Source organism: Affinirhizobium straminoryzae (genome assembly GCF_007004135.1).
GTDB classification, from domain to species: Bacteria; Pseudomonadota; Alphaproteobacteria; order Rhizobiales; family Rhizobiaceae; genus Neorhizobium; species Neorhizobium straminoryzae.
Genome location: NZ_VJMG01000047.1, coordinates 54289 through 109802, shown reverse-complemented (window position 1 = coordinate 109802; position 55514 = coordinate 54289). Strand labels below are relative to the sequence as shown.

General features: G+C 63.4%; 55 protein-coding genes, 1 tRNA gene and 2 riboswitches (2 of these 58 only partly in view). Of the genes, 34 read left to right on the top strand and 22 right to left on the bottom strand.

Annotation, left to right across the window (positions count from 1 at the left end; all coding sequences use genetic code 11):
* From FNA46_RS16495 to FNA46_RS16470, 6 genes are all read left to right on the top strand, one after another.
* A protein-coding gene (locus FNA46_RS16495) for a helix-turn-helix transcriptional regulator (protein WP_143126297.1) crosses the window boundary here: on the top strand, positions 1–95 show its final stretch. 646 nt of this gene lie to the left of the window's left edge; the window shows 95 of its 741 coding nt (coding positions 647–741); its start codon lies beyond the left edge, outside the window; the stop codon is at positions 93–95.
* Between the two features lie 118 nt (positions 96–213).
* Positions 214–3672, top strand: coding sequence for a pyruvate carboxylase (pyc, locus tag FNA46_RS16490; RefSeq protein ID WP_143126296.1), 3459 nt, complete (start codon positions 214–216; stop codon positions 3670–3672).
* Positions 3673–3976: 304 nt separating this feature from the next.
* Entirely contained in the window at positions 3977–4747 is a 771-nt protein-coding gene (locus FNA46_RS16485) for a DeoR/GlpR family DNA-binding transcription regulator (RefSeq protein ID WP_143126295.1), read from the top strand.
* 35 nt (positions 4748–4782) lie between these two features.
* A complete protein-coding gene (locus FNA46_RS16480; RefSeq protein WP_143126294.1) occupies positions 4783–5979 on the top strand; it encodes an MFS transporter in 1197 nt (398 codons plus the stop codon).
* A 97-nt stretch (positions 5980–6076) separates the two neighbouring features.
* Positions 6077–7321, top strand: coding sequence for a flavodoxin-dependent (E)-4-hydroxy-3-methylbut-2-enyl-diphosphate synthase (gene ispG / locus FNA46_RS16475; RefSeq protein WP_143126293.1), 1245 nt, complete (start codon positions 6077–6079; stop codon positions 7319–7321).
* A 97-nt stretch (positions 7322–7418) separates the two neighbouring features.
* A complete protein-coding gene (locus FNA46_RS16470; RefSeq protein WP_143126292.1) occupies positions 7419–8087 on the top strand; it encodes a YiaD family glycine zipper/OmpA-like lipoprotein in 669 nt (222 codons plus the stop codon).
* Positions 8088–8145: 58 nt separating this feature from the next.
* On the opposite strand, the gene FNA46_RS16465 is transcribed toward FNA46_RS16470, so the two are convergent.
* Entirely contained in the window at positions 8146–8787 is a 642-nt protein-coding gene (locus FNA46_RS16465) for a LysE family translocator (RefSeq protein ID WP_143126291.1), read from the bottom strand.
* Between the two features lie 102 nt (positions 8788–8889).
* On the bottom strand, positions 8890–9807 hold the full coding sequence (locus FNA46_RS16460; RefSeq protein ID WP_425468769.1) for a polyprenyl synthetase family protein: 918 nt from the start codon (positions 9805–9807) through the stop codon (positions 8890–8892).
* Between the two features lie 138 nt (positions 9808–9945).
* Between FNA46_RS16460 and mtgA the strand changes: the two genes are divergently transcribed.
* The 3 genes from mtgA to rpmF all read left to right on the top strand — a co-directional run bounded on the left by mtgA (position 9946) and on the right by rpmF (position 11774).
* Complete coding sequence (mtgA, locus tag FNA46_RS16455) at positions 9946–10713, top strand: monofunctional biosynthetic peptidoglycan transglycosylase (protein WP_143126290.1); 768 nt, start codon at positions 9946–9948, stop codon at positions 10711–10713.
* A 77-nt stretch (positions 10714–10790) separates the two neighbouring features.
* Complete coding sequence (locus tag FNA46_RS16450; protein WP_143126289.1) at positions 10791–11438, top strand: glutathione S-transferase family protein; 648 nt, start codon at positions 10791–10793, stop codon at positions 11436–11438.
* 150 nt (positions 11439–11588) lie between these two features.
* Positions 11589–11774 (top strand): 50S ribosomal protein L32, encoded by a 186-nt coding sequence (gene rpmF / locus FNA46_RS16445; protein ID WP_092999643.1) that lies wholly within the window; start codon positions 11589–11591, stop codon positions 11772–11774.
* Between the two features lie 201 nt (positions 11775–11975).
* On the opposite strand, the gene phaR is transcribed toward rpmF, so the two are convergent.
* Positions 11976–12563 (bottom strand): polyhydroxyalkanoate synthesis repressor PhaR, encoded by a 588-nt coding sequence (gene phaR, locus FNA46_RS16440; RefSeq protein ID WP_143126288.1) that lies wholly within the window; start codon positions 12561–12563, stop codon positions 11976–11978.
* 238 nt (positions 12564–12801) lie between these two features.
* Here phaR and FNA46_RS16435 point away from each other — a divergent pair, with 238 nt between their 5' ends.
* Both FNA46_RS16435 and phbB read left to right on the top strand, forming a co-directional pair.
* Complete coding sequence (locus FNA46_RS16435; protein ID WP_143126287.1) at positions 12802–13983, top strand: acetyl-CoA C-acetyltransferase; 1182 nt, start codon at positions 12802–12804, stop codon at positions 13981–13983.
* A 166-nt stretch (positions 13984–14149) separates the two neighbouring features.
* Positions 14150–14875 carry a beta-ketoacyl-ACP reductase gene (phbB, locus tag FNA46_RS16430; protein WP_143126286.1) on the top strand — a complete coding sequence of 242 codons (726 nt, stop codon included), beginning with the start codon at positions 14150–14152 and terminating at the stop codon, positions 14873–14875.
* Between the two features lie 146 nt (positions 14876–15021).
* On the opposite strand, the gene FNA46_RS16425 is transcribed toward phbB, so the two are convergent.
* Both FNA46_RS16425 and FNA46_RS16420 read right to left on the bottom strand, forming a co-directional pair.
* Positions 15022–15276, bottom strand: coding sequence for a YMGG-like glycine zipper-containing protein (locus tag FNA46_RS16425; protein WP_143126285.1), 255 nt, complete (start codon positions 15274–15276; stop codon positions 15022–15024).
* Positions 15277–15315: 39 nt separating this feature from the next.
* A complete protein-coding gene (locus tag FNA46_RS16420; RefSeq protein WP_143126284.1) occupies positions 15316–15471 on the bottom strand; it encodes a DUF3309 family protein in 156 nt (51 codons plus the stop codon).
* Between the two features lie 567 nt (positions 15472–16038).
* On the opposite strand from FNA46_RS16420, the gene FNA46_RS16415 reads away from it, so the two are divergent.
* Positions 16039–19164 carry a helicase-related protein gene (locus FNA46_RS16415; protein ID WP_143126283.1) on the top strand — a complete coding sequence of 1042 codons (3126 nt, stop codon included), beginning with the start codon at positions 16039–16041 and terminating at the stop codon, positions 19162–19164.
* Positions 19165–19166: 2 nt separating this feature from the next.
* Positions 19167–19502 (top strand): RNA-binding S4 domain-containing protein, encoded by a 336-nt coding sequence (locus FNA46_RS16410; protein WP_143126282.1) that lies wholly within the window; start codon positions 19167–19169, stop codon positions 19500–19502.
* Positions 19503–19642: 140 nt separating this feature from the next.
* Here FNA46_RS16410 and FNA46_RS26105 read toward each other — a convergent pair whose 3' ends face one another.
* A complete protein-coding gene (locus tag FNA46_RS26105) occupies positions 19643–19780 on the bottom strand; it encodes a hypothetical protein (protein ID WP_185969883.1) in 138 nt (45 codons plus the stop codon).
* On the opposite strand from FNA46_RS26105, the gene fdxA reads away from it, so the two are divergent.
* The 3 genes from fdxA to FNA46_RS16395 all read left to right on the top strand — a co-directional run bounded on the left by fdxA (position 19779) and on the right by FNA46_RS16395 (position 22212).
* Positions 19779–20117 carry a ferredoxin FdxA gene (gene fdxA, locus FNA46_RS16405; RefSeq protein ID WP_143126281.1) on the top strand — a complete coding sequence of 113 codons (339 nt, stop codon included), beginning with the start codon at positions 19779–19781 and terminating at the stop codon, positions 20115–20117. The genes FNA46_RS26105 and fdxA overlap by 2 nt on opposite strands.
* 366 nt (positions 20118–20483) lie before the next feature.
* Positions 20484–21053 carry a CarD family transcriptional regulator gene (locus FNA46_RS16400; protein WP_143126280.1) on the top strand — a complete coding sequence of 190 codons (570 nt, stop codon included), beginning with the start codon at positions 20484–20486 and terminating at the stop codon, positions 21051–21053.
* 295 nt (positions 21054–21348) lie between these two features.
* Positions 21349–22212 carry an RNA polymerase factor sigma-32 gene (locus FNA46_RS16395; protein ID WP_143126279.1) on the top strand — a complete coding sequence of 288 codons (864 nt, stop codon included), beginning with the start codon at positions 21349–21351 and terminating at the stop codon, positions 22210–22212.
* Positions 22213–22221: 9 nt separating this feature from the next.
* On the opposite strand, the gene FNA46_RS16390 is transcribed toward FNA46_RS16395, so the two are convergent.
* The 8 genes from FNA46_RS16390 to FNA46_RS26100 all read right to left on the bottom strand — a co-directional run bounded on the left by FNA46_RS16390 (position 22222) and on the right by FNA46_RS26100 (position 30885).
* Positions 22222–23694: a M48 family metalloprotease gene (locus tag FNA46_RS16390; RefSeq protein WP_143126278.1), complete on the bottom strand. Its 1473-nt coding sequence runs from the start codon at positions 23692–23694 to the stop codon at positions 22222–22224.
* A 280-nt stretch (positions 23695–23974) separates the two neighbouring features.
* Positions 23975–24724, bottom strand: coding sequence for a thiamine ABC transporter ATP-binding protein (locus FNA46_RS16385; protein WP_143126277.1), 750 nt, complete (start codon positions 24722–24724; stop codon positions 23975–23977).
* Positions 24721–26331, bottom strand: coding sequence for a thiamine/thiamine pyrophosphate ABC transporter permease ThiP (locus FNA46_RS16380; protein WP_143126276.1), 1611 nt, complete (start codon positions 26329–26331; stop codon positions 24721–24723). Before FNA46_RS16380 ends, FNA46_RS16385 begins: the two co-directional genes overlap by 4 nt.
* Positions 26332–26338: 7 nt before the next feature.
* The gene (gene thiB, locus FNA46_RS16375) at positions 26339–27352 is read right to left on the bottom strand and encodes a thiamine ABC transporter substrate binding subunit (RefSeq protein ID WP_143126275.1); all 1014 of its coding nucleotides are present in this window, start codon (positions 27350–27352) and stop codon (positions 26339–26341) included.
* 39 nt (positions 27353–27391) lie between these two features.
* Positions 27392–27495: riboswitch (TPP riboswitch) on the bottom strand.
* A gap of 57 nt (positions 27496–27552) precedes the next feature.
* Entirely contained in the window at positions 27553–28005 is a 453-nt protein-coding gene (locus FNA46_RS16370) for a response regulator (protein ID WP_143126274.1), read from the bottom strand.
* Positions 28006–28149: 144 nt separating this feature from the next.
* Positions 28150–29976 (bottom strand): ABC-F family ATP-binding cassette domain-containing protein, encoded by a 1827-nt coding sequence (locus FNA46_RS16365; protein ID WP_143126273.1) that lies wholly within the window; start codon positions 29974–29976, stop codon positions 28150–28152.
* A 9-nt stretch (positions 29977–29985) separates the two neighbouring features.
* The gene (locus tag FNA46_RS16360; protein ID WP_143126272.1) at positions 29986–30639 is read right to left on the bottom strand and encodes a thiamine diphosphokinase; all 654 of its coding nucleotides are present in this window, start codon (positions 30637–30639) and stop codon (positions 29986–29988) included.
* Positions 30640–30747: 108 nt separating this feature from the next.
* On the bottom strand, positions 30748–30885 hold the full coding sequence (locus FNA46_RS26100; RefSeq protein ID WP_185969882.1) for a hypothetical protein: 138 nt from the start codon (positions 30883–30885) through the stop codon (positions 30748–30750).
* Between the two features lie 401 nt (positions 30886–31286).
* On the opposite strand from FNA46_RS26100, the gene FNA46_RS16355 reads away from it, so the two are divergent.
* From FNA46_RS16355 to FNA46_RS16330, 6 genes are all read left to right on the top strand, one after another.
* Complete coding sequence (locus FNA46_RS16355; RefSeq protein WP_143126271.1) at positions 31287–32126, top strand: AAA family ATPase; 840 nt, start codon at positions 31287–31289, stop codon at positions 32124–32126.
* A complete protein-coding gene (locus tag FNA46_RS16350) occupies positions 32126–32572 on the top strand; it encodes an NUDIX hydrolase (RefSeq protein ID WP_342782394.1) in 447 nt (148 codons plus the stop codon). Before FNA46_RS16355 ends, FNA46_RS16350 begins: the two co-directional genes overlap by 1 nt.
* A gap of 30 nt (positions 32573–32602) precedes the next feature.
* Positions 32603–32680: riboswitch (SAM riboswitch) on the top strand.
* A 64-nt stretch (positions 32681–32744) separates the two neighbouring features.
* Positions 32745–33665 carry a homoserine O-acetyltransferase MetA gene (gene metA / locus FNA46_RS16345; RefSeq protein ID WP_143126269.1) on the top strand — a complete coding sequence of 307 codons (921 nt, stop codon included), beginning with the start codon at positions 32745–32747 and terminating at the stop codon, positions 33663–33665.
* Between the two features lie 11 nt (positions 33666–33676).
* A complete protein-coding gene (locus tag FNA46_RS16340) occupies positions 33677–34858 on the top strand; it encodes a vWA domain-containing protein (protein WP_143126268.1) in 1182 nt (393 codons plus the stop codon).
* 77 nt (positions 34859–34935) lie between these two features.
* A complete protein-coding gene (locus FNA46_RS16335; protein ID WP_143126267.1) occupies positions 34936–35955 on the top strand; it encodes an aldose epimerase family protein in 1020 nt (339 codons plus the stop codon).
* Between the two features lie 140 nt (positions 35956–36095).
* Entirely contained in the window at positions 36096–37277 is a 1182-nt protein-coding gene (locus FNA46_RS16330) for an aminotransferase (protein WP_143126266.1), read from the top strand.
* On the opposite strand, the gene FNA46_RS16325 is transcribed toward FNA46_RS16330, so the two are convergent.
* From FNA46_RS16325 to FNA46_RS16300, 6 genes are all read right to left on the bottom strand, one after another.
* Complete coding sequence (locus FNA46_RS16325) at positions 37278–37943, bottom strand: exopolysaccharide biosynthesis protein (protein ID WP_210245892.1); 666 nt, start codon at positions 37941–37943, stop codon at positions 37278–37280. It lies immediately after the preceding gene.
* 93 nt (positions 37944–38036) lie between these two features.
* Entirely contained in the window at positions 38037–38684 is a 648-nt protein-coding gene (locus FNA46_RS16320) for a DUF2076 domain-containing protein (protein WP_143126265.1), read from the bottom strand.
* Positions 38685–38720: 36 nt separating this feature from the next.
* Positions 38721–39431, bottom strand: coding sequence for a Bax inhibitor-1/YccA family protein (locus FNA46_RS16315; RefSeq protein WP_143126264.1), 711 nt, complete (start codon positions 39429–39431; stop codon positions 38721–38723).
* A 19-nt stretch (positions 39432–39450) separates the two neighbouring features.
* Entirely contained in the window at positions 39451–40227 is a 777-nt protein-coding gene (locus FNA46_RS16310; protein ID WP_143126263.1) for an anti-sigma factor family protein, read from the bottom strand.
* Positions 40214–40765 (bottom strand): sigma-70 family RNA polymerase sigma factor, encoded by a 552-nt coding sequence (locus FNA46_RS16305; protein ID WP_143126262.1) that lies wholly within the window; start codon positions 40763–40765, stop codon positions 40214–40216. Before FNA46_RS16305 ends, FNA46_RS16310 begins: the two co-directional genes overlap by 14 nt.
* A 65-nt stretch (positions 40766–40830) precedes the next feature.
* Complete coding sequence (locus tag FNA46_RS16300; protein WP_143126261.1) at positions 40831–42021, bottom strand: citrate/2-methylcitrate synthase; 1191 nt, start codon at positions 42019–42021, stop codon at positions 40831–40833.
* Positions 42022–42113: 92 nt separating this feature from the next.
* Between FNA46_RS16300 and FNA46_RS16295 the strand changes: the two genes are divergently transcribed.
* Positions 42114–43226 carry a citrate synthase/methylcitrate synthase gene (locus tag FNA46_RS16295; protein WP_143126260.1) on the top strand — a complete coding sequence of 371 codons (1113 nt, stop codon included), beginning with the start codon at positions 42114–42116 and terminating at the stop codon, positions 43224–43226.
* 113 nt (positions 43227–43339) lie between these two features.
* Here FNA46_RS16295 and FNA46_RS16290 read toward each other — a convergent pair.
* Positions 43340–43414, bottom strand: a tRNA-Gly gene (locus tag FNA46_RS16290).
* A 344-nt stretch (positions 43415–43758) separates the two neighbouring features.
* On the opposite strand from FNA46_RS16290, the gene FNA46_RS16285 reads away from it, so the two are divergent.
* The 4 genes from FNA46_RS16285 to FNA46_RS16270 all read left to right on the top strand — a co-directional run bounded on the left by FNA46_RS16285 (position 43759) and on the right by FNA46_RS16270 (position 46310).
* Positions 43759–44292: a prolyl-tRNA synthetase associated domain-containing protein gene (locus FNA46_RS16285; RefSeq protein WP_143126259.1), complete on the top strand. Its 534-nt coding sequence runs from the start codon at positions 43759–43761 to the stop codon at positions 44290–44292.
* A 57-nt stretch (positions 44293–44349) separates the two neighbouring features.
* On the top strand, positions 44350–45339 hold the full coding sequence (gene trxA, locus FNA46_RS16280) for a thioredoxin (RefSeq protein WP_143126258.1): 990 nt from the start codon (positions 44350–44352) through the stop codon (positions 45337–45339).
* Between the two features lie 95 nt (positions 45340–45434).
* Positions 45435–46103, top strand: coding sequence for an LON peptidase substrate-binding domain-containing protein (locus FNA46_RS16275; protein WP_143126257.1), 669 nt, complete (start codon positions 45435–45437; stop codon positions 46101–46103).
* A gap of 18 nt (positions 46104–46121) precedes the next feature.
* Positions 46122–46310: a Trm112 family protein gene (locus FNA46_RS16270; protein ID WP_143126256.1), complete on the top strand. Its 189-nt coding sequence runs from the start codon at positions 46122–46124 to the stop codon at positions 46308–46310.
* Positions 46311–46360: 50 nt separating this feature from the next.
* Here the strand turns inward: FNA46_RS16270 and FNA46_RS16265 are convergent, their stop codons facing one another.
* Positions 46361–47575, bottom strand: a complete 1215-nt coding sequence (locus tag FNA46_RS16265) for a ubiquinone biosynthesis hydroxylase (protein ID WP_143126255.1) — start codon at positions 47573–47575, stop codon at positions 46361–46363.
* Positions 47576–47660: 85 nt separating this feature from the next.
* On the opposite strand from FNA46_RS16265, the gene tesB reads away from it, so the two are divergent.
* The 7 genes from tesB to FNA46_RS16230 all read left to right on the top strand — a co-directional run.
* Positions 47661–48545 carry an acyl-CoA thioesterase II gene (tesB, locus tag FNA46_RS16260; RefSeq protein ID WP_244618027.1) on the top strand — a complete coding sequence of 295 codons (885 nt, stop codon included), beginning with the start codon at positions 47661–47663 and terminating at the stop codon, positions 48543–48545.
* A gap of 210 nt (positions 48546–48755) precedes the next feature.
* Entirely contained in the window at positions 48756–49106 is a 351-nt protein-coding gene (locus tag FNA46_RS16255; protein ID WP_185969881.1) for a P-II family nitrogen regulator, read from the top strand.
* Between the two features lie 29 nt (positions 49107–49135).
* Positions 49136–50491, top strand: coding sequence for an ammonium transporter (locus FNA46_RS16250; RefSeq protein ID WP_143126253.1), 1356 nt, complete (start codon positions 49136–49138; stop codon positions 50489–50491).
* A gap of 256 nt (positions 50492–50747) precedes the next feature.
* Positions 50748–51101: a hypothetical protein gene (locus FNA46_RS16245; RefSeq protein ID WP_210245891.1), complete on the top strand. Its 354-nt coding sequence runs from the start codon at positions 50748–50750 to the stop codon at positions 51099–51101.
* A gap of 166 nt (positions 51102–51267) precedes the next feature.
* Positions 51268–53931 carry an FtsK/SpoIIIE family DNA translocase gene (locus FNA46_RS16240; protein ID WP_143126251.1) on the top strand — a complete coding sequence of 888 codons (2664 nt, stop codon included), beginning with the start codon at positions 51268–51270 and terminating at the stop codon, positions 53929–53931.
* 123 nt (positions 53932–54054) lie between these two features.
* A complete protein-coding gene (locus FNA46_RS16235) occupies positions 54055–54699 on the top strand; it encodes an outer membrane lipoprotein carrier protein LolA (protein ID WP_425468772.1) in 645 nt (214 codons plus the stop codon).
* 109 nt (positions 54700–54808) lie between these two features.
* Positions 54809–55514 carry the 5' portion of an exodeoxyribonuclease III gene (locus tag FNA46_RS16230; RefSeq protein WP_143126249.1) on the top strand. It continues 95 nt past the right edge of the window, so only the first 706 of its 801 coding nucleotides appear in the window; the start codon lies at positions 54809–54811; the stop codon falls past the right edge of the window.

Genomic DNA, 55514 nt, shown 5'->3' with positions numbered 1-55514 from the left:
TCGACTGGTACATCAACGTCATCCAGGAGAAGTTCAACGCCAAGAATCGCCAGCATGTGATTGCCATGGCATTTCGTCTCGGACTGGTCAGCTGACGCGAAGCTGACACAAATTTGGTCTCTCACACCGGCTGGAAATTGAACTTCGCCAAAAAGCCGGTAATGATCTTCTTCGCGGGTGCAGCATGCCCGCGAAAGCGAGTGGGAGATCGTCTTGAAGATATCGAAAATTCTTGTCGCCAACCGGTCCGAAATTGCCATCCGCGTGTTTCGCGCGGCTAATGAGCTCGGCATAAAAACGGTTGCGATCTGGGCAGAGGAAGACAAGCTTTCACTGCACCGGTTCAAGGCGGACGAGAGTTATCAGGTTGGCCGGGGCCCGCATCTGGCCCGCGATCTCGGTCCCATCGAAAGCTATCTCTCCATTGCCGAAGTGATTCGCGTCGCCAAGCAGTCCGGCGCCGACGCCATTCATCCGGGCTATGGTCTTCTGTCTGAAAGCCCGGAATTCGTCGAGGCCTGCAACGATGCAGGCATTATCTTCATCGGCCCGACGGCCGAGACCATGCGCAAGCTGGGCAACAAGGTGGCGGCGCGCAATCTGGCGATTTCCGTTGGCGTTCCGGTCGTGCCGGCGACGGAGCCTCTGCCTGACGACATGGATGTGGTCCGCAAGATGGCCGCCGAGATCGGCTATCCCGTCATGCTCAAGGCCTCCTGGGGGGGCGGTGGTCGCGGCATGCGCGTCATCCGCTCGGAAGCGGACCTTGCCAAGGAGGTGACCGAGGCCAAGCGAGAGGCGATGGCCGCCTTCGGCAAGGACGAGGTTTATCTGGAAAAGCTCGTCGAGCGTGCCCGCCACGTGGAAAGCCAGATTCTTGGCGATACGCACGGCCATGTCGTGCATCTCTTCGAGCGTGACTGCTCCATCCAGCGCCGCAACCAGAAGGTCGTCGAGCGCGCACCGGCGCCGTATCTTTCGGAGGCGCAGCGACAGGAGCTGGCCGGTTACTCGCTGAAGATCGCGGCCGCCACGAACTATATCGGCGCCGGTACCGTCGAATATCTGATGGATGCCGATACCGGGAAATTCTATTTCATCGAGGTCAATCCGCGCATCCAGGTCGAGCATACGGTCACCGAAGTCGTCACCGGCATCGATATCGTCAAGGCGCAGATCCACATTCTCGAAGGCGAGGCGATCGGCACGCCGGAATCGGGCGTTCCAGCCCAGGAGAACATCCGTCTCAACGGCCATGCGCTGCAGTGCCGCATCACGACGGAGGATCCGGAGCAGAACTTCATTCCGGATTACGGGCGTATCACCGCCTACCGCTCCGCAGCCGGCTTCGGCATCCGTCTTGATGGCGGCACGGCCTATACCGGCGCGATCATCACCCGCTACTACGATCCGCTGCTGGTCAAGGTCACGGCCTCGGGCGGAACCCCGCAGGAAGCGATCAGCCGCATGGACCGGGCGCTGCGCGAATTCCGCATCCGCGGCGTCGCAACAAACCTCACCTTCCTCGAAGCGATCATCGGCCACCCGAACTTCCGCGACAATTCCTATACCACCCGCTTCATCGACACGACGCCGGAACTGTTCCAGCAGGTGAAGCGCCAGGACCGCGCCACCAAGCTGCTCACCTACCTCGCCGACGTGACCGTCAACGGCCATCCGGAAACCAAGGGCCGGCCCAAGCCGTCGGAGAAGGCGCCGAAGCCCGTCGTGCCCTATATCGAGGGGGAGGTTCACCCCGGCACCCGGCAGAAGCTCGAGGAGCTGGGCCCGAAGGGCTTTGCCGCCTGGATGCGTGCCCAGCCGCAGGTGCTGCTGACCGATACGACGATGCGCGACGGCCATCAGTCGCTGCTCGCCACCCGCATGCGAACCCATGACATTGCCCGTATCGCGCCGGTCTATGCCCGCGCACTGCCGAACCTCTTCTCGCTGGAATGCTGGGGCGGGGCGACCTTCGACGTCTCCATGCGCTTCCTGACGGAAGATCCGTGGGAACGCCTGGCGCTGATCCGCGAAGGGGCGCCGAACTTCCTGCTGCAGATGCTGCTGCGCGGCGCGAACGGCGTCGGCTACACCAACTATCCGGACAATGTGGTGAAATACTTCGTCCGGCAGGCCGCCAAGGGCGGCATCGATCTGTTCCGCGTGTTTGACTGCCTGAACTGGGTCGAAAACATGCGCGTTTCGATGGACGCCATTCAGGACGAGAACAAGCTCTGCGAGGCGACGATCTGCTATACCGGCGATCTGCTGAACAGCGCGCGGCCCAAGTACGATCTCAAATATTACACAGCTCTGGCCGCCGAGCTGGAACAGGCCGGCGCCCATATCATCGCGGTGAAGGACATGGCGGGCCTCCTGAAGCCGGCCGCCGCCCGCGTGCTGTTCAAGGCGCTGCGCGAGGCGACCGACCTGCCGATCCATTTCCACACACATGACACCTCGGGCATCGCGGCCGCGACCGTTCTCGCCGCCGTCGAAGCGGGCGTCGATGCGGTGGATGCGGCCATGGACGCCTTCTCCGGCAATACCTCGCAGCCCTGCCTCGGTTCGATCGTCGAGGCGCTGTCCGGCACCGAGCGTGATCCCGGCCTTGATCCCGCCTGGATCCGCCGCATTTCCTTCTACTGGGAAGCGGTGCGCCACCAGTATGCAGCCTTCGAGAGCGACCTCAAGGGGCCGGCCTCGGAAGTCTATCTGCATGAAATGCCGGGCGGCCAGTTCACCAACCTCAAGGAACAGGCCCGTTCGCTGGGGCTCGAGACGCGCTGGCACGAGGTCGCCCAGACCTATGCCGACGTCAACCAGATGTTCGGCGATATCGTGAAGGTGACGCCTTCTTCCAAGGTCGTCGGCGACATGGCGCTGATGATGGTGGCGCAGGATCTCACCGTTGCCGATGTCGAGAACCCCGACAGGGATATCGCCTTCCCGGATTCCGTCGTCTCCATGCTGAAGGGCGATCTCGGCCAGCCTCCGGGCGGCTGGCCGGAAGCGCTGCAGAAGAAGGCGCTGAAGGGTGACACGCCCTATACCGCCCGTCCCGGTTCGCTGCTGAAGGAGGCCGATCTGGCGGCCGAGCGCAAGGCGATCGAGGATAAGCTCGGCCGTCCCGTCGATGACTTCGAATTCGCCTCGTATCTCATGTATCCGAAGGTCTTCACCGATTTTGCGCTGGCCGCCGATACCTATGGCCCGGTCTCGGTTCTGCCGACGCCCGCCTATTTCTACGGCATGGCGGATGGCGAGGAACTGTTCGCCGACATCGAGAAGGGCAAGACGCTGGTCATCGTCAACCAGGCGGCCAGTGCGCCCGATGCACAGGGTCTCGTCACCGTCTTCTTCGAACTGAACGGTCAGCCGCGCCGCATCAAGGTGCCGGATCGCAGCCGGGCTGCCACCAGCATCGCCCGCCGCAAGGCCGAAGCCGGCAATGCCGCCCATCTCGGTGCGCCGATGCCGGGCGTCATTTCCCGGGTCTTCGTCGCTCCCGGCCAGAAGGTGAAGGCTGGCGATGTGCTGCTCTCCATCGAGGCGATGAAGATGGAAACGGCGCTGCATGCCGAAAAGGATGGCGATGTGGCGGAAGTGCTGGTGAAGGCCGGCGACCAGATCGACGCCAAGGATCTGCTGATCACCTACACCGCCTGATCCGGTCCCAGGACGTATCGCAGGATGCAATGGCATCCTGCGAAAGACTTGCGCCACCAGCCTTCTCCCTGCTCGACGGGGAGAGGGAATGTAGACCGTTGCCGCGCTGCACATCACGTGCCGCCGCCCCATAGCGCCTCGGATGTCCTCTGCCGGGTTTCGCCGTTGCGGCCCACCCATTGTACTCTCTTTTTCGTCACGGGCCGTCCCGCTCACGAAACGTGACGGGCTGCCGGCTTTTGTGGCTTGAATGCCCGTTTGTGCACGTTTATCCGTATTTCTGCGTGAAGTTGCGGAGAGCGTGATGACGGATCTGATGGTGCAGGAAAGGCAGGTGGAAATCCTGCGCCGTCTGAGGCAGGACGGACGGGTGGTTGCCGCTACGCTGGCCAGCCTGTTCGGCGTGTCGGAAGACACCATCCGGCGCGATCTGCGCGACATGGCAACGGCCGGTCTCTGCGAGCGGGTCTATGGGGGTGCGCTTGCCATTGGTCCCGGCCGCACGACGCTGAAACACCGTATCGGGGTTGCCGCGGAGCGCAAGAAGGCGTTGGCCGTGGCGGCGGTGTCGCTGGTCCCGGCGCAATGCCTCGTCTATTTCGACGCGGGCAGCACCAATCTTGCCATTGCCGAAGCCTTGCCGGAGGATCTGGCGGTCGCTGCCGCCACCAATTCCCCGGCCATTGCGCTTGCCCTGCAGGAAAAGCCGCTTGCGGAGGTGATCCTGATCGGCGGCAGTCTCGACCGGGTGGCCGGCGGTTCTGTCGGTGCCCGCGCCATTGAAGCCATGGCGCAGATCCGCCCGGATCTCTGCTTCATCGGCACCTGCGGGATCGATCCGGATGGTGCATTGTCCGCCTTCGGTCTGGAGGATGCTGCCTTCAAGCAGTTCGTGGCCGCCCGCAGCCGCAAGGTCGCTGTCGCCGCCACGCGCGAAAAATTCGAGGTCTCGGCCCCCTATGCGGTGGCTGCGGCCGACCAATATCACTGCCTGCTGACCGAACCGGATGTCGATCCGGTGCGGCTGCGGCCTGTTCGGGATGCCGGCTGCGAAATCATCTTGGCCGGGATGTGAGGGGCTTGGACACCCCGGGGAGAGAGAGCATTGCAATGACCGATAATCCAGCCGTGACCGGCACGCTTGCCCGCGCGCCCATCATCACCCGCGCGCGCGCAGCCGTGGCGCTGATGTTCCTGATGAACGGTTTCCTGATCGGCGCCTGGGCGCCCAAGATTCCCGAATTCGCCAGCCGCCTCTCGCTCAGCGAAGCGGCCCTTGGCCTGATGATCCTCGTCTTCGGCGTGGGCTCCATCGTGATGATGCCGATCGCTGGCATCCAGATCGCCCGGCTTGGTTCTGCCTGGGTGACGCGCATTACGGCAATTCTGGTGCTGCCGACGCTCATACTCCTCAGCCTTGTCGGCAGCATCTGGGCCGGTGCCATCGCCATCTTTCTGTTCGGTGGCCTGATTGGTGCCATGGATGTCTCGATGAACGCCAATGCGGTCGCCACCGAAAAGCAGATGCGCCGCTCCATCATGTCTTCCTGCCATGCCTTCTGGAGCCTCGGTGGCCTGCTGGGGTCGGCGACCGGCGGCGTGCTGATGGCCTGGCTTGGTGTCGTCGGACACAGTCTGCTCGTGACCTTCCTCGCCGCCGCCATGGTGGCCCTTGCCTGGCCGATGATGCTGCTGGACCAGCCGCATCCCGAGGCGGTCAAGGACAAGGTGCGTCTGCCGATGACGCCGCTGCCCTGGCTGATCGGTCTCGTGGCGCTGTTCAGCATGATTCCGGAAGGAGCGATCCTCGATTGGGGCGCGCTCTATTTCCGCAACGAGCTGGGCGCCTCCGTGCAGCTCTCCGGCCTTGCCTTCGGCGCCTTCTCGCTCACCATGGCGACCATGCGCTTTGCCGGCGATCTGGTGCGAGACCGGTTCGGTGCGGTCAATACGCTGCGCTTCTGCACGGTGGCCTCGATCCTCGGCCTGCTGACGGCCGGCTTCGCCACCGGCCCGGCCATGGCCATTCTCGGCTTTGCGATTGCCGGCATCGGCATTTCCAACATGGTGCCGATCGCCTTTTCGGCGGCCGGCAACCTGCCGGGCATGGCGCAGGGCATCGGCCTCTCGGTCGTCACCACGATGGGCTATTCAGGCATCCTGGTGGCGCCGTCCGCCATCGGCTTCATTGCCGAGCATACGGGACTTGCCATGATCTTCATTGGCCTCCCGGCGTTGCATCTGGTGGTGCTGGCGCTGTCCGGTCTTGCCCGTCATGCCGATCGGGCCGCAGGTGGTGGTCATTAGGGAGCAACAGCTGCGAATGTGATCCGGTGCGGGTGTTGACAAGCCCCCGCGCTTGATCCACCTGAAAGGCACTTTTGCTCCAAGTGTGAGATCGAAGATGGCTGCCGATTACGAACCCAAACCGCGTCGTGCCTCCGTTGCCGTCGATGTGGGCGGCGTTATCGTCGGCGGCGGTGCGCCGGTCGTCGTCCAGTCGATGACCAATACCGATACGGCCGATGTCGATGCGACCGTCGCCCAGGTGGCGGCGCTTTACCGGGCCGGCTCGGAAATCGTCCGCATCACGGTCGACCGCGACGAAAGTGCGGCCGCCGTTCCAAAAATCCGCGAACGGCTGCTCCGGCTTGGCATGGATGTGCCGCTGATCGGCGACTTCCACTATATCGGTCACAAGCTGCTGGCCGATCATCCGGCCTGTGCGGAAGCGCTGGCGAAATACCGCATCAATCCCGGCAATGTCGGCTTCAAGGACAAGAAGGACAAGCAGTTTGCCGAGATCATCGAAATGGCGATCCGCTACGACAAGCCGGTACGCATCGGCGTCAACTGGGGCTCGCTCGACCAGGATCTTCTGACGCGCCTGATGGACGAGAACCAGCAGGCCGGCTCGCCGCTCTCGGCACGCCAGGTCATGCATGAGGCGATCTGTCAGTCGGCGCTCCTGTCGGCGGAACTCGCCGAAGAGATCGGCCTGCCGCGCAATCGCATCATTCTCTCGGCCAAGGTCAGCCAGGTGCAGGATCTGATCGCGGTCTATTCCATGCTGTCCGAGCGTTCGAACCACGCTCTCCATCTCGGCCTCACGGAGGCCGGCATGGGCTCCAAGGGCATCGTCGCCTCCTCGGCGGCCATGGGCTATGTGCTGCAGCAAGGGATCGGCGATACGATCCGCGTCTCGCTGACGCCGGAGCCGAACGGCGACCGCACCCGCGAGGTGCAGGTGGCGCAGGAACTGCTGCAGGTCATGGGCTTCCGCCAGTTCGTGCCGGTCGTCGCGGCCTGCCCCGGCTGCGGCCGCACCACCTCCACCGTCTTCCAGGAACTTGCCCAGCGCATCCAGGAGGACATCCGCAAGAACATGCCGGTCTGGCGCGAGAAATATCCGGGCGTGGAAGCGCTGAACGTGGCCGTCATGGGCTGCATCGTCAACGGACCGGGCGAAAGCAAGCATGCCGATATCGGCATTTCGCTGCCGGGCACCGGCGAGACGCCCGCCGCGCCCGTCTTTATCGACGGCAGGAAGGCACTCACCCTGCGCGGGCCGAACATTGCCGCGGATTTCGAGGCGCTGGTGATCGATTACATCGAAAAGCGGTTCGGCCAGAAGACGGCTGCCGAATAAGGGCAACATGCGCGTTTCGACAGTGGCTGGACGTCCTCGTTATTGCCGCAATTCGTGGTGATGGAAGTCAGACCGATATGACGGGGACGAAGATTCGATGCTGAAGAAAATTGTGCTTGTCGCGATGTGCGCGACCTATCTTTCCGCCTGCACCACGACCGACCCCTATACGGGTCAGCAGAAGACCTCCAACCTTGCGGGCGGTGCCGCCATCGGTGCCGGTCTCGGCGCGCTGGCGGGTCTTGCCGTCGGCGGTTCGGCGCATGGCCGCCGTGATGCCGCGCTGATTGGCGCCGGCATCGGCGCGCTCGCCGGCGGCGCCATCGGCAATTACATGGACCAGCAGGAATCCGAGCTGCGCGCCCAGCTGCAGGGTACCGGCGTATCCGTCACCCGCGTCGGCGACCGCATCGTTCTCAACATGCCCTCCAACATCACCTTCCCGACGGATCAGGATCAGGTGCTGCCGGGCTTCTATGCAACGCTGAACTCGGTTGCCATCGTGCTGAACAAGTTCAACCGCACCTATATCGACGTGAACGGCCACACCGATTCGACCGGTAGCGTGGCGCATAACCAGGGCCTCTCCGAGCGTCGCGCGGCTTCCGTCGCCAACTATCTCGGTTCGCGCGGCGTCGACCAGCGCCGCATGTCGACGATGGGCTTTGGCGCCTCGCAGCCGGTGGCCTCCAACGCCACGCCGGACGGCCGCGCCCAGAACCGCCGCGTCGAAGTGCAGATTGCGCCGATCACCAACAACGGTTGACCGATCGCTTTCATTGGCCAACAAAAGGCGTCGCGCAAGCGGCGCCTTTTTGCATGGATCAAAACGCGCTGGAAATCATCTTGACGCCGGCGGTGCCGAAGACGAGCGCCATCAGCGCATCGAGCGGGCGGCGGGCACTCTGGTATAGTTTTCCAGCCCGCGCCGTCGAGAACAGCAGCGCATGGCCGAGAAACACGATCAGCCCGGTGAAAAGGCAGCCGGCCACCACCAGCGCCACGGAACCGGCCGAGGCGCCAGGCGGCAGGCCGACGGAAATTGTCGCCAGCCAGCCGAAAATGGATTTCGGGTTCGTGAGGTGGATGCCGTAGCCGGTCAGGAAGAGTTTTGACAGCCGCGTGTCTTTGCCGTTCTGTCGCAGTTCCGTCGTCGACGTTTGTCGTAGCGCGCCACGGCAGGCCTTGACGCCGAGATAGAGCAGATAGAGGCCGCCCAGCACCTTCAGGACCTGCAATACCTCGCCATATCGGGTCAGGATGGCGGAGAGGCCGAGGGCCGCTGCCATGGCCCAGGTGAAGGATCCGGCAAAGATGCCGAGCGCGATCACGATGGCCGGCTTTCGCCCCTGATTGATGGCGGTGCCGATGATGGCGATGTTTGCGGGGCCGGGGCTTATCACCGCAACCAGATAGATGAGATAGGCGGCGGTGATCTGCGGCAGGTGCGCGAGAAGGTCAGACATGGCTTAATTCCGGTTCGGCGTGCGCAAGCCTAGAGGAAAGCCTCATGACGTCACGCGACAAGATGTGATCGGACGCATCAGCAACCGTGATCCAACGCCCCGTCAGCGCGTGCGGTTGGCCACGAAGCGGGCCGTTTCGATCAGAATGGCAGCCTGGTCGCCATAGGGCGCCAGCAGCAGGATTGCTTCGCCGACCAGTTGGTCGAGCCGTTGTTCGGCCCAGTCGAGCCCGTGGCGGCCGACCAGCGTGGCCTTGCCGCGACCGGCATCCTTCCCCGTCGCCTTGCCCATGGTGGCCGCATCGGCGGTGATGTCGAGCACGTCGTCGGCAAGCTGGAAGGCAAGGCCGATGATTTCGCCGAAGCGCCTGAGGCGCTGGCGATCGGCGGTATCCGCGCCGGAAATGATCGCGCCCGCCTCGCAGGCAAAGCGCAGCAGCGCGCCCGTTTTCATCGCCTGCAGCATCACGATGCCGGCCTCGTCCGGCGCCTGTGTCTCGGCGGCGAGATCGAGAGCCTGGCCGCCGGCCATGCCGCCGAGGCCGGCCGCGCGCGACAAGGCCAGCACCAGTTGCACCTTGCGATCGTCAGAGAGCACCGTTTCCGGCGCGGTGATGATGTCGAAGGCATAGGTCAGCAGGCTGTCGCCGGCGAGGATGGCGGTCGCTTCCGTGAAGGCCTTGTGCACGGTCGGCTGGCCACGGCGCAGGTCGTCGTCGTCCATGGCCGGCAGGTCGTCATGCACCAGCGAATAGCTGTGCAGGCATTCGAGCGCTGCCCCGACGCGTGCGGCGGCAGCCATCGGACCATCGAAGAGGGCCGTTGACTGGGAAACCAGGAAGGGGCGCAACCGCTTGCCGCCATTCAGCGTTCCATGCCGCATGGCGGCCAGGAGTTCGGCAGGCCGCGTGATCTCGTCCGTCAGTGAGGGCTCTGCGAGCAGTGCGGAGAGCAGCGCCTCCGTCTCGTGGGCGGCCTGGCGCAGAAGGGTTTCGAAGGCGGTGGCGTCGATGGTCGTCATGGCGGGTTCATTGGCATGCATCCGTCTGGCTGGCAACGACGTTTTGCGCAAAACACGGCTGCTTTCGCCTGTGTCGGCTGGCCTTTGCCGGCATCAGCCGCTATGTAGCGGACGCAGAGGCAAAAACGAGCGGGACCCTTGGATCTCACACCCGAACGGCAGTCCGAACTGGAGGAGCCCTTGTCGAGGCCGACGTCGAGATCGGGGTCACGCTTCCCCTATGGCCGGGCGCTTCCCCGATGGGCAAGACGAACCATGGCTGCCGTGGTCGGCCTGCTGCTGCTGCCCTACGCACTGGTGCTTCTTTATGCGGTCCCCTTCACCCATCCCGTCTCCACCCTGATGCTGGCCGATCTTGCGCTCTTCAGGGGCTATGATCGCCGCTGGGTTGGCTTCGATGATATCGCGCCCATCCTCGTGCAGTCGGTGATGATGTCGGAGGATGGCCGTTTCTGCGCCCATGACGGCGTCGACTGGCCGCAGATGCGCGGCGTCATGCAGAACGCACTGGACGGGGAGGCCACCCGCGGCGCCAGCACCATTCCCATGCAGACGGCCAAGAACCTGTTTCTGTGGAACGGTCGGTCCTTTGTGCGCAAGGCGCTGGAACTGCCGCTTGCGCTCTGGGCGGATCTCGTCTGGTCCAAGCGGCGGATGATGGAAACCTATCTCAACGTGGCGGAATGGGGCCCCGGGATCTATGGCATCGAGGCGGCAGCCCGGCATCACTTCGGCGTCTCGGCCGCCCAGCTCAGCCGCCGGCAGGCCGCGCTGCTGGCGGTCGCGCTGCCCAATCCGATCACGCGGGTCGCCAGTCGACCCGGCCGCGGCATGCAGCGCCTTGCGAGCATCGTCGAACGACGCGCCAGAGCGTCTGGCGAATACATCAGATGCCTTTATGAGTGACAGCAGCATTTGTCACTGGTCGCAGACCCTGGCCCGCCGCTAGGATTGGCAGGAACATTGCTTAAGGGAAGGCCGCCATGGACAGACTGGTTCTCCATATCGCCAACAAGAATTACTCGTCCTGGTCGTTCCGGCCATGGATTGCCATGAAGGCCGCCGGCATCGATTTCGACGAGGTGCTGATCCCTTTTGATGACGATGCCAGCAACCCGCTGTTTCGCGAGATTTCGCCGACCGGCAAGGTGCCGGCGCTGCATCACGGCACCGTGCGGGTTTGGGAATCGCTGGCCATCATCGAATATGTCGCCGAACTCTTCCCCGAGTCCGGTCTGTGGCCGCAGGTGCGGGCAGATCGTGCCGTGGCCCGCGCGATTTCCATGGAAATGCTCTCGGGCTTTCGCGCGCTGCGCAATGCCTGCCCCATGAACATGCGTCGCCCGAAGGGTGCCATCGCAGTGTCCGATGCGGTGAGGGCGGATGTCGCCCGCATCGCCGAGATCTGGAGCGCCTGCACGGCTGCGTCCGGCGGCCCCTTCCTGTTCGGCACCTTTACCGCCGCCGACGCGATGTTCGCGCCCGTCGTCAATCGCCTTGATGTTTATGATTTCGCGGTTGACACGCCCGTTGCGACCTATATGCAGGCACTACAGGCGCATCCCGCCTGGATCGAATGGCGGGAGGCGGCGTTGAGGGAGACGTGGATCGTTCCGGCAGACGAGGCCTGATTCGCGCGGCCATTAAAAATTCCGTGCGGGGACTGGTCAAATCCCTGTGGGGCATGTATAAGCGCCCCCAATTTCCGAGATCGAGGCAGGTCCTGTACGGTCGAACCCGGCCGCGGATTTCGCTTTGCACGCCTATTTGGAGTAACGAGAATGGCAGTACCGAAGAGAAAAGTGAGCCCGTCCAAGCGCGGTATGCGCCGCTCGGCTGACGCCCTGAAGACCCCGACCTATGTCGAGGACAAGAACTCCGGCGAACTGCGCCGTCCGCATCACATCGACCTGAAGACGGGCATGTATCGCGGTCGCCAGGTTCTGACGCCGAAGGAAAGCGCATAATCCCATCCGGGATATTGCATGAGGAAGGCCGGCATTGACCGGCCTTTTTTGTTGCCTGCGATTTGCCGTCCCGGCCACCTTGGGGATCTCGACATCGCATGCAAGAGGGCCGCACCTGGCGGCCCCGCATATCTTCTCCGGCGCTTGCATCAGGATGTCCGGAACGACATTCCGCAAGGGCAGCAAGCCTCGTGCGGGCGATCAGGATCCCAGGCTGTCCAGCCGGGTCTGCAGCGCGCGCAGTTGCTCCTTCAGTTCATCGAGATCCTTGGCATCCGGTGCCTTCTTGGCCTCGCCGGCAGGTTGCGCCGGCGCGCTGAAGGGCGAAAACATCTGCATGGCCTGGCGGAACATGTCCGTGTTCCGGCGCACCTGTTCCTCCATCATCTGGATCGGAACCTGCAGGTTCTTGGTCAGCGGCGTATCACCAAAGGCGCGCGTCATGTGCTCGCGCATCTGCGTCTGCTGGTCGGCAAAGGTCTTCATCGAATGTTCGAGGAAGGTTGGCACCACCATCTGCATCTGGTCGCCGTAATAGGAGATCAGCTGGCGCAGGAAGGAGATCGGCAGAAGCGTGTTGCCGGTCTTGGACTCCTGCTCGAAGATGATCTGCGTCAGGACGGAATGGGTGATGTCCTCGCCGCTCTTGGCGTCCTGCACCACGAAATCCTCGCCCTTCTTCACCATCGTCGCCAGGTCTTCCAGTGTCACATAGGTGCTGGTGCCCGTATTGTAGAGGCGGCGGTTGGCATATTTCTTTATGACCACTTCGCCATCCGTTTTCGCCATGATTGCCTCCTGATCCCGTCAATATGGTTAGGTGATGTTTCACTCCCTCTGCAACCTTATGCGCAAACAAGCCGCACTGACAAATGAATTGTGCAATGCGGCAGCCCTCCAGGCCCGATCTGATACAATCGTCAGACTTCTGACAAAGCTCAATAAATTGCTACCATTGCCCGTTTGACTTGGACCTGAACCTTTGTCAGTCTCTGGGACAACAACCAGGAACAATGAGGAGATGCCCATGACACAGCCCTCGATCGTGATCGCTTCTGCCGCCCGAACTGCCGTCGGTTCGTTCAACGGCGCCTTCGGCAGCGTCGCCGCCCATGAACTGGGTGCGGCCGCCATCAAGGGGGTTCTGGAGCGCGCCGGCGTGGAGGCGTCCGAGGTGGACGAGGTGATCCTCGGCCAGGTGCTGCCGGCCGGCGAGGGGCAGAACCCGGCCCGTCAGGCGGCGATGAAGGCCGGCCTGCCGCAGGAGGCGACCGCCTGGGGCCTCAACCAGCTCTGCGGTTCCGGCCTGCGCGCGGTTGCGCTCGGCATGCAGCAGATCGCGCTCGGCGATGCGAAGATCATCGTGGCCGGCGGCCAGGAGTCCATGTCCATGGCGCCCCACAGCGCCCATCTTCGCAATGGCACCAAGATGGGTGACATGAAGATGATCGATACCATGATCAAGGATGGCCTGACCGATGCCTTCTACGGCTATCACATGGGCATCACCGCCGAAAACATTGCCCGCCAGTGGCAGTTGTCGCGCGACGAGCAGGACCAGTTCGCCGTCGCCTCGCAGAACAAGGCGGAAGCAGCCCAGAAAGCCGGGCGTTTCGCCGACGAGATCATCCCCTTCGTCCTGAAGGGGCGCAAGGGTGATGTCACGATCGACAAGGACGAATACATCCGCGAGGGAGCCACGCTCGACGGTATGGCGAAGCTGCGCCCCGCCTTCGACAAGGAAGGCACCGTGACGGCCGGCAATGCCTCCGGCATCAATGATGGCGCCGCTGCCGCGCTGCTGATGACCGAGGCGGAAGCGGTGCGCCGCGGCATCACGCCGCTCGTGCGCATCGTCTCCTGGGCAACGGCGGGCGTCGATCCGCAGATCATGGGCACGGGTCCGATCCCGGCCTCCCGCAAGGCGCTGGAAAAGGCAGGCTGGTCGGTTGGCGATCTGGATCTGGTCGAGGCCAACGAAGCATTCGCTGCCCAGGCCTGCGCCGTGAACAAGGACATGGGCTGGGATCCCGCGATCGTCAACGTCAACGGCGGGGCGATTGCCATCGGCCATCCGATCGGTGCCTCCGGCGCGCGCGTTCTCAACACGCTGGTGTTCGAGATGAAGCGGCGCGGCGCCAAGAAGGGCCTTGCTACGCTCTGCATCGGCGGTGGCATGGGCGTTGCCATGTGCTTCGAAGCCATGTGAGTGCGCTTTGGCACGGTGACGCGGAGTCGTCAGGCGGTTTCGCGTGCCCGTGCCTATCCAGCAGAGCTTGAAGCGCGCTGCCGAAGATCCATCGACTGCATCGCGCTTTAGTCTATCCGACCACGCCAGAAGGGCCGGGCGTCTTATCCGTGAAGGGGAGTGCAGCATGACGAGAGTGGCATTGGTATCCGGTGGCACGCGCGGAATTGGCGCGGCAATTTCGGTGGGTCTGAAGGCGGCAGGCTATAAGGTCGCCGCCAATTACGCGGGCAATGACGAGCGCGCCCGCGCCTTCCAGGGGGAGACGGGCATTGCCGTCTTCAAATGGGATGTGTCCTCCTACGAGGCCTGCGTCGAAGGCATTGCGAAGGTCGAGGCCGAGGTCGGACCTGTCGATGTTCTCGTCAACAATGCCGGCATCACGCGTGATGCGATGTTTCACAAGATGACGCCGCAGCAGTGGAACGAGGTGATCAGCACCAACCTGACCGGCCTTTTCAACATGACGCATCCGGTCTGGAGTGGCATGCGGGATCGCGGCTTTGGCCGTATCATCAGCATTTCCTCCATCAACGGTCAGAAGGGGCAGATGGGGCAGGCCAATTACTCCGCCGCCAAGGCCGGCGACATCGGCTTCACCAAGGCGCTTGCGCAGGAGGGGGCAGCCAAGAACATCACTGTCAATGCGATCTGCCCAGGCTATATCGCCACCGAAATGGTCATGGCCGTGCCGGAAAAGGTGATGAACGAGCGCATCCTGCCGCAGATTCCGGTGGGTCGCCTCGGCCAGCCGGAGGAGATTGCCCGTTGCGTCGTGTTCCTCGCCTCCGATGAGGCCGGTTTCATCACCGGCTCGACCATCACTGCCAATGGCGGCCAGTATTTCGTCTGACAGTCCGATCAAATCTGTTGGTCGCGCGAGGACGCCGGGGCAATGCTCCGGCGTTTGCATGTCCGCAAGCCCGGCAGGTGTGCAGTCGTGCTCAAAAAGAAGAGCCGGTGCGGCGGCACCGGCTCCTCGCGTTCCCAAGGGAGGGGTTAGCGGCAGCGTGCCTCATAGGTGCGGCCGTAACGATCGCGATAGACGCAGTAACCCTTGTGCTTCTGCGATTCGCCGATTGCTGCACCGACCAGGCCGCCAGCCACGGCACCAACGGCTGCGCCACCCCAGCTATTGGTGATCGCGCCACCCAGAACGGCACCCGTGCCGGCGCCGATGGCTGTGCCCTTTTCGGTGGTGGAGCACGAAGCGAGCATGCCAACGACGGCGGCCACTGCCAGAATCTTCTTCATGTCGGTTTCCTTCCCTCTGTCTGTGCGAATATTCGCAAGTTAAATTCTGCCCATCAGCAGCAGGATGATCAAGATGACGAGGACCAGCCCGAGGCCGCCCGACGGCCCATACCCCCAGCCACGGCTGTAGCCCCAGTTCGGAAGGGCGCCGACGAGCAGGAGGATGAGAATGATAAGGAGAACTGTTCCGAGCATGTGATGGTCTCCGCTGCATGAATTCCTTGATGGTGCGGCAAGAACGTGGCGCGGCCTTTTTGGTTCCAACGGGTTCCAGCCGCAAAATCATCGGCAAATCCTGACCGTTTCTCCCGATGAAACTCATGGATCCTGGCGGATGGTATCGTCGAGGCCTGGTCATGCATTTCACAAAATATATTTCGAAATCCAATGTATCCTGGTCAGTTCGTCAGGCGGGCTGATATATGAAGATGATGTACGGCGCCAGTTTTCGGGCGGCTCTGTAATGCGGACACTGTGGTTCGACTCGGGCTCCTTCGCTGTGATTCTTTGACGAACCTGCCCTGACCGTATCCGTATTGCTGTCGGCTGGAACAAAAGCTGAATCTACAGATGTGAGTGATTCGTCTCTGATTCGTTCTCACACTGTTCCGGGCTCGCCGGACGACGGACCGGGTCCGCCGCCTGCGGCGTGGACATGTCCGCTGTCAAAAAAAGGCGTTCCAGCCCTGCTTGTCGCTTGCCTTCCGGCGTTTGTGTCGCCATGTGTGGCGCAAGCTAGGTGCTTCTTGTACCGGCAGCGCCATGCAAAGTGCGGATAGTGCCTTGAATTCCAAGCCCATGATCTTGAGCGGTCGCGGCGTCACCGCGGTCCTCGGCCCGACCAACACCGGCAAGACGCATTTCGCCATCGAGCGAATGGTCGCACACGGGTCCGGCGTGATCGGCCTGCCGCTTCGCCTTCTGGCGCGCGAGGTCTACACGCGGGTGGTCGAACGGGTGGGGCCGCAGCATGTGGCGCTGGTGACGGGCGAGGAAAAGATCTCGCCGCCCGGCGCGCGCTTTTCCGTCTGTACCGTGGAAGCCATGCCGCGCGAGACCAGGGCCGCTTTCGTCGCGATCGATGAAGTGCAACTGGCTGGCGACCTGGAGCGTGGGCATATCTTTACCGACCGCATCCTGCATCTGCGGGGGCGCGAGGAAACTCTGCTGCTCGGCGCCGGCACCATGCGACCGATCCTGGAAAAGCTCCTGCCCGGCATCACCGTGGTGGAGCGGCCGCGTCTTTCGACGCTCTTCTATGCCGGCCAGAAGAAGATCACCCGACTGCCGCAGCGCTCGGCCATCGTCGCCTTTTCCGCAGATGAGGTCTATGCCATTGCCGAACTGATCCGCCGCCAGCGGGGCGGTGCCGCCGTCGTGCTGGGGGCGCTGAGCCCCCGCACCCGCAATGCGCAGGTGGGGCTCTATCAGGCGGGCGACGTTGAATATCTTGTTGCCACCGATGCGATCGGCATGGGGCTCAACCTCGATGTCGATCATGTGGCCTTTGCCCAGGATCGCAAGTTCGACGGTTATCAGTTCCGTAATCTCAACCCCGGTGAACTCGGCCAGATCGCCGGTCGCGCGGGTCGTCACCTGAAGGATGGAACCTTCGGCGTGACCGGGCAGGTCCAGCCTTTCGACGACGAGTTGGTGGAGCGCATCGAGACCCATCAGTTCGACCAGGTGAAGGTGCTGCAGTGGCGTTCGAAAGCGCTCGACTTTACCTCGATCCGCGACTTGCGCGCGAGTCTCGATGCGGCGCCCACTGTTGCGGGACTGACGCGCGCGCTGCCGGCGACCGACAGTCAGGCGCTGGATTATCTCTCCCGCTATCCGGAGGTTGTCGATCTCGCGACGACGTCCGAGCGGGTCGAAAAGCTCTGGGAAGCCTGCGCGCTTCCCGATTATCGGCGCATTACACCCGCCCAGCATGCTGATCTGATCTCCACGCTGTTCTTCGATCTCGTGCGTCATGGCACGGTGAACGAGAGCTTCATGGCCGAGCAGGTGCAGCGCGCGGACCGCACCGATGGCGAAATCGATACGCTTTCTGCGCGTATCGCCCAAATTCGGACTTGGACCTATGTTTCCAACCGTCCGGGCTGGCTGGCGCATCCGACACACTGGCAAGAAAAGACGCGAGAAATCGAGGACAGGTTGTCGGACGCGCTACATGAAAGGTTGACGAAACGCTTTGTTGATCGCAGGACATCTGTGCTCATGAAGCGCCTGAGAGAGAATGCGATGCTGGAAGCTGAAATCAGTGTGAATGGGGATGTCTTCGTCGAGGGGCATCACGTCGGTCAACTAGCCGGTTTCCGGTTTACGCCCGTATCCGGGGGTGACGGTCCGGACGCGAAGGCCGTTCAGGCGGCGGCCCAGAAGGCGCTTGCACTGGAATTCGAGGCGCGCGCCGCACGCCTCTATGCCTGCGGCAACAGCGATCTGGCGGTGGGTTCGGACGGTTTCGTGCGCTGGCTGGGTGAGCCGGTGGCGCGGCTTGCCGCCAGCGACCATATCATGCATCCGCGTCTCATCCTTCTGGCCGACGAGCAGCTCACCGGCAATGCGCGCGATCACGTCGCAGCGCGTCTGGAACGTTTCGTCAATCATCACGTCGCAACCGTTCTGAAGCCGCTCGACGACCTGTCGCGCGCCGAAGACCTGCAGGGTCTCGCCAAGGGTCTGGCCTTCCAGCTTGTTGAAAATCTGGGCGTCATGTTCCGTCGCGACGTGGCTGAAGAGGTCAAGACGCTCGATCAGGATGCGCGCGCCTCGCTGCGCCGCTATGGCATCCGCTTCGGCGCCTACCACATTTTCATGCCGGCTCTTCTGAAGCCCGCGCCGGCCGAACTCATCACCCTTCTCTGGGCGCTGAAGAACGACGGTCTCGACAAGCCTGGTTATGGCGATCTGATCCCGGCGCTTGCTGCCGGTCGCACCTCCGTCGTGACCGATCCGAGCTTCGAGCGCAACTTCTACAAGCTGGCCGGTTTCCGTTATCTCGGCAAGCGTGCCGTTCGCGTCGATATTCTGGAACGTCTGGCCGACCTCATCCGTCCGCTCCTGCAATGGAAGCCGGGTTCGCCCGCGCGCCCCGAAGGCGCCTATGACGGTCGCCGTTTCATGACGACGACGGCCATGCTGTCGATTCTCGGCGCGACGCCGGACGACATGGAGGAAATCCTGAAGGGTCTCGGCTACCGCGCCGATCAGGTGAAGGCGGAAGAGGTTCAGGCCTTCCTTGCCAGCCAGCAGCCGGCGCCGGCCGCTGCCGAAGGTGAAGAGGCGGTTGCTGCCGATCACGATGATGCCGATGCCGCATCGGAAGAAGCAGTGGCGGCCGATGGCGAGCAGGCGGCTGTCACCGCTACCGAGGCTGCGGCCCCGGTCGCCCAAGCGGTCGAGGGTTCTGCCGAAACAGCGGTTGCCGAGGAGCCGAAACCTGTCCTGCTGTGGCGTCCGGGTGGCGGTCGCAGCGACAACCAGCGCCAGGGCCGCGGCCATGGCGATCGTCGCGGCCATGGCGGCCGTCAGGGGCAGCCGGCAGAAGCGCGCGGACCCGAAGGTCGCAGCAGTGAAGGCCGCGGTGGCGAAGGCCGTGGAGAGGGTCGTCGTGACCATCGCCGCGGGGACGAGCGTGGCGAGCAGGGTGGACGTCCGAACCGCGAAGGTGGCCGTCCGGATCGCGGCGACCGCCGGCCAGAAGGCAAGGGCGACCGTCCGCCGCGCGGCGAACGCTCCGACCGCGGCGATCGCAATGATCGCGGCAAGATGACGCAGCCCGCCCGCTTCGAGGCAAAGCCACCGCGCAAGGAGAAGCCGGTGGATCCGGATTCGCCGTTTGCCAAGCTCGCTGCTCTCAAGGAGCAGATGAAGAAGTAGCCATGAACGAAAAGCCACCGGGAGATCAGCGTCAGCGCATCGACAAGTGGCTTTTCTTCACGCGCATCGTCAAATCCCGTGCGCTGGCGCAGGACCTGGTCGAGGCGGGCTTCGTGCAGGTCAACGGCCAGATCGTGCAGCAGTCAAGCCGCATGGTCAGGATCGGCGACGTCATCGAACTGAAGCTGGAACGGGGCGACCGGGTTCTGATCGTGCGGGCCCCCGGTGATCGGCGCGGCCCCTTCGCAGAGGCGCAAACGCTTTACGACGACCGCACGCCGCAGCAGGCGCCTCTCTCACCCTTTGAACGTGCCCAGCGCAAGCTGGGGCCGGGTTGAGCCGGTGACTGTGTCATGACGTCACGGGATGCTGGCGGCGCGCAATGCCCTGCCGCAGAAGTGCCGGCATGATTGGAACAGTCTGCCATTGCTGGGGCATAACAGGGATTGTTTGTCCTTGCTAAGCCTGCGCAAAGCCATTAGTCAAACTGGCAAAGCTGGGGGCTTGCGTGCGCCGGAAACATGGGTGCGCTGTCGGCCTTGCCCAGCGCCGCCCCGGTCGGCAGGCGTCTCCCGTCGCCGATGCCGACGACCGTGATGTCACTGGAGTGCCTCATGACGTATGTCGTGACCGACAATTGTATCCGCTGCAAATATACCGATTGCGTTGAAGTCTGCCCGGTCGATTGCTTCTATGAGGGTGAGAACTTCCTGGTTATCCATCCGGACGAATGCATTGATTGCGGCGTCTGCGAGCCGGAATGTCCTGCCGAGGCGATCAAGCCCGATACCGAGCCGGGCCTCGACAAGTGGCTGAAGCTGAATGCCGAGTTCGCCCAGATCTGGCCGAACATCACCGTCAAGCGCGATGCCCTGCCGGAAGCCAAGGAGATGGATGGCGTCGAAGGCAAGTACGAGCAGTATTTTTCGCCGGAGCCCGGCAAGGGCGACTGAGTCGGTCGACGGTCACGATTACGATTTGCTTAACGATTGGGCACGGTCGCAAGCGTTGCGCCCGTGCACCTGCGAAAGCAAATTATTGATTTCTGCCCATATTTGTGATAGGCATTGGGAACTGTTCCACAAAGTGGCATTCGCGTGCCCTAAAAACATCACGAAAGCAGTACAGCACCCAACGCGGTTCCCGTGACATGGTCAGTTATTGGACGTTGTCGTCGCCGCTTGCGGCAGGGTGTGGTTTTCGCGCGCGTTTAACCGGACCAGTATGGAGTCACCGACGGTTCCCCCGTCTCATCCGGGCCTGACTGACCCGGCCCCGGCCTGGGCGGTTGGGTGCGTAACAGGGAGTTTGTTAAACGAATGACGACCCAGCAGAAAAAATCTTCAGCGCGCCACGGTTTCAAGACCGGTGAAGCAATCGTGTACCCGGCGCATGGAGTTGGCACTATCACGGCCATTGAAGAACAGGAAGTGGCTGGCATGAAGCTCGAACTGTTCGTGATCGATTTCGAGAAGGACAAGATGCGCCTGAAGGTGCCGGTCGCCAAGGCCGTCAGCATCGGCATGCGCAAGCTGTCTGAAACCGATTTCGTCGAGCGTGCTCTGAAGGTTGTCCAGGGTAAGGCCCGCGTGAAGCGCACCATGTGGTCGCGCCGCGCCCAGGAATATGATGCCAAGATCAATTCCGGCGACCTGATTTCCATCGCGGAGGTCGTGCGCGATCTCTATCGTGCGGAAAACCAGCCAGAGCAGTCCTATTCCGAGCGACAGCTCTATGAGGCCGCGCTCGACCGCATGGCGCGCGAAATCGCCGCCGTCAACAAGATGTCGGAGACGGAGGCTGTGCGCCTGATCGAGACCAATCTTGCCAAGGGACCGAAGCGCAGCAAGGTTCTGGACGAGGAAGATTCGCACGAGGAAGCGGCCTGATACGCTCGCGCGTGGCCCACTGGTGAAAAAAGCCCGGCGAAAGCCGGGTTTTTTATTGGAACTTTTTTTGCATCGCGACGTTGACCCGCCGGTACGGCGAAGAGTGGCTTCAGAGGCGCTCTCGGGTGTGCCCGGTGGGGAAGGCGAAGTCTCTCCCCCGGTTCGATGAACGAGGGGAATGGAAAGTGATGTCACACGATGCGATCTGCCGGCGACAGGCCCTGTGGGCGGGCAAGCGGCAGATGTCTCTCTGGCATGGCTTTCCGTCTGGTCAACCAGTTTCATGGAGAGCGCGATGAATGCCATGTCCGCAGACCGTCATATGATCAAGATCGCCATGTCCGCGCCCTATCTGGCGCGCGAAGAAGAGCGTGATCTGGCCGTGCGGTGGAAAGATGACCAGGACCAGGACGCCCGCAACCAGATTGCTCTCGCCCATATGCGTCTCGTCATCGCCATGGCATCCAAGTTCCGCGGCTTTGGCCTGCCGATGAGCGACCTTGTACAGGAAGGCTATGTAGGGCTGCTGGAGGCGGCGGCAAGGTTCGAGCCTTCGCGCGATGTCCGTTTTTCGACCTATGCCAGCTGGTGGATCCGCGCCTCGATGCAGGACTATATCCTGCGCAACTGGTCGATCGTGCGCGGTGGCACGAGTTCGGCCCAGAAGGCGCTGTTCTTCAACCTGCGCCGGCTTCGCGCCAAGCTTGCTCGCGGCGGCACCAACATGACCTCCCAGGCCATTCATGAGGAAATCGCCACCGCGCTCGGTGTCAGCCTTTCCGATGTGCAGACCATGGATGCCCGCCTCTCCAGCAACGACGCCTCGCTGCAGGCGCCCACCATTGCCGGCGATGCCGACAGCGGCGAGCGCCTCGACATGCTGGAAAGCGATGAGCCGCTGCCGGATGAGCAGGTCTCCGGCATGATCGACGGCGAGCGCCGCATGAAATGGCTGCAGGGTGCGCTCACCAAGCTCAATGAACGCGAGAAGAAGATCATCCGCGCACGCCGCCTGACCGATGACGGTGCGACGCTGGAGGCGCTCGGTGCGGAACTCGGCATTTCCAAGGAGCGCGTGCGCCAGATCGAAAGCCGCGCCATCGAGAAGCTGAAATCCGCGCTCGTCAGCAACAATCCGCAGATGGCGGCCGCCTGCTGATCCAGTCGGTTATTCCGAGATGATTTTCACGCGCTGGCCGGGGCTGATCGTCGCCCCGGTGGAAAGCGCATTGATCAACCGGAACAGGTCGAGCTTGCGATCGGTGCCCATCATGCGCGCCGCCATGGTGGTGATCGTCTCTCCCGGCTGAACCGTCACGACGCGCACGCGCAGTGGCTTCAGCGCGGCGATTTCCTGCGGTGTCATGCGGCGGAAGGTCTGGCGCAGCGTGTTGGCTGTCGATTGCAGCGTGCTGCTTCCCTTCGGTACGGCCGTCAGGAAGCGGAAAATCTGCTTGTCGAGCCTGATCACGGTCACGTCGAAATCCCAGCGCTCGGCAGAGGCGCGTGCGGTTGCCGCCGGCAGACCGTTTATCGTGGTTTCCTGAACCGTGTCGGGCTGCAAGCCGGCCACCCAGCCGCTCGTCAGATAATTGGCAAGGCTCGACACGTCGCCCGCCTGAACGCCATCGAAGCGGATCGCCGTTTCATCCGGTCCCGTGGCGAGTACCGCTTCTACCTTGTTGTCGATCCGGAATCCTTCCGGCACGTCGAAGCGAATACCGAGACCGGCATGCAGGAATGTTTCGTTGCGAACATAGCCCTCGTCAGGGCTGTCGCCGTAGAGCAGGCCGTCAATTCCCGTCAGGTAATAGTCGCGCCCCTTGTCGCCCACTGTCCCTTCCTGACCGAAGGCGCGGGCGTGCTGGCGCGCGAGATCCACGCGCTGCGGCGCGCTCGGATGGCTGGAGAGGAAGTCGAGGCTCTGGTCCGTTTCCGGATCGACCGCGGAGAAGCGCGCATAGGCGGCCATGGAATCGAGGAAGCGGGCGGCGGCGAAGGGATCATAGCCTGCTTCGCCCAGCATGCGCACGCCGATCACGTCGGCCTGCAGCTCCTGCTGGCGTGAGAAGGCGGCAAGGCGCAGCTTGCCGCGGGCAAGCGCCTGCTTGCCGGCGAGATCGCTGGAGAGGACCTCGGCCACCACGCGACTGGCTATCACCTCCGCCTCTTCGCGCTTCTGCCGCTCGATACCGTGATTGGCCGTGACATGTGCCATTTCGTGGCTGAGCACGGCAGCCACTTCGGACGCGTCATTGGCCAGCGCCAAAAGGCCGCGCGTGACATAGAGATAGCCGCCCGGCAGGGCAAAGGCGTTGATCGCCGGCGAATTCAGGATGGTGATGCGATAGGACTGGTTCGGATTTTCCGACACGGCGGTCAGCGCGCCGGCAATGCGGGCCACCAGCCGTTCGGTCTTGGCGTCGTGATACTCGCCGCCATAGCTCGCAACAATGCGCGGATGCTCGCGCGCACCCATCTGGGCGCGCGGATCGTTCTTCTGCACCTCATCAACGATCTGCGGATTGGAGGATGGCTTGACGCTCGATTCGTAGGTCTGGTCGATCACCGACTGGCAGCCGGACAAAAGAGCCGTGCCCGCCAGCGCCAGCATGGCCATACGGCTTTTCAACGCGGGCATGCGCCGGCTTGCATCGGGGGCCCGAGCCGTGGTGTCATCCGCGCTGTCGATCCGTCCACTCGGAAATGTCATTCGTCCAAACCCGCCATCCGGCGCATTCACCGGCCCGATCGTTGCCGAACCCGTCCTGCCTTTGCTGCGGATGGCTGATCTGCCTGTCTTCGCAGTTGTGTTCCCTCTGCAGATAGAACGCAAGCGTTTACAGACAATCGTCCCGCCCTCTTTCGCATTGCGGCATGACATCGCTGCACGTCCAAAATGTGGCGAATGGGTTGACGCTTTATGACGACGCCACAAATTTGCTGATCTCCGGATGGGCTGTTTGGGCACAAAAAGCGTGTCTGTCACCGTGAAACAGGATTTTGCCGGTGCTGAGATAGATCACCTCGTCGGCAAGCCGCATCACCTCTCCCGGATCGTGGGTGACAAGCACGATGCTGGCGCCGGTTTCCTGGTGCAGACCGGACAAGAGGTCCGCCATCGCCAGTCGTAATCCCGGATCAAGCGCGGCGAAGGGTTCGTCCAGCAGCAGAAGGGGCCGCTGCCGTACCAGTGCCCGTGCAAAGGCTGCCCGCTGCCGTTCGCCCCCGGAAAGCGTGCCGGGCTTGCGGCCTTCGTAGCCGGCAAGTCCGACCCGCTGCAGGGCTGCTGAGATGCGTGTCCGGTCCTCTCCGGTGAGTTTCAGGGCCGGATGTACGCCAAGTCCGATATTGGTGAAGAGATCCAGATGGGCAAACAGGTTGTGATCCTGGAACACCAGCGAGAGCGGCCGGGCACCGGGATGGAGGCGCGTCACATCCTGTCCGGCCAGCCGCACCCGCCCCGCATCGGGCATCTCGAAGCCGGCAATGAGGTTGAGAAGCGTGGATTTTCCGGAGCCGGATGGGCCGGTGACAGCGGTGATCCGTCCGGCCGGGATGCGGCCATCGAAGGCGAAGCGGATATCGCCGAGGGCGAGGCGCACACCGTCCAGTTCGACCGCGGCGAGATTTTCCGTCGCAAGCGCGGTTTGTTTTGGCTGTGCGGTCATGGCTGTCTCCTTTGGCCGGCCGTGCCGAGCGCCGTCAGCGCCAGACAGAGAAGACCGAGCAGCAGCGCCAGACCATCGGCATCCTGCGTACGATAGCTGCCGAGCCGGCTATAGACCAGCCAGGGCAGCGTGACGAGATCCTGCGAGCCGAACAGGGCGACCGCGCCGAGATCACCAAGCGACAGCGCCATGGCGAAAGAAAGCGCCATCAGCATCGGCCGCGCCAGAATCGGTGCATCGACCAGCCGCAGCCGCGCCAGTCCCGTCACGTTGAGGCTCGCAGCCAGCCGGGTGGTGCGGAGCCGGTGGCTTTCGAAGGCCGGCGCCAGAACGCGCATGACAAAGGGCAGCGCCATCAGCATGTTGATGGCGGCGATCAGCAGCGGTGCCACCCGCGCCACATCCGCATGCGGCCTGATGAGCAGAAACCAGCCGGTGCCGAGCACCACCGGCGGCACCAGCAGAACGAGAGAGGAGAGGGCGGAGAGGGCTCTGCCGAACACGCGAAGCACAGGCGAGGGGTGGCGTCGGTCGGCAATCGCGGCCTGCGCCGTGAGAATGCCGCTTGCCGTCAGAAGCGACAGCAGGCCTGCGGTCAGTGCAATGGCAAGGCTGGTCAGCAGCGCCTGGTGGAAGGCGGGCAGGCTGATCAGCCTCAGCAGATCCGCCTTCAACCCGGCGGCAGCGATCGCGCCGAGCGGCAGGACGAGAAACAGCGTGGCGAGCAGGATCGCCAGCGTATCCATGATCCGGCTCCCGAACCCCTCTCCATCGAAGCGACGCGGTATGCGGCCTTCGCCGCGGCTGCCTTCGGCGGCGGGCAGGCGGCTCAGCACCGCCAGCACCAGCCCGGTAAGCGCAATCTGCAGCAGGGAGAGCGCGACCGCGCGGGCCGGATCGAAATCGAAGCGCAGGGACTGGTAGATCGCCACCTCCAGCGTGGTTGCCGCCGGGCCGCCGCCCAGCACCAGCACCAGCGTAAAGCTCGTGGCGCAGAGCATGAAGATCAGTCCCGCCGCGCCCGGCAGCACCCGCGCCAGCGCCGGCAGTTCCACATGGCGCAGCAGGGAGAGACGCCCCAGACCGAGGCTTGCCGCCAGCCGCCAGTCTTCCGCCGGCACGCGCTCCAGCCCCGCCAGCATAAGACGGCAGGCGAGTGGCAGATTGAAGAAGACATGCGCCAGCAAAATGCCGGAGAGACCGTAGATGTTGACGGGATGATCGACTCCGGCGATTGCCAGCAGCCGGTTGACGAGGCCTTGCCGGCCAAAGATGCCGATCAGGCCGAGTGCGCCGATCAGGACAGGCAGTCCCATCGGAACTGCCATCAGCCGGAGAATCCAGATGCGACCGGGAAATGCGGCGCGTCTTGCAAGCGCCAGCGCAACAGGCAGCGCCAGCGCGACCGACAGCAGTGTGGAGAGAGTGGCCTGAAGCAGGGTGAAGCGCAGCAGGCTCAGGGTATAGCTGTCGAACAGGGTGCCGGCAGAGGAGGCCGGCGCGAGGGCAAGGAGAGCGCCGGTCGGAAGCGTCACGAGGCCGCCGATGGCGGCAAGGCTTGCACCGCCCGCCGCCAGTCCGCGTCTCACCTCACCGGTGCCCAGCATCACTGCCTCAGTTCATGCTCATGGCGGCAAGCCATTCGCGAATCCAGCCCTGCCGGTTCCTGGAGACCTCTTCCGGGCTCATCAGGAAGGTTTTCGAGGGCGAGACGAGCTTGCCGAAGGCCTCCGGCAGCGGTTCTACCGTTGCAGCCGCCGGCATCATCCAGTTGGTGGTCGGGATGATCGACTGGAAGGCGGGCGACAGCGTGAAGGCCAGGAACTGTTGTGCCAGTTCCTTTTGCCTGGTGGCTTTCAGCAGGCCGGATACCTCGATCTGGATGTAATGGCCTTCCTCGAAGCGGGCCGCCTGATAACGGTCGGTCTTTTCCTCCATCACGTGGTAGGCGGGCGAAGTGACATAGGAGAACACCATCGGCACTTCGCCTTTGGTGAACAGACCATAGGCTTCCGACCAGCCGGGCGTGACGGTGAGAATGCGGCCGCGCAGCTTTGCCCAGGCCTCCGGCGCCTTGTCGCCATAGACGGACTTCACCCACAGCAGCAGGCCGAGCCCCGGGGTAGAGGTGCGCGGATCCTCGATCGCAATCTTCTGCGACGGATCGCCTTCGACAAGCTCCTTCAGGCTTTTCGGCGGCGTCTTGATCGTCTGGGTGTCGTAGACCACGGCGAAATGGCCGTAATCATAGGGAACGAAGACCGGATCGGAAAAGCCGCCGGGCACCTTGGCCGCCGCCGTATCAATGCCGTGCTCGGCAAACAGGCCGGTCTCCCTGGCTTCCTGAACGAGGTTGGTGTCGAGTCCGAGCGCCACATCCGCGTTCGAGGAGGTGCCCTCCAGCTTGAGGCGGGTCAGAAGCGCCACGCCATCGGCCACGGATACGAAATTCAGCGTACAATTGCAGGTCTTCTCGAAGGCGGCCTTCACCTTGGGGCCGGGGCCCCATTCGGCGGTAAAGCTCTCATAGGTATAGACGGTGAGAACGGGCTTGTCCGCGGCCATTGCGGGCAGCGAGACGGACAGGGCGGCAAGCGCCGCGAAGGCAAACGAATGGATCTTGCGCATCAGCGCCTCCTTGGTTCTATGACACGGGGAATAGGCGCTGGTTGCGAGCCGTCTAATCCCTCCGCCGGTGTTAACCGGATCAGGTTCCGCGAGTTGGCTGCAAAGCCTCTCAGCCGCATGATGCGGCACCCCGTTAGAGCAGGCGAAGATGTAGCGGGGACGGGGCGGCTTGGCAAGCGGCCCCGGCGGGGACGCAGGCGTCAGGCCCGGTGATGCGGGAAAACCTGCAATTCGCGCGGTACGGCCGCCAGGCCGCCGACGCGGCTTGCGATGGCATAATCCACCGCCTGTTCCACCACATGCGGCATGACCGGTTTGGTGAGCACGCCAAGGGTGCGACCCGTGTCTCCCCCCAACTGTTCCGGATTGGCGGTCATGAAGATCACGGTGACGCCGAAGCGTTGCGACAGTTCACGGCCGATCTCCGGGCCGGTGGCGCCATCGGACAGGTTGATGTCCACCAGCGCAATATCCGCGAAGGGAGCGAAATCGAGGGCATTGTCCCGACCGCTGGCAAAGCCCGTCACCGTCAGCCCCATGGTCTCGATGGTATCGGCAAGATCGAGGGCGATCAGGAACTCGTCCTCGACAATCAGTACTCTCTGTTTCATGGCTGCCCTGTCCAGCCGACGACGCACGACATGTGTCGACATGGGAGTCTCCCGTTGAGCTTCTGCCGGCCCCCTGTGTTGCAGGCTGTCCGGTTGCGGATCGAACGGGTTCATGCGGAATTTGTTCCGCAGCGTTACGCGGGACGCGAAGAGTAACGCTTTGTTAAGCTTTTGAATTCCTTGGGTTCAGCCTTCCAGCTCTTCCCGCAGCATTTCAAGCTCCAGCCATTCCTCTTCCATTTTCGCCAGCTTTTCCCGCAGCGTCTCCATCTCGGCGGCAATGCGGTTGAAGCTGGCGGGGTCCTTGGCGAAGAGGTTGGGGTCGGCCATTTTCGCCTCGCGGGCGGCAATCTCGGCTTCGGCCTTTTCCATCTCCTTCGGCAGGTTTTCCAGCGCGAATTTCTGCTTGTAGGAAAGCTTGCCGCGCGCCTTCGGAGCCTCGGCCGTCGCACCTGCCGTGGCGGCGGCGGTCTCCGTCCTGGCTTTCTCGGCGCGGCGCTTCTCTTCCAGCGCGCCCTTGCGCTGCGCCATCATGTCCGTATAGCCGCCGGCATATTCGATCCAGCGGCCGTCCGGTTCATCCGGGCTGGCGGGAGCGATGGTGGACGTCACGGTACGGTCGAGGAAATCACGGTCGTGGCTGACGAGGATGACGGTGCCGTTATAGCCGGCGACGATTTCCTGCAGGAGGTCCAGCGTCTCGATGTCGAGATCGTTGGTCGGTTCGTCGAGGATCAGCAGGTTGGACGGCTTTGCCATGATCCGCGCGAGGATCAGGCGGGCGCGTTCGCCGCCGGAGAGGTTCCTGATCGGGGTGCGCATCTGTTCAGGCTGGAACAGGAAGTCCTTCATGTAGCCGGCCACATGGCGCTGCTCGCCATTGACCAGCAGGCTCTCGCCGCGGCCGTCGGTCAGGTAGTGGCTGAGCGAATCCTCGGGGTTGAGGTCTTCGCGCTTCTGGTCGAGCGTGGCGATCTCCAGATTGGTGCCGAGCTTGATCGTGCCGCTGTCGGGATCCATCTGGCCGGTCAGCATTTTCAGAAGCGTCGTCTTGCCGGCGCCGTTCGGGCCGACAAGGCCGATGCGGTCGCCGCGATGCACCCGGATCGAAAACGGTGCCACGATCTGCCGCTCGCCATAGCGCTTGGTGATGGCCTCTGCCTCGATCACCAGCTTGCCGCTTTCCTTGCCTTCCGTGGCCGAGGCTTGGATGGTGCCCTGCGGGCCGCGATGGCCGCGATATTCGGCGCGCAGGCTCTGCAGGTTGCCGAGGCGGCGCATGTTGCGCTTGCGCCGCGCCGTCACCCCGTAGCGCAGCCAGTGTTCCTCGCGCTCGATCTGCTTGCCGAGCTTGTGCTGCTCGATTTCCTCTTCCTCCAGAACGCGGTCGCGCCATTCCTCGAAATGCGCAAAGCCCTGGTCGAGACGTCGCGACAGCCCGCGATCCAGCCAGACGGTGGCGGTGGAGACCTTTTCGAGAAAGCGGCGGTCGTGCGAGATGAGCACGATGGCGCTGCGGGTCTTCTGCAACTCGCTTTCCAGCCATTCGATGGTCGGCAGATCGAGATGGTTGGTCGGCTCGTCCAGCATCAGGATGTCGGGTTCGGGCGCCATCACCCGGGCAAGGGCCGCGCGGCGCGCTTCGCCACCGGACAACTGGCGGGGATCCTCCTGGCCTGTCAGTCCCAGATGGTCGAGCAGGTAGGTGACGCGGTAGGGATCGTCGCTTGGGCCCAGCCCTGCCTCGCAATAGGCCTGCACCGTGGAGAAGCCGGCAAAGTCAGGGGCCTGCTCCAGGTAGCGGATGGTGGCGGAGGGATGGCGGAAGACCTCGCCGGACTGCGCCTCGACCATGCCGGCGGCGATCTTCATCAGCGTCGATTTGCCCGAACCGTTGCGGCCGACAAGGCAGATCCGGTCGCCCGGCTCCACCTGAAGATTGGCGCCGGCCAGAAGCGGAGTACCGCCGAAGCTCAGCCGGATGTCGTCAAGCTTGAGAATGGGAGGGGCCATGGTGTTGCGTCAAGCTCCGGTGAAATCGTCGGGACGGGCGATCAGAAGGGCGCGGCCCTCTCTCAGGGACAGCGCGATCGCTCCTTCGGCAATGTTGGATATGGTGCGCGAGGAGCCGAATGTCAGCGAAAAATCCTGGAGCGGATAACGCACATTGGCAAGGCTAAGGCCTTCCAGTGCCGAAAAGCCGAGGACGGAAAACAGCGAGCCCTTCGGCAGTTCCAGTTCCATCCGGTCGCCGCCGATCAGCGGATAGGCCTCTTCCTCGCCGGAGGTCAGTACGACCTCGAAACCGTCCTCGGCAAGGCTGATGCCGTGCAGGTAGTGCTGCAGGGCGTGATCCGAGCGCTCACCGCTCAAGGCGCCGATGAGGATCAGGCGTCTGGCGCCGCGATCGATGGCTTCCGCCACCGCGATTTCGCCATCGGTTGCCGCCTTGTTGGCGGGGTAACGGTGACGTTCGACCCGCGACCACTGCGCGGCGAGCGCGGCATCGGTCGAATCGAAATCGCCGACCCACAATTCCGGAGAAAGGCCGAGCAGGCTTGCATGGCGGATTCCGCTATCGGCGGCAATTACCCGGCTGCCGGCGATCAGCGCCATGAGGCGCTCGGTTCGCTTCAGATGGCCGCCGAGAAGGATGGTAAAGGATGAGGTGTTCATGCCCCTGCCCTTAGCGCATCTTCCGGCAAAAGCAAAAGGCCGATGCGAGCATGGCAAACAGCAAAAGCGGTGAACCCCGAGGGATCGTGGTTCACCGTCTGGCCTGCCTCAGCGCTTCTTGGGAGCGGCGGCGTCGGCGTTTTTCATCTGCGTGGTAAAGCTGGTCACCGGGGCCGTGGACGGCTTTGCCTTGTCCTTCTTCGGCTTGCGGACTTCGCGGTTGGAGCGGACTTGACCCTTGGCCATGGTGTTTTCCCTTTCTGGATCCGTGCGCGCAACCTGAGGCTTGCGCGGCGGAGGATGATGTCTGGTGCTGTTCAGGCGGCGGGTCGCTGGTTGTCGTGCCAGGACAATCGTGGCGCGGGCCATGTTCGCAGGCCGGCGCTTGCAGGTCAGCCGTCGTTGTGTCGAAGAGATCATGCTCTTCGCGGGTGCCGGTCGTCGGCCGGTGCCTGCGTCGAAGCATCCTTGGATGCCAGACACAGCGTGACAGAACGTGGGCCGAATACAAGCGGATTTCCGCTCATCCTGCTACGGTGTCGGATTCCGTCCATGCGCCATGCGCCATGCGTCCCGTCGTGCCGCTTGCGAAACCAGGGCCGTCTCTTTACCGTCCTGTCTTGCAGAGCATGCAAGCGGGAAGAGAGATGCAGTTTACCGGAACGGCCGATTACATTGCCGACAAGGACCTGATGGTGGCGGTCAATGCCGCAATCCGGCTGGAGCGCCCGCTGCTGGTGAAGGGCGAGCCCGGCACCGGCAAGACGGAACTGGCCCGCCAGGTGGCGGCAGCACTCGGCCTGTCCATGATCGAGTGGAACGTCAAGTCCACCACCAAGGCGCAGCAGGGGCTTTACGAATACGATGCGGTGTCTCGCCTGCGCGACAGCCAGCTCGGCGATCCGCGCGTCAACGAGGTTTCGCATTACATCCGCCGCGGCAAGCTGTGGCAGGCCTTTGCCGCAGAGACAAAGGTGGTGCTGCTGATCGACGAGATCGACAAGGCCGATATCGAGTTTCCGAACGACCTGTTGCAGGAACTCGACCGCATGGAGTTCCACGTCTACGAGACCGGCGAGACCGTGCGCGCGAAAGTGCGCCCGATCGTCATCATCACCTCCAACAACGAGAAGGAACTGCCGGACGCCTTCCTGCGTCGCTGCTTCTTCCACTACATCCGCTTTCCCGATGCCGAGACGCTGTCGCGCATTGTCGAGGTGCATTATCCCGGCATCAAGCAGCGGCTGGTGCGTGCGGCGCTGACCCGTTTCTACGAGATCCGCGAGATGCCGGGTCTCAAGAAGAAACCTTCCACCTCCGAGGCGCTGGACTGGATCCGGCTGCTGGTTGCCGACGATGTTGATCCCGACGATCTCGGCGTCGACGTGAAGACCGCGCTACCAAAACTGCATGGCGCTCTTTTGAAGAACGAGCAGGACGTGCACCTGTTCGAGCGCATGGCCTTCATGGCGCGGCGAGAGCGCTGATGGCCGACGCAGTCAAGGTTCTGATCTACGCCGTCTGGGATGGCCGGTTGCTGGTGTTTGACGAGCCGGATTTTCCCGAGGTGCCGCTGCAGGTGCCGGGCGGAACCGTCGAGGCCGGGGAAGATCCTGCACAGGCGGCGGCGCGCGAGTTTTTCGAGGAAACCGGGCTTGAGCCCGCTTCCCACCCTCAGCCGCTGTTCAGCCATGACTACCGTTTTGTGCGGGATGGGCGGCCGATCACGCACCGGCGGCATTATCTTCATCTGCCGCTCTCAGGCCCTTTTGCCGAAAGCTGGCTTCACTGGGAGGAGACGCCGTTCGACGGAAGTCCGCCAATCCGTTTCCGCCTGCACTGGATCGCCTTGAGCGAGGCGCCTCGAAGGCTCGGGCTTGGCATGGGCGATGCGCTCTTTGCGCTGCCGCCAGGACACGGCATTGCGTCCTGATTGACCTTCGCGACAGAACAGCCTATTTAAGCATTTCATCGTGGTGATTTGGCCGGCCGGCTTGCAGCCACGTTAAACAAGTCGCTAAAGGGCCGCGAGAAGACATGTAAGCTTCCCCGGACCGGTTGCGATGTATCGCCACCGGTTTTTTTGTTTTTGTCGAGTTCGAACCATGCCGATCAAGATTCCCGATACCCTGCCTGCCTTCGAAACGCTGGTGAACGAGGGCGTGCGGGTGATGACCGAGACGGTGGCCGTGCGGCAGGATATCCGCCCGCTGCAGATCGGTCTGCTCAACCTGATGCCGAACAAGATCAAGACCGAAGTACAGATGGCGCGCCTTGTCGGTGCCTCGCCGCTGCAGGTGGAGTTCTCGCTGGTGCGCATCGGCGGCCACAAGGCCAAGAACACCTCCGAGGATCATCTCCTGTCCTTCTACGAGACCTGGGAGGAGGTGAAGCACCGCAAGTTCGACGGCTTCATCATCACCGGCGCGCCGGTGGAGACGATCGACTATGAAGAGGTCACCTACTGGGACGAGATGCAGCAGATCTTCGACTGGACACAGACCAATGTCCATTCGACGCTGAATGTCTGCTGGGGCGCGATGGCTGCCATCTACCACTTCCACAAGGTGCCGAAGCATGCGCTGAAGGAGAAGGCGTTCGGCGTCTATCGTCACCGCAATCTCTGCCCGTCCTCCATCTATCTCAACGGCTTCTCCGACGATTTCCAGGTGCCCGTCTCGCGCTGGACGGAAGTGCGCCGTGCGGATATCGAGACGGTGAAGGGCCTCGAGATCCTGATGGAATCCGAGGAGATGGGCGTCTGCCTCGTCCATGAGAAGAAGGGCAACCGGCTCTACATGTTCAACCATGTGGAATATGATTCCACCTCGCTCGCGGACGAATATTTCCGCGACGTGAATGCCGGTATTCCCATCAAGATGCCGCACAATTATTTTCCGCATAACGATGCCTCGCTGCCGCCACAGAACCGCTGGCGCAGCCACGCGCATCTTCTGTTCGGCAACTGGATCAACGAGATCTACCAGACGACGCCGTATGATCTGGAGCAGATCGGAACCCTCTGAAGGACGAGCCCGTGTTCATTCCCTTCTTCCTTGCGCTGAAGGATGCCAGGATCCCGGTGACGCTGCGGGAATTCCTGGATCTTCTGGCGGGGATGGAGGCGGGGCTTGCCGATTTCGACGTGGAGGCCTTCTATTTCATGGCGCGTGCCGCGCTGGTGAAGGACGAGCGCCATATCGACCGGTTCGACCAGGTTTTTGCCCAGGTCTTTCGCGGGCTGTCCGCCGTCTCCGGTGCCGAGGGCATGGAGACGCAGGCGCTGCCGGACGACTGGCTGCGCAAGCTTTCCGAAAAGCACCTGACGCCCGAGGAGAAGGCGCTGGTCGAAGCGCTCGGCGGTTTCGACAGGCTGATGGAAACGCTAAGGCAGCGTCTGGCAGAGCAGAAGGGGCGCCATCAGGGCGGCTCGAAATGGATCGGCACGGCCGGAACCTCGCCCTTCGGCGCCCATGGCTACAATCCGGAAGGCGTCCGCATCGGCCAGGACACCTCCCGCCATCGCAAGGCGGTGAAGGTATGGGACAAGCGGGAGTTCCGCGATTTCGACGATGCCCGCGAGATCGGCACCCGCAACATCAAGGTGGCGCTGAAGCGTCTGCGTCGCTGGGTGCGCGAGGGGGCGGCCGACGAACTGGACCTGCCCGGCACCATCCGCTCCACCGCCGAACAGGGCTATCTCGACGTGCGCACGCGGCCCGAGCGGCGCAATGCGGTCAAACTTCTGATGTTCTTCGACGTCGGCGGCTCGATGGATGATCACGTGATGGTGGTGGAGGAACTGTTTTCCGCCGCCCGCGCCGAGTTTCGCCATCTGGAGCATTTTTACTTCCACAACTGCCTTTACGAGAGCGTGTGGCGCGATAACCGCCGTCGGTCCGAGCGGCTGCCGGTTACCGACCTCTTGCGCAGCTATGGGCCCGATTACCGGGTGATCTTCGTCGGCGATGCGACCATGAGCCCCTATGAGATCACCCAGGCGGGTGGTTCCGTCGAACACTGGAACAAGGAGCCGGGGGCCGCGTGGATGGCGCGCATCACCGGCCATTTCCGCCGGGTTGCCTGGATCAATCCGGTGCCGGAGGCGCATTGGGAGTACACCCAGTCGCTCGTGCTGATGCGCCGCTTGCTGGAGGAGCGGATGTTTCCGCTGACGCTGGAGGGGCTTGATCGCGCCACCCGGCAGCTGTCCCGCTGAGCCTTTGTTTCGCATTGCCAAGGGCCCGGAAATGGCGCAGTTTGCGCCCGCTTCGGAGCGAAAACAGGAAGGCAGACATGACGACGCAAGGCGAGATCTTCGGCACCACTCCCAAGGGCGAAACGGTTTACCGGGTGAAGATTTCCGGGGGCGGGCTGACGGCGCATGTCATCACCTGGGGCGCCGTGATCCAGGACCTGCGTCTTGAAGGCCATGACGCGCCACTGGTGCTCGGCTTCGACCATTTCGATGATTATCCGAAATATTCCTCCTATTTCGGCGCCACCCCCGGCCGCGTTGCCAACCGCATCGGCAAGGGCCGGTTCACGCTGGATGGCAAGAGCTACCAGCTCGACCTCAACCAGAACGGCGACACGCACCTGCATGGCGGCAGCGACGGACTTGGCAAGACCAACTGGACGATCGTCGCCCATGCCGAAAACAAGGTGATCCTGCAGGTGACCGATCCTGATGGCCGTGGCGGCTATCCCGGCAACTGCACGGTAACAGCGACCTATGAGCTGAAGGCGGATGGCGTTCTCAACGTCCTTTATGAAAGCGTGACCGACCAGCCGACGCTCGCCAATATCTGCCAGCACACCTATTTCAACCTCGATGGTCGCGATGACGTTCTCGGCCATGACATCATGATTGCCGCCGACCATTACCTGGAACTGGATGAGCATCAGGTGCCGACCGGCACGCTGGTGCCGGTTGCCGGCAGCGCCATGGATCTGCGTGAACTCGGGCCCGTGCGCCGCACCGGCCCGGATGGCGGCCAGGTGGAATTCGACCATAACTTCTGCCTGTCCGGCGAGCGGGTCGAGAAGCGATCGGTCGCCCTGGTGCGCAGCGTCAATTCCGGTGTCACGCTGGAAGTGCGCACCACCGAGCCCGGCGTTCAGCTCTATGCCGGCTTCAAGCTGAAGCCGACGGTGCCGGGCCTTTCCGGCAAGCTCTACGGCCCCTATGCCGGGCTTTGCCTCGAAACGCAGATCTGGCCGGATGCCATCAACCATGCGGGCTTCCCGAATGCCGTGCTGCGGCCGGGCGAGGTTCTGCGCCAGGAAACCGACTACGTCTTCTCCAGAAGCTGATCCAAAAACGCTTCGCCCGCTCGTTTAGCCATGTTCGCAACGGACTGGCGAACCGGCGGGGCCGCTGTCATCCCGGTGACGCCCCGGCCTTCCGTGGCGTCATCTGCCCGTTTTGCCGCTCCCGTCCCCGGATGTTTCGCATGCCCGCGCCAAAGCCTGCCTTCAACAGCCTCGTCCATCGCATTTCCCCGCCACCGGTGCCCTCCGTGCAGGCCTGGGCGCGCGCCTATGGCGGGGCAAAGGGGCCGCTGATCGATCTCTCGCAGGCGGTTCCCGGCTATCCGGCCCATCCGGTGATGCTCGAACTTCTCGGTCAGACTGCCGCGTCGCTTGCCTATACCGGCTATGGTCCGATCGAGGGAGAGCGAAAGCTGCGCGAGACCTATGCCGCCCATGTTGCCGACCTCTATGGTGCGGCGCTTGTGGCGGAGAACATCCATATTACCTCAGGCTGCAATCAGGCCTTCATCTGCGCGGTCATGGCGGTGGCGGGCGCCGGCGATACGGTGCTGATGACCGAGCCCTATTACTTCAACCATGAGACGACGCTCGCCATGCTCGGCATCGGCACCCGCTTCGTCGCCTGCCGCGCCGAAGACGGTTTTCTGCCGCGCGTCGAGGCTGTGGCCGCGGCGCTGGATACCGGTGTGAAGGCTTTGGCGCTGGTCTCGCCCAACAATCCGACTGGTGCGGTTTATCCTCCGGACCTGCTGGCAGCCATTGCCGATCTCTGCCGGGAGCGCGGCGTCTGGTTGATCCTTGACGAGACCTATCGCGATTTCCTGCCCTCGGCGGGCGAGGCGCCGCATGCTCTCTTTCGTCGGGATGGCTGGCAGGATTTCGTTGTCTCGCTCTACAGCTTCTCGAAAAGCTTCTGCATTCCCGGCCATCGGCTGGGCGCCATCACGGCCGGTCCGGCTTTCATCGCAGAGGTGGCGAAGATCATGGACAATCTGCAGATCTGCGCGCCGCGTGCCGCCCAGGCGGCTGTCGAACAGGCTCTGCCGCGGCTTGCCGGCTGGCGGGAAGAAAACCGGCTGGAGATCCTGAGACGGGCCGAGGCGCTGAAGGATGTGATGGCGGGGCTGCCGGACTGGCAGCTGGCCGCCGTCGGTGCCTATTTCGCCTTCGTCCGCCATCCCTTTGCCGGTGTTTCCTCCGCGACGGTTGCCGAGGCGCTGGCGAAAAGGGCGGGTGTCTCCTGCATTCCGGGCGGCTATTTCGGCCCGGATCAGGAAGGCTATCTGCGCTTTGCCTTCGCCAATGCCGATGAAGAGGGCATCCGGGCGCTGTCGGCGCGTCTGGACGGCTTCACGCTCTGATCAGGCAAAGATCGAGGCGGCGAAGAAGATGATCGCCTTGACGATGGCATAAAGCACGCCCGCCACGAGAAACAGCGAGGCGATGCCGATCAGGATGCCGAGTACCACCCAGACGCCATCCTTTTCGAGAATGCCGAAGGCCATCACGCAAAGCGCCACCGCCGGCAGCATGTTGCCGAGCGGGATGGGCAGAGCGAGTATGATCGACAGAACGAGGCAGATCACACCGATCGCCCGCTCCATGGCGGGCTGCGACAGGGCCGCATAGCGCGGCCTCAGCATGCGCTCCGCCTTCATGATCCACGGGCTTGCCTTGTCGATCATCCCTGCGAAATCACTGCGCAGCATCGAGCGTCCGGCAATCAGCCTGGGCAACCATGGTTTCTGGCCGATTGCCATCTGCAGGCTGAGAAACACGAGCGGAATGCCGAGGATCGCCGAGGTGCCGGGCGGCGTTGGAATGGTGTTCGGCATGGCGAAGATGAAGATCAATGCGCCGAAGGCGCGGTCCTTCATGATCTCCAGCAGATCCGCCACGGAGATGCGGGTGCGCGTCTCGTCGTCGGCAAGTGCGCGAAGGATGGTGGAAAAGCTGTCCTGGCGGCCGTTTGGGGCCGGTTCGGCATCATCGTTGTCGGGCATCGATGGTTGGGAAATCAGAGCCATCGATCACTCAACGGATAAGGATGGGAAGCACGATGCGGTCATGGGAAATGGCCATGCCATAGAAACATGGCCATTTCGTTACGTCAGGGAGGATCAGAAGAAGGATTCCTCTTCCATGCCCATATCGTCGGCACCGCTATCGGCGGCTCCGGTGTCGGAGGCCGCCGGTTCTTCGGCAGCCTGCGCTTCGTCACCGCCGAGCATGCCGGCAATCGCATTGCCGAGCAGCACGCCGCCGGCCACACCCATTGCCGTCTGCGCTGCGCCGGCCAGGAAGCCGCCGCCGCGGGCGGGCTGGCCCTGACCGAAGCCCGGACCGAAACCCTGGGCCTGACCGTAACCGGGCGCCGCACTATAACCCGGCGCCTGCTGGCCCCAGGGATTGCGGGGGCCGGCCTGCGGCTGGCCGGGCATGCCGGACGTGGTTGCCATGCCCTGCGGCTGGCTGCGCTGGACGGCCGGCTGCGAGGCGCTGCCGAACAGGCTGGAGAAGAAGCCGCCACCGGACGCCGGGCGGCTCGCCAGCTGGTGCTCCAGCTGCTCGATCCGCGCCTGCGCCTCGTTCAGCGCCTGTTCCTGCACAACGATCGTCTGCGCCATGAAGTAGGGTGCACCCGGCTGGGCGGCGATGCGATCACGGATGAAGGCATCCGCTTCCGTATCGCGCGGGCCGGACTGGCTCTCCACGCGGGAGAGCTTGCCGAACAGACCCTCGATCGCCTGGCGGTCGTTGTAGTCCATGGGTTGTTTCCTCCTTCGGATAGATATGGACCGGGTTTACTCTTCGCGCTGGCCGGTAAGGCTCAGCAGCAGCTGGAAGATGTTGACGAAGTTGAGATACAGCGAGAGCGCACCGAACACGGCGAGCTTCTGCTGGCTCTCCTGGTCAAAATTCTCGGCATACTGTTCCTTGATGTTCTGGGTGTCCCAGGCGGTCAGGCCGACGAAGACGAAGATGCCGATGACCGAGACCGCGAACTGCAGGGCGCTGGAGCCGAGGAAGATGTTGACGATCGAGGCGATCATCACGCCGATCAGGCCCATGATCAGGAAGGAGCCGAACTTGGCGAGGTCCCGCTTCGTCACATAGCCATAGAGGCTGGTGGCGCCGAACATGGTGGCGGCGATGAAGAAGGTGCGGGCGATGCTGGCGCCGGTGAACACCAGGAACACCGAGGCGAGCGACAGGCCCATCACGCCGCAGAAGGCCCAGAAGGTCATCTGCGCGGCCGAGGCCGACATGGTCTGCAGCTTGAACGAGAAGAAGAAGACGAAGGCGAGCGGCGCCAGCATCACCACCCACTTCAGCGGGCTGGAGAAGATCGGCACGTAGAGCGCCGGCGTGGTGCCGACGATGAAGGCCACGATGCCGGTGATGACAAGGCCGAGGCCCATGTAGTTGTAGACGCGCAGCATGTGCTGGCGCAGGCCTTCATCGAAGGCCGCCTGCGACTGGATCGCCGGATTGTATCCGAAGCGGGGGTTCATGATGTGCTCCTCAGGTTACTCAGTAAAGCGAACGGGCGAGGCGTTCGGCCTCTCCCTTCAGGTTGACGGCATCTTCGGCGTGGGAGACCAGCGCATAGGCCACCTCGCCGATCTGCCAGTAGGACGCCTGCACGTCGCCTTCCCTGGCGATGGCGACCGGCATCACGGCAAAGCTGCCGGGACGCACGGCAAACAGGGACAGGCGAATATCGGCATCGCGCGTGATGGCCATTTCCACGCTCGGCCCGAAGGCGGAGGGGAAGACCTGCACGTCGCTGACCTTCCAGTCCTTCGGGATCTCCGGCATCACGATCGCGGTGGCGGAGCGGATCTCCGCCGGGTCGTATTGCGGTGTTTCCTTCTGGGACGGCATGGTTTCTCGCAGCATCGCGGTGCCATGCGCGCGCAGCGCCTCTTCCACGAAGGCGGGCGGCGGCACGGAGGCTACCACCTCCGACACCGTCAGCGGGCCAAGCTGGTGGCTCAGCCCCCAGCCGACGGCAATCAGCGCCACGGTGGCAGCCAGCCTCTGGAGCGAGCGAAACAGGCGGCCGCGCGCCAGCGCGCTCTGCAGCCGGCGGGCGGCTTCGCGCGTGTCCGGGCGACCGTGCCGCTGATGGCCCTCGGCCAGCGCCAGCCGCAACTCGCCCTTGATGGCCAGATCGGCCATCACGCGGGCGGCGATCTCCGGATGTTCGGAGAGATAGGCTTCCACCGCGATGCGGCGACCGGCATCAAGCTGGTCATCCACATAGGCTTCCAGATCGGCGGACTGGATCGGGTCAACGGGTGTCATCGCGGCCCCCTTCTATGATGGTCAGATGGCTGCCTGCGGCTGGCAGGCGACGGCCGTTTTCTTCGAAGGCGCGCAGCCTTGCGCGGGCGCGCGACAGGCGCGACATCAGCGTGCCCACGGGGATGGACAGCGCATCGGCCGCCTCCTGGTAGGACAGGCCCTCGATTGCCACCAGATGCAGCGCATCGCGCTGCTCGTCCGGCAGGGCAAAGAAGGCCTCGCGCAGCTGCCTCAGACGGATCGACTGATCCGGATCGGCATGATGTGCGGTTTCGCCGAGATCTGCCGCGGCCTGGTGGCGTGCCTCCGTCGAGCGCTTGCGGCGCAGGCGGTCGATATGCGTGTTGTGAACGATGGATAGCAGCCAGTTGCGCAGGTTGGCGTTGGTGCGGAAGGTGCCCTTCCGCTCGTAGGCCTTGACCAGCGCGTCATGCACCAGATCTTCCGCATCGTCCGGATTGCGGACGAGCGAACGGGCGTAGCGCCTCAGCGTCGCCAGCTGGTTCAGAACATCGAAGGGGTGCTTCTTGTCGCTCATGCCCCAGTATACGGATCAGACCCTCACTCTATTCCGCAGCCCGAGCGATTTTTTTGAAAAAAGAATCAGCCGGGCGGCGGGCCGACGTAACGGGCGCGCGGGCGGATCAGCCGCTCGTCCTCCGTCTGCTCCAGCGCATGCGCGATCCAGCCGGTGGTGCGGGCGATGGCGAAGAGCGCCAGCGCCGAACCGCGCGGCAGGCCAAGCCTGCGGCGCAGCGCCACCAGCGCCACGTCGCAGGTCGGCCGCAGCCCCGCCGTCTCCTCCATCACGGCGAGCAGATCCGCCGTCAGAGGGTCGGCAGGCAGATGGGGAAGGATGCCGTCCGCCCGCGGGTCGCCGTCGGGATAGAGCGGATGGCCAAAACCCGGCATGCCATCGCCGCGTCGCAGGCGGGTTTCCACCACCTCGGCCGCATCGCCCTCCCGCTCCACCTCGTCGAACAGCAGTTCCACGAGGCTCGTCATGCCGCCATGCCGCGGGCCGCTCAGCGCAGAGAGCCCGGCATTGAGGCAGGCGCCGAGCGAAGCGCCGGTGGAGGCGGTGACCCGCACGGCAAAGGCGGAGGCGTTCAGCTCGTGATCGGCCTGCAGCACCAGCGCGCGGCGGATGAGATCGGCGCCTGCGGCATCAAGTCCCCAATGGTCGGCCAGATGGAGATGCACCGGGCGCCCGTCCGGCTGGCGCGCGAGGCAGGCGGCGGCCATGCTGCGGGTCAGCGCCGCGGCGCCCGGCCAGAGCCTTCGGGACTCGCGTTTCCAGGCCGTGGCGCGGCCAGCCGCCACGAAGGGCATCAGCGCCTGGCAGCGTTCCGTCAGCGGCAGGCTTTCGGTGGCGGCAAGCAGCCCGTCGTTCCAGCCCTGCGGCTCCGCCTTGGGGTCGCGGAACGGATCGGCCTCGCCGCAATCCCATAAAAGCCGGGCGATGTCTTCCAGGCTGGCCTGCTCGGCGAGCAAGAGCGCATCCTGGCCACGATAGAACAGCCGGCCATGCTCGATCAGCGTCACCGAGGAGGAAAGTACCGGCAGGCCGAAGTCGAGGGCATTGGCGGCAGCCTCCTTCGGCCGCCGTCCGACGTTCTTGCGCTTCTTCAGCTGTTCGATGTCGTGGATGCTGTAGAGCCGGCGGCGCGGGTCTTGATCGGTGCCCGTCGTCTGGATCAGGCCACGGCTGACATAGGCGTAGAGGGTGGCGCGGCTGATGCCGAGGGTCACGGCGGCACCTTCGGCATCGAGGAACTTGTCGGGCTGGGTCATGATCGATCTGACATTGATTGGATGAATCAAGATTGACCATATATGTGCAGCGCAACATGCTCAAGGCCTTCATCATCCCGAGGAGACTTGCCATGAGCCCATCCGCCGCGTTGACCCCCGTTCTGGCCGCCGAGAGCCCCGCTCCCGGCCTCGACAACGTGATCGCCGCCGAAACCCGTCTCAGCCATGTGGACGGACAGGCCGGCGAACTGATCATTGCCGGCCATCACCTGCAGCAACTGGCCGGTCATCGGTTCGAAGAGGTGCTGGAACTGTTGTGGAGCGGTCTTGTGCCGCAGCCGCTGTCCGCCGGCGAGATCGCTGCCCGTCTCGGCAAGGCGCGTGTGCGCGCCTTTGCGTTGATGCAGCCGCTGTTGCCGGGGCTGGCGCATCTCAGCCCCGTCGAATCGCTGCGGCTTCTGCTGGCGGCGCTGCCAGACGACAGCGCCGAGCCGCATCATGTGCTGGCGGTGGCTGCCGTGCCCGTCTTTACCGCCGCCATTATCCGCCAGGCGCGCGGCCTGCCGCTGGTGGCGCCGGACGCCGCGCGCTCCCACGCCGCTGATTTCCTGGCGATGCTGCGCAACGAGCCGCCGGCAGACGACAAGGTCCGGGCGCTCGACACCTATCTGGTGACTGTCTCGGATCACGGCTTCAACGCCTCGACCTTTGCGGCGCGCGTGATCGCCTCCACCAAGGCGGGGCTTTTCTCCTCCGTCGTCGGCGGTCTCTGCGCCTTGAAGGGGCCGCTGCATGGCGGGGCGCCGGGTCCGGTGCTCGACATGCTGGATGCGATCGGCACCGAGGCCCGCATCGTGGACTGGCTGACGGACTCGCTCGATCGTGGCGAACGGCTGATGGGGTTTGGCCATCGCATCTACCGCGTGCGCGATCCGCGCGCCGATGTGCTGAAGGAGGCGGTGTCTGCGCTGAAGGATGGCTCCGGCCGCATCGCGTTTGCCGGGAAGGTCGAAGCCGCGGCCCTTTCGCTGCTGCACGAAAGAAAGCCGCTGCGGCCGCTGCAGACCAATGTGGAGTTCTACACCGCGCTGCTTCTGGAGGCGGTCGGCTTCCCGCGTGACAGCTTTACCAATGTGTTTGCCGCCGGCCGCATGGCGGGCTGGACCGCGCATGTGCTGGAGCAGGAACTGACCGGTCGCCTGATCCGGCCGCAGTCGCGTTATGTGGGCCCGATGCCGGCGTGAGGAATGAATCGCAGGTGCGGGCGCGCAAGCGCCCGTACGGCCGCAATCCGGAATGCGCCAAAGCCCCGAAGGGCTTCATCTTCCAAACGTCAATGTCATGATTTTCTGGAAAATGGAGCGGGCGAAGGGATTCGAACCCTCGACCCCAACCTTGGCAAGGTTGTGCTCTACCCCTGAGCTACACCCGCTCATCATTCCGTCGGTTCGGGGTAGTTCGCTGAACCGCGGGTCGCTGCGTTGCGGCGACGGGGGCTATATGGCCCAACTCATTTTTGAATGCAACAGGGAAATGACAGGATTTTCAAAATTCCGGATTTTTTCTCGCAAATAACTGAATATAATAGATAAAATTTGGAGCCTTCTCTTCCCCGTCTGTCTGGGGCTCATGAAATGCCCAAGGCGAACGCCTTCGCGGAGGTGTTGGAAAGTGCCGCAGGCCGGCTTGTGGTCCGGCTGTTCCGCTTCCTATAATCGGGCTCTCCGATCCTGATCCTCCGGCGCTTGCGCCCCACCGAAAGTCCCGTTTCCCGCCATGACAGAGACCGTTTCCCAGGCCCCGAACTCTGATGCCCCGAAGACCGCGCAGGACCTGTTCCGCTTCCTTGATGATCTCGGTATCAGCCATTCCACGAAGAGCCACCCGCCGGTGTTCACCGTGTCGGAATCGGAAAGCCTGCGCGACGAGATCCCGGGCGGTCACACCAAGAACCTCTTCGTCAAGGACAAGAAGGATCGTTTCTTCGTTCTCACGGTGGAGGAGCGGGCGAGCGTCGATCTGAAGAGCGTGCACAAGGTGATCGGCGCCTCCAGCCGCGTCTCCTTCGGCAGCCCTGAAAAGATGCTGGACTATCTCGGCGTCATTCCCGGCTCCGTCACCGTGTTCGGTGCCCTCAACGACACCGGCAACAACGTGACCTTCGTGCTGGACGAAGACCTGATGAGCCACGAGATCATCAACGGTCATCCGCTCTCCAACGATGCCACCACTTCGATCGGCCGCAACGACCTGATCCGCTTTCTCAAGGCCACCGGACACGAGCCGCTTGTCTTGAAAGTCACGGGCTGACATACGATCTTTGCCAGCAGACGTCACAGACAGAAGAAGCATCCCCGGGAGACATCCATGAGCAGCGGCAGCAACAATCCCTATGGCGGTTCCTACGGCGGCCAGATGAGCGGCAAGATGAGCTTCGGTTCGGCCTCCCCCGGCGCCGGTGCAGCCGTTCAGGCGTCCGGCGGCCACATCAAGGATACGACGACTGCCGCCTTTACCAAGGACGTTCTCGAGGAATCGCGCCGCCAGCCGGTTCTGGTGGATTTCTGGGCGCCCTGGTGCGGCCCCTGCAAACAGCTGGCGCCGGCGCTGGAAAAGGTCGTCAACGAGGGCAATGGCCGCGTCAAGCTGGTCAAGCTCAATATCGATGATCATCCGTCGATCCCCGGCCAGCTCGGCATCCAGTCGATTCCCGCCGTCATCGCCTTCGTCAATGGCCGCCCCGTCGATGGCTTCATGGGGGCTGTGCCGGAAAGCCAGATCCGCCAGTTCATCGACAAGGTCGCCGGTCCCGCCGGCGCCGATCAGGCGGCCGAGATCGAGGCCGCGCTGGAGGAAGCCCGCGCGCTGCTCGACGGTGGCGATCTCGATGGCGCCGCCCAGCTGTTTGCCGCGGTCCTGCAGGCCGATCCCGAAAATCCGAAGGCGGCGGCTGGCATGATCGACTGCCTGATCACGCTCGGCGAAATGGCACGCGCCCGGCAGATGCTGGAATCGCTGCCGCCGGAAGTGTCGTCGCAGGCGCCGGTGCAGGCCGTGGCCCTGAAACTGCAGCAGATCGAGGAAGCCCGCAAGCTCGGCGATCCCGTTGCGCTCGAACATGAACTTGCGCTGCATCCGGATCACCACGAATCGCGCATGAAGCTCGCCAAGATCCTCAATGTCGAGGGCCGGCGTGACGAGGCAGCCGAGCATCTGCTGCTGATCATGAAGACTGATCGCACGTTCGATGACGATGGAGCCCGTCGCCAACTGCTGCAGTTCTTCGAAGCCTGGGGGCCGAAGGACCCGGCGACCATTTCGGCCCGCCGCCGCCTGTCCTCCATCCTGTTTTCCTGATGAAGGCCGAGGCGTCCCGCTAGGCTTGTGAAACGGAATGCCGGCACCACATATAGGATGCCCTGTTCCGGTGCATCTTGAAGGGGAGGAAGCCCATGCATGTCGGCAATGCGAGATATGTGAAGCGTGAAGATCTGCCGGAAACCGTGCCGGTCTTCCCGCTGAGTGGGGCGCTGCTCCTGCCGAACGGCCAGTTGCCGCTCAACATCTTCGAGCCGCGCTATCTCGCCATGTTTGATTCAGCGCTTTCCGGTAGCCGGCTGATCGGCATGATCCAGCCGGCGCTTGGCGAAAACGGTGAGGGCAGCCGTCCGGCGCTGAGCCCAATCGGCTGCATCGGCCGCATCACGTCCTTTGCCGAAACCGGCGACGGCCGCTACATCGTTTCGCTGAGCGGTGTCTGTCGCTTCCGCGTGATGGAGGAAGTGGGAGAGGGGCATCCCTTCCGCACGGTACGCTTCATGCCCTTCCTGTCGGATCTTTCCGGCGAGGATGACGAAACGACGGTCGACCGTCAGCAATTGCTGCGCGTGTTCCGCGCCTATCTCGATGCCAACCAGCTGGAGGCGGATTGGGAGGCGGTGGAACGGGCCGGCAACAGCACGCTTGTCAACTCCCTGTCGATGATGTCGCCCTTCGGTCCTGCCGAGAAGCAGGCGCTGCTGGAGGCGCCGGATCTCAAGACCCGCGCCGAAACGCTGGTGGCGATCACTGAGATCCACCTTGCCCGCGGGTTCGGCGATTCCGACACCATTCTGCAATAGGCAAGGGTGAGGCGCGCCATGGACGAAAAGCTATCCAAGGTCGATCCGAAGCTGCTGGATCTCCTTGTCTGTCCGCTCGGCAAGGGGCGTCTGACGCTCAATCGCCAGACCAACGAACTGATTTCCGAAAGCGCGCGTCTCGCCTATCCGATTCGCGACGGTATTCCGATCATGCTGGTGTCCGAGGCGCGCCGCATCGAGGATTGATCGAGGTGCGCCCGGGCGGCGGGGCCTGCAGGCCCCGCGCGTGACGGCTGTCAGATCGCCTGTCCCGCCAGAAGGCGTGGGGCGTCCTTCGCCTTGGTGCCGGCAGCTTCCCCGATGAAATAGGATTTGAGCTTCGGCAGGCGCTCCACCACGCCAAGTCCGAAGTCGCGTGCGATGCGCAGCGGGCCGATATCATTGGAGAACAGCCGGTTCAGCACGTCCGTGGTCACCCCCATGCGGAAGGTGTCGAAGCGTCGCCAGGTCTGGTAGCGCTCAAGAATTGTCAGCGCGCCGATGTCCAGCCCCAGGCGGTCAGCTTCCACCACGGTTTCGGCGAGCGCCGCCACGTCCTTGAAGCCGAGGTTGAGGCCCTGGCCGGAAATCGGATGGATGCCATGCGCTGCATCGCCCGCCAGCGCCAGGCGCGGTGCCACGAAGGCGCGCGACAGCGTAAGGCCGAGCGGAAACGCCTTGCGGCCGCCCACCACGCTGAGGGTCCCGAGCTTGTGGCCGAAGCGGCGCTGCAGTTCCTCCTCGAAGATCAGGTCGTCGGCGGCAACCAGCCGGTTGGCATCCTCGGTCCGCTCCGTCCACACCAGCGAGGAGCGGTTGCCGGTCATCGGCAGGATGGCGAAGGGGCCGGGGGGCAGGAAGTGCTCTTCCGCGCAGCCCTCATGCGGCCGCTCGTGCTCGACGGTGGTGACGATGCCGGACTGGCCGTAATCCCAGCGCACGGTCCTGATGCCGGCCATATCGCGCAGTTTCGAGCGAACGCCGTCACAGGCGACGACGAGGCGGCTTTCCAGCACCTCGCCGGTCGAAAGCGTCAGGCTGGCGGCATTGGAGCCGGCGACGAAGCCGGTGGCAGAGGCACCGTGACGGATCTCGATGCCAAGCTCGCCGCAAGCGCGACGCAGCGCCCGCACCATGGCGACATTCGGCACCATGTGGGCGAAGGGGTGGCCTTCCTCCACCTCGCCGTCGAAGGTCAGGAAGACCGGGCGAACGGGATCCGCGGTGCGCGAATCCGTGACGATCATCCGGTTGATCGGCTGCGACTGGGGGGCGATCTCGTCCCACAGCCCCATCACGTCCAGCATGCGCGAGGCGGCCGCAATGATGGCGGAGGCGCGCTCGTCCTTTTCCCAGACGTGATCAGGTGCAGCCTCGATCACGGCGATGGACAGATGTGGCGCTGCCTGTTTGGTCGCCACTGCGACGGAAAGGCCGACATACCCGCCGCCCACGATCAGCATATCCAGCATCGCTTGCTCCTGCCGTACTTGTGATTGCACTGCCCGACATATAGATCATCGATCCTGTGCTTCCTACCGTCGGAGACCGTGAAAAATGCCGCAGCCTGACGTCGCCCTCTCGCCGATGGACGAATTGATCGCCACGCTTGACCTGGAGCGACTGGAGGAAAACCTGTTTCGCGGGGTCAGCCCGCAGATCGGCTGGCAGCGGGTGTTCGGCGGACAGGTGATCGCGCAGGCGCTGATGGCCGCGCAGCGCACGCTGCCGGAGGACCGCTTCGTGCATTCCCTGCACGGCTATTTCCTGCTGCCCGGCGACCCCAAGGTACCGATCGTCTACGATGTCGAGCGGTTGCGTGACGGCTCGAGCTTCACCACCCGCCGCGTGACCGGCATCCAGCACGGACGGGCGATCTTTGCCATGTCCGTCTCCGCGCAGATCGAGGAGCCGGGCTACGACCACCAGACGGCGATGCCCTCCGTCAGGGCGCCGGAAGACCTGATGGGAGAGGACGAGTTCCAGAAGGATTTTCTGGCCCATGCGCCGGAAACGGTGAAGCGCTACTGGGGGCGCAAGCGTCCGGTCGAGATCCGGCCCGTCTCGCTGGTTCACTATATTTCCGATGAGAAGCTGAAGCCCGAGCAGCAGATCTGGGTGCGTGCCACCGGCGCGGTGCCGGATGACCGGCACTATCAGGCCGCCGTGCTGGCCTATCTCTCGGACATGACGCTGCTCGATACCTCGCTTTACGCGCACGGCACCACGATCTTCCATCCGTCGATCCAGGCCGCGAGCATTGACCACGCCATGTGGTTCCATCGTCCCAGCCGCCTGGATGACTGGCTGCTTTACGCGCAGGACAGCCCCAGCACCTCGGGGGCGCGCGGTATGACGCGCGGCGCGCTTTATGACCGTTCGGGCGCACTCGTCGCCTCGGTGGCCCAGGAAGGATTGATTCGCAAACGGGCAAGTGCCTAGTTTGGGGTCATTTTTGAATTTTTGCCTAAGAATTGAGCGCCTAAATGGCGCTCAATTGCATTTCAGCATGTGGTATCGCTGATAGTCTTTATAATTCAATAACTTGTTTTGTGGCGAGAATCTGGCACGCGCCTTGAATGTATAGGGTCAGTCGCTGCTCACGGATCTGTCAGCGGCAGGAGAGTCGGCTCCGCGCCGAGGCAACAAAGGATGGGAAACCACATGAAAATCGTGATGGCCATTATCAAGCCATTCAAGCTGGATGAGGTGCGCGAAGCCCTCACCGCTGTCGGCATCCAGGGCCTGACCGTGACCGAGGTGAAGGGTTACGGGCGCCAGAAGGGACATACCGAAATCTACCGCGGCACGGAATATGCTGTGAGCTTCCTGCCCAAGCTGAAGATCGAGATCGCGGTGGCATCCGACCTGGTGGAGAAGGCCGTCGAGGCCATCGCATCCGCCGCCAAGACCGGCCAGATCGGCGACGGCAAGATCTTCGTCTATTCCATCGAGCAGGCCGTGCGCATCCGTACCGGCGAAACCAACACCGAAGCGCTTTAAGACACGGCTGATCAGGGGAGTTTCTCGCAATGTCATTTTCCAAGTTCTCGTCCATGTATGGACGTCTGGCTGCCGCATCGGCAGCCCTCCTGGTGCCGGCCATCGCCTTTGCCCAGGATGCAGCGCCGGCCGCCGCAGCGGCTGCGCCGACGCCCGACAAGGGGGATACGGCCTTCATGTTCATCAGCACCATTCTCGTGCTGTTCATGGCCGTTCCCGGCCTCGGTCTGTTCTACGGCGGCCTTGTGCGCGCCAAGAACATGCTCTCCGTCCTGATGCAGTGCACGGTCATCGCCTGCGCCGTGATGATCATCTGGGTTCTCTACGGCTATTCCTTCGCCTTCGGTGGCGCGACCAATGCCTTCTTCGGCGGTACGGCCAAGATGTTCCTGTCGGGTGTGTCGACCACCACGACGGCGGCAACCTTCACCAAGGGCGTTGTCATTCCGGAATTCATCTTCGTGCTGTTCCAGATGACGTTCGCGGCCATCACGCCGGCGCTTATCATCGGCGCCTTCGCCGAGCGCATCAAGTTCTCGGCCTCCATCCTGTTCTGCATCCTGTGGGTCACCTTCGTGTACTTCCCGGTTGCCCACATGGTCTGGGATGCCAACGGTTACCTGTTCGGTCTCGGCGCGCTTGATTTCGCCGGTGGTACGGTCGTTCACATCAACGCCGGTGTTGCCGGCCTGATCGGCGCCCTGATGGTGGGCAAGCGGACCGGCTACGGCAAGGACATGATGGCCCCGCACTCCATGACGCTCACCTATGTCGGTGCCGCCATGCTGTGGTTCGGCTGGTTCGGCTTCAACGCCGGCTCCAACCTCGAAGCCTCCGGTGGCGCCATGCTCGCCAGCGTCAACACCTTCGTCGCCACGGCTGCCGCCACCCTCTCCTGGTGCGTTGTCGAAGCGCTGACGCGCGGCAAGTCCTCCATGCTGGGCGCTGCATCCGGCATGATCGCCGGCCTCGTTGCCGTCACCCCGGCTGCCGGTATCGTCGGCCCGATGGGCGCTATCGTCATGGGCATCATCGTTTCGCCGCTCTGCTACTTCTTCGTCTCCGTGGTGAAGAACAAGTTCGGTTATGACGATACCGCCGACGTCTTCGGCGTGCACGGCATCGGCGGCATGTTCGGCGCCATTGCCACCGGCATCTTCGCCTCCGCTTCGCTGGGCGGCGTCGGTTATGTCGGAGAACAGACGATGGCCGGCCAGGTCATGGTTCAGATCCAGGCCGTGGTCATCACCATCCTGTGGACGGGTATCGGCTCTGCGATCCTCTACAAGGTGGTCGATATCATCATCGGTCTGCGCGTACCGGTGGAAGCCGAGCGCGAAGGTCTCGACCTCGCCTCGCACGGCGAAGCTGCCTATCATTCGTAAGGAGCGTGGGCGTCGCTTGGGCGCCTCCGCACCCCGAATTTTGAATATCTGATCTGTGGCCCGGGAAACCGGGCCATTTTTCATCATTAACGTCCGTTAATGATTTGCAATCCGTTATTTGCGAAAACGATAATAAAAACGCGGATTTAAAATTGATTTGAAAGAAATTCTTCGGAGGTGTATCTGCTTTTGGGGAGGGAGTATTTGACATTACTTTCTGACCGGAGATTGTATGGTGGCGAAGGCAATTCAACTGATGCACTCCCGGAGCGGTCTCTCGCGGACCGGATACTACGGCTTTAGCTGGACCTCGCTGGTTTTCGGCGGTGTTCCTGCCATCTTCCGCGGTGATCTCGTCATGGGTGCGAGCGTGTGTGTCGCAGGCGGCATCGCCGCGCTTCTGGTGGGGGTGATCGGTCTTGGCCTGCCGGGCCTGCTGGTCGGCTGGCTTGCCGTCGGCGCCGGCTGGGGCATGGTCTACAACAGGATCTACACAAAGCGGCTGATCGAACGTGGCTATCGCTTCGCGGACACCGACCAGCGCAATGCAGAGGCGCAGCGGGCCGTGGGCATGGACGGTATGCCGGTCGCATCGCGCGCGGGCGGCTGACAGCTGCCCGCCTCGCCCAGCGGCCCGGATCCCTATCTCTGTCCGGACGTGGTTAAAGCGACGTTAACCAACCTTGCGTAATCTGACGTGAAGACGGGATGCGTGCGGGCGGGTGAAAAACCTTTCTGGCCATCGCGCGAAACCGAAACGTTCAGGCTGATCGACCATGGGCAGAAGCACTCCGGCCGCGATGGCGCCGAATTCCACCCGCCATGCGCTGGTGTCCTTCATCGTGCGCCAGATTCTCGCCCTGTGCGGTTTCGCTCTCTTCCTTGCGCTTGCCCTGGCCGTTGCCGCGCTTGCCAGCTGGAACGTTGCAGATCCGTCGTTCTCTTACGCCACCAGCAATCCGCCCACCAATCTGCTCGGCTATCCCGGTGCGGTGTTTGCCGACCTTATGATGCAGTTTTTCGGCCTTGCCAGCGTGCTGGCCTTGCTTCCGGTGCTGGCCTGGTCCCTGTCTCTGGTCTCCGGCCGCTCCTTCCGCCGCATTCCCGCACGCCTGGGCGGTTTTGCGCTGGGCACGGTGCTGGCAACGGCCGCGCTCGGCTGCTTTCCGGTGCCGATGACCTGGCCGATCCCCAACGGCATCGGCGGTGTCGTCGGCGACATGATCCTGCGCTTTCCTGCACTCTTTATCGGAAACTATCCGACTGGCACGGTGGCGATCGTTCTGGGCATGCTGTTTGCCGTGCCGGCCGTCTGGTTCCTGCTGTTTGCCGCCGGTCTCGTCGGTCGCGAGGAGGAGGAACTCTTTGACGAGGACGACGAGGAGGAGGCGCCTGTCCAGAGCCGCCGCCGGGCCGCGCCGGCGGACGAGGATGACGATGAGCGGGAGGGCTTCTTCGCCGGCCTGCTCGCCTTCGGGGCGCTGGCCCATTACTGGTACATCACGCAGGCAAGGCTGCGCCGGCTGCTGCGCATCGCGCCGCCCTCGCGCCAGACGGCCGCTTATGATGCGCCTTATGACTTCAACGAGGACGAATTCGGCAAGCTGAATGAACCGGTTCGAGCCAAGGTCGGGTCTCCGGGTCGCCTCGAACCCTCCCTCGACAGCCCGATGTCCGATTTCATGGCGGCACGGCGGCGCATCTCGCCGCCCTCGATGGGCGCCGTCGATGAGGCTGATGACGAGCCGATGCGTCCGGCCGGCATCCTGCCGGATAAGGATGACGAGCCTTCCTTCGATGCGCCGCGTCTGCGGCAGGCTGGGGCAAGGGCGTCCGGTCGCGTGGCGGCGCCTGCCGCACCGACGCGTCCAGGCGCCCGTGTCGTGCGGGAGGCGCAGTCTTCGCTGCTCGACCCGGAGGGTTTTCAGCTTCCCTCCGTCCATCTGCTCTCCGAGCCGCGCAACGTGGTGCGCGATGCAACGCTGTCGGCCGATGCTCTGGAGCAGAATGCCCGCATTCTCGAAGGCGTTCTTGAGGATTTCGGCGTCAAGGGCGAAATCATCCATGTGCGTCCGGGTCCCGTCGTCACGCTTTACGAACTCGAGCCGGCGCCCGGCATCAAGTCGTCACGCGTCATCGGCCTTGCCGATGACATTGCGCGGTCGATGAGTGCGATCGCCGCCCGCGTCGCGGTCGTTCCCGGCCGCAATGCGATCGGCATCGAGCTGCCGAACCAGGGTCGCGAGACGGTCTTCCTGCGCGAACTGATCGGCAGCGGCGATTTCGATGCCAGCAAGGCGAAGCTTGCCATGGCGCTCGGCAAGACGATCGGTGGCGAGCCTGTCATTGCCGACCTCGCCAAGATGCCGCATCTGCTCGTCGCAGGCACCACCGGTTCCGGCAAGTCGGTTGCCATCAACACCATGATCCTGTCGCTGCTCTATCGCATGACGCCGGACCAGTGCCGCCTGATCATGATCGATCCGAAAATGCTGGAACTCTCCGTCTATGACGGCATTCCCCATCTCCTGTCCCCTGTCGTCACCGATCCCAAGAAGGCGGTCGTGGCGCTCAAGTGGACCGTCCGCGAGATGGAGGAGCGCTACAAGAAGATGTCGAAGATCGGCGTGCGCAACATTGACGGCTTCAACAGCCGCGTGGAACAGGCTCTTGCCAAGGGCGAAGTGCTGACCCGCACCGTACAGACCGGTTTCGACCGGCAGACGGGCGAGGCGATCTACGAGACGGAAGAGTTCGACCTGAAACCGATGCCCTACATCGTCGTGATCATCGACGAAATGGCTGACCTGATGATGGTGGCGGGCAAGGATATCGAAGGTGCCGTGCAGCGCCTGGCGCAGATGGCGCGCGCTGCCGGTATTCATGTGATCATGGCGACGCAGCGCCCCTCCGTCGATGTCATCACCGGCACGATCAAAGCGAATTTCCCGACGCGAATCTCGTTCCAGGTGACGTCGAAGATCGACAGTCGCACCATTCTCGGCGAGCAGGGTGCCGAACAGCTGCTCGGCATGGGCGACATGCTCTATATGGCCGGCGGCGGGCGCATCCAGCGCGTGCACGGCCCCTTCGTCTCCGACAACGAGGTGGAAGACATCGTCTCGTACCTCAAGACGCAAGGCGCACCGCAATATCTCGAGGCCATCACCGCCGACGAGGAGGATGACGAGGATGGCGGCGGCCCGGCCGGCACCGGCAATCTGTCGGACTCCGAAGATCCCTATGATCAGGCCGTCGCCATCGTGCTGCGCGACGGCAAGGCGTCGACCTCCTATATCCAGCGCCGCCTCGGCATCGGTTACAACCGTGCCGCCTCGCTGATCGAGCGCATGGAGCAGGAGGGCATCATCAGCCCGGCCAACCATGCGGGCAAGCGCGAAATTCTCGTTCCGACCGAATCCGACATCATCGAGCGTTGAGGCCGTCTCGGCGAACGGCAGCGGGGACATCTTCGCGGCCGCTGGCCTGCCCGACCGCCCTGCCGCTCCTGTCACGAAGCCGCCGTCTTTCGACGCCATAAGACGCCTGAAGGAGATCCCATGATGACACCCCGTTCTATTCCGTCGCACCGCCCGTCGCTCAGCCGCCGCCATCTGGTGCTTGGCCTTTCCGGGCTTGCGGCGGTCGGGCTTGCAGGAGCTCCCGCCCTGGCGCAGGGACCATCCGATGCAGCGCAGAAGATCGCCGACCATTTTTCCTCGGTAAAGACCATGACCGGCGAGTTCGTACAGTTCGGCCCGAGGGGCGAACAGACGGGCGGAAAATTCTTCATCGAACGTCCCGGCAAGCTGCGCTTCAATTTCGAGGATCCGTCGCCGATCCGTGTCATCGCAGATGGCAGTAACGTGGTCGTCGGCAATCTCAAGTTGAAGACCTGGGATCTCTATCCGCTCTCCAAGACGCCTCTCAGCCTGCTTCTGGCCGATCGCATCGATCTCTCCAACCAGATGGTGCGGGCGGTGAAGGAGGAAAGCGACCTCACCACCATCGTGCTCGGCAACAAGACCGTGTTCGGCGATTCCACGATCACCATGATGTTCGATCCGAAGACCTATGACCTGCGCCAGTGGACGATCACCGACCTGCAGGGCAAGGACACCACGGTGATGATCTACAATGTGCAGACCGGCGTCCGCTTTGACAGCAAGGTCTTCACCATTCCCTATGACGACGTCCACAAGCTGTAACGGCCTCATCCGCTGCCGCTCTGGCATGCCCGCGATGATCGGCCGGGCGGCCTTGCTCTTGGCAAGCGAAAGGTTCTAAACCTCGACGGATCACGTCGAGGTTTTTCGTATGTCCTTTTCCATCACCACCTGGAACATCAATTCGGTGCGCCTGCGCCTGCCGATCGTCCAGCAGTTCATCGCCCGGGCCCGGCCGGACATTCTCTGCCTGCAGGAAATCAAGTGCCGGGAACCGGAATTCCCGTTCGAACCGCTGAAGGAGATGGGCTATTCCCACATCATCCTGCATGGCCAGAAGGGCTATCACGGGGTGGCGATCCTCTCGAAGGTGCCGCTCCTTGAAGACCACCGGCAGGATTATTGCGGCGTCGGCGATGCACGCCACATTTCGGCGATCTTCGAGCGCGGCGGCCGGCGCATCCGCCTGCACAATTTCTATGTGCCCGCCGGTGGCGACGAGCCGGATCGCGGCATCAACCCGAAATTCGGCCACAAGCTGGATTTCGTGGAGGAAATGAAGGCGCTGAGGGCTGATCTCCCGGGCACATCCTCCATTCTCGTCGGAGACCTCAACATCGCGCCGCTGGAGCATGACGTCTGGTCGCACAGGCAGATGCTGAAGATCGTCAGCCATACGCCGGTCGAGACCGAGGGTCTGCTGGAGGTGATGCGGCAGGGCGGCTGGCTGGACCTGATGCGCCAGCACGTGCCGGCCTCCGAAAAGCTCTACACCTGGTGGAGCTACCGCGCCAAGGACTGGGAAGCGGCCGATCGCGGCCGCCGGCTGGACCATGTCTGGTCCTCTTCCGATCTCG

What these genes read in the sequence shown, in the direction of transcription:
- FNA46_RS16485 (WP_143126295.1), top strand. Translation starts at nt 3,977, where the DNA reads ATGACGGATCTGATGGTGCAGGAAAGGCAGGTGGAAATCCTGCGCCGT.
- FNA46_RS16480 (WP_143126294.1), top strand. Translation starts at nt 4,783, where the DNA reads ATGACCGATAATCCAGCCGTGACCGGCACGCTTGCCCGCGCGCCCATC.
- ispG (WP_143126293.1), top strand. Translation starts at nt 6,077, where the DNA reads ATGGCTGCCGATTACGAACCCAAACCGCGTCGTGCCTCCGTTGCCGTC.
- FNA46_RS16470 (WP_143126292.1), top strand. Translation starts at nt 7,419, where the DNA reads ATGCTGAAGAAAATTGTGCTTGTCGCGATGTGCGCGACCTATCTTTCC.
- FNA46_RS16465 (WP_143126291.1), bottom strand. Translation starts at nt 8,787, where the DNA reads ATGTCTGACCTTCTCGCGCACCTGCCGCAGATCACCGCCGCCTATCTC.
- FNA46_RS16460 (WP_425468769.1), bottom strand. Translation starts at nt 9,807, where the DNA reads ATGACGACCATCGACGCCACCGCCTTCGAAACCCTTCTGCGCCAGGCC.
- FNA46_RS16450 (WP_143126289.1), top strand. Translation starts at nt 10,791, where the DNA reads ATGGACAGACTGGTTCTCCATATCGCCAACAAGAATTACTCGTCCTGG.
- rpmF (WP_092999643.1), top strand. Translation starts at nt 11,589, where the DNA reads ATGGCAGTACCGAAGAGAAAAGTGAGCCCGTCCAAGCGCGGTATGCGC.
- phaR (WP_143126288.1), bottom strand. Translation starts at nt 12,563, where the DNA reads ATGGCGAAAACGGATGGCGAAGTGGTCATAAAGAAATATGCCAACCGC.
- FNA46_RS16435 (WP_143126287.1), top strand. Translation starts at nt 12,802, where the DNA reads ATGACACAGCCCTCGATCGTGATCGCTTCTGCCGCCCGAACTGCCGTC.
- phbB (WP_143126286.1), top strand. Translation starts at nt 14,150, where the DNA reads ATGACGAGAGTGGCATTGGTATCCGGTGGCACGCGCGGAATTGGCGCG.
- FNA46_RS16425 (WP_143126285.1), bottom strand. Translation starts at nt 15,276, where the DNA reads ATGAAGAAGATTCTGGCAGTGGCCGCCGTCGTTGGCATGCTCGCTTCG.
- FNA46_RS16420 (WP_143126284.1), bottom strand. Translation starts at nt 15,471, where the DNA reads ATGCTCGGAACAGTTCTCCTTATCATTCTCATCCTCCTGCTCGTCGGC.
- FNA46_RS16415 (WP_143126283.1), top strand. Translation starts at nt 16,039, where the DNA reads ATGCAAAGTGCGGATAGTGCCTTGAATTCCAAGCCCATGATCTTGAGC.
- FNA46_RS16410 (WP_143126282.1), top strand. Translation starts at nt 19,167, where the DNA reads ATGAACGAAAAGCCACCGGGAGATCAGCGTCAGCGCATCGACAAGTGG.
- fdxA (WP_143126281.1), top strand. Translation starts at nt 19,779, where the DNA reads ATGACGTATGTCGTGACCGACAATTGTATCCGCTGCAAATATACCGAT.
- FNA46_RS26105 (WP_185969883.1), bottom strand. Translation starts at nt 19,780, where the DNA reads ATGAGGCACTCCAGTGACATCACGGTCGTCGGCATCGGCGACGGGAGA.
- FNA46_RS16400 (WP_143126280.1), top strand. Translation starts at nt 20,484, where the DNA reads ATGACGACCCAGCAGAAAAAATCTTCAGCGCGCCACGGTTTCAAGACC.
- FNA46_RS16395 (WP_143126279.1), top strand. Translation starts at nt 21,349, where the DNA reads ATGAATGCCATGTCCGCAGACCGTCATATGATCAAGATCGCCATGTCC.
- FNA46_RS16390 (WP_143126278.1), bottom strand. Translation starts at nt 23,694, where the DNA reads ATGCCCGCGTTGAAAAGCCGTATGGCCATGCTGGCGCTGGCGGGCACG.
- FNA46_RS16385 (WP_143126277.1), bottom strand. Translation starts at nt 24,724, where the DNA reads ATGACCGCACAGCCAAAACAAACCGCGCTTGCGACGGAAAATCTCGCC.
- FNA46_RS16380 (WP_143126276.1), bottom strand. Translation starts at nt 26,331, where the DNA reads ATGCTGGGCACCGGTGAGGTGAGACGCGGACTGGCGGCGGGCGGTGCA.
- thiB (WP_143126275.1), bottom strand. Translation starts at nt 27,352, where the DNA reads ATGCGCAAGATCCATTCGTTTGCCTTCGCGGCGCTTGCCGCCCTGTCC.
- FNA46_RS16370 (WP_143126274.1), bottom strand. Translation starts at nt 28,005, where the DNA reads ATGTCGACACATGTCGTGCGTCGTCGGCTGGACAGGGCAGCCATGAAA.
- FNA46_RS16365 (WP_143126273.1), bottom strand. Translation starts at nt 29,976, where the DNA reads ATGGCCCCTCCCATTCTCAAGCTTGACGACATCCGGCTGAGCTTCGGC.
- FNA46_RS16360 (WP_143126272.1), bottom strand. Translation starts at nt 30,639, where the DNA reads ATGAACACCTCATCCTTTACCATCCTTCTCGGCGGCCATCTGAAGCGA.
- FNA46_RS26100 (WP_185969882.1), bottom strand. Translation starts at nt 30,885, where the DNA reads ATGGCCAAGGGTCAAGTCCGCTCCAACCGCGAAGTCCGCAAGCCGAAG.
- FNA46_RS16355 (WP_143126271.1), top strand. Translation starts at nt 31,287, where the DNA reads ATGCAGTTTACCGGAACGGCCGATTACATTGCCGACAAGGACCTGATG.
- FNA46_RS16350 (WP_342782394.1), top strand. Translation starts at nt 32,126, where the DNA reads ATGGCCGACGCAGTCAAGGTTCTGATCTACGCCGTCTGGGATGGCCGG.
- metA (WP_143126269.1), top strand. Translation starts at nt 32,745, where the DNA reads ATGCCGATCAAGATTCCCGATACCCTGCCTGCCTTCGAAACGCTGGTG.
- FNA46_RS16335 (WP_143126267.1), top strand. Translation starts at nt 34,936, where the DNA reads ATGACGACGCAAGGCGAGATCTTCGGCACCACTCCCAAGGGCGAAACG.
- FNA46_RS16330 (WP_143126266.1), top strand. Translation starts at nt 36,096, where the DNA reads ATGCCCGCGCCAAAGCCTGCCTTCAACAGCCTCGTCCATCGCATTTCC.
- FNA46_RS16325 (WP_210245892.1), bottom strand. Translation starts at nt 37,943, where the DNA reads ATGGCTCTGATTTCCCAACCATCGATGCCCGACAACGATGATGCCGAA.
- FNA46_RS16320 (WP_143126265.1), bottom strand. Translation starts at nt 38,684, where the DNA reads ATGGACTACAACGACCGCCAGGCGATCGAGGGTCTGTTCGGCAAGCTC.
- FNA46_RS16315 (WP_143126264.1), bottom strand. Translation starts at nt 39,431, where the DNA reads ATGAACCCCCGCTTCGGATACAATCCGGCGATCCAGTCGCAGGCGGCC.
- FNA46_RS16310 (WP_143126263.1), bottom strand. Translation starts at nt 40,227, where the DNA reads ATGACACCCGTTGACCCGATCCAGTCCGCCGATCTGGAAGCCTATGTG.
- FNA46_RS16305 (WP_143126262.1), bottom strand. Translation starts at nt 40,765, where the DNA reads ATGAGCGACAAGAAGCACCCCTTCGATGTTCTGAACCAGCTGGCGACG.
- FNA46_RS16300 (WP_143126261.1), bottom strand. Translation starts at nt 42,021, where the DNA reads ATGACCCAGCCCGACAAGTTCCTCGATGCCGAAGGTGCCGCCGTGACC.
- FNA46_RS16295 (WP_143126260.1), top strand. Translation starts at nt 42,114, where the DNA reads ATGAGCCCATCCGCCGCGTTGACCCCCGTTCTGGCCGCCGAGAGCCCC.
- FNA46_RS16285 (WP_143126259.1), top strand. Translation starts at nt 43,759, where the DNA reads ATGACAGAGACCGTTTCCCAGGCCCCGAACTCTGATGCCCCGAAGACC.
- trxA (WP_143126258.1), top strand. Translation starts at nt 44,350, where the DNA reads ATGAGCAGCGGCAGCAACAATCCCTATGGCGGTTCCTACGGCGGCCAG.
- FNA46_RS16275 (WP_143126257.1), top strand. Translation starts at nt 45,435, where the DNA reads ATGCATGTCGGCAATGCGAGATATGTGAAGCGTGAAGATCTGCCGGAA.
- FNA46_RS16270 (WP_143126256.1), top strand. Translation starts at nt 46,122, where the DNA reads ATGGACGAAAAGCTATCCAAGGTCGATCCGAAGCTGCTGGATCTCCTT.
- FNA46_RS16265 (WP_143126255.1), bottom strand. Translation starts at nt 47,575, where the DNA reads ATGCTGGATATGCTGATCGTGGGCGGCGGGTATGTCGGCCTTTCCGTC.
- tesB (WP_244618027.1), top strand. Translation starts at nt 47,661, where the DNA reads ATGCCGCAGCCTGACGTCGCCCTCTCGCCGATGGACGAATTGATCGCC.
- FNA46_RS16255 (WP_185969881.1), top strand. Translation starts at nt 48,756, where the DNA reads ATGGGAAACCACATGAAAATCGTGATGGCCATTATCAAGCCATTCAAG.
- FNA46_RS16250 (WP_143126253.1), top strand. Translation starts at nt 49,136, where the DNA reads ATGTCATTTTCCAAGTTCTCGTCCATGTATGGACGTCTGGCTGCCGCA.
- FNA46_RS16245 (WP_210245891.1), top strand. Translation starts at nt 50,748, where the DNA reads ATGCACTCCCGGAGCGGTCTCTCGCGGACCGGATACTACGGCTTTAGC.
- FNA46_RS16240 (WP_143126251.1), top strand. Translation starts at nt 51,268, where the DNA reads ATGGGCAGAAGCACTCCGGCCGCGATGGCGCCGAATTCCACCCGCCAT.
- FNA46_RS16235 (WP_425468772.1), top strand. Translation starts at nt 54,055, where the DNA reads ATGACACCCCGTTCTATTCCGTCGCACCGCCCGTCGCTCAGCCGCCGC.